Origin of the sequence: Actinokineospora sp. (assembly GCF_050699995.1) — a bacterium.
GTDB lineage: Bacteria > Actinomycetota > Actinomycetes > Mycobacteriales > Pseudonocardiaceae > Actinokineospora.
In genome coordinates this window covers 1-57,056 of record NZ_JBOHGC010000392.1, presented here as the reverse complement: position 1 = coordinate 57,056, position 57,056 = coordinate 1, and the positions used below count along the sequence as shown (strand labels likewise).

The following is a 57,056-nucleotide window of genomic DNA, read 5'->3' as shown; positions in this document are numbered from 1 at the left end:
CCGACTGATCCGTGCCAGGCGGCTGGGTCTCGTCGAGTTCGGGCTGGTCGTCCGGCTCGACAGTGTTCGTGGCGTCGGAGTCCGGGATCGGCGCGGCGAGCGTGGGGGCGGCGGGTTCGTCGGCGGTGGCCTCGGCCTGCGGATGGTCCGCCGCGCCGATGTCGGTGCCGATGTCAGTGCCGCGGGGCGGCTCTTCACTCTCGGGTCGCCGAACCGGCCTGAGGTAAGTCGTGCTCTCAGCGACGCCCGTGCCACTGTCATCGGCCTCACCTCCGGGCCCGGCGACATCCTCCGGCCGCGACGCGGTGACGTCCGGGCCCGCGGGACGGGCGGGCTGACGCGGCGGCTGGACGGGCCGGGCGGGAGGCTGGGGCAGGGACGGCCGGGCGATGAACTGGGTCGTCTCGGCTGTGTTCGCCGTGGCCTGCGGGGCGGGTTGGCGGGGCGGGCGCTTGGGCGTGGTCGGCCTGGGCAGCGGCGCCCGGACGACGGTCGGCGGCGGGACCGGTAGCGGGGGCACGGTCGGCCTGCGGGTGGGAATTGTCTTGCTCTCGGGAACCTGCAGCCGCGAGGTCTCGGCGGGTTCTAAATCCGCATCGGTCTCGTCAGTGGGGCCGTCCGCGGCCTCCTCGACTACCGAACTGTCGGGACCCGACACCTCCGGTGTGGGATCGACCTCCGGCTGATCATCCACCGACTGCTCCGGCTCATCGACCGAAACCGGGTCAGGCGCATCGACTTCAGGCTCGTCAATCGAGTCGTCCGGGCCGGACGGCGCCGGTGAGTGGTCGACATCCGGCTCATCGACGACGGACGGTTCATCGACGACGGACCGTTCATCGGAAGCCGAGGGCTCGCCGGCGGACGACTCATCGACAACCGATAGATCGTCATCAACGGGTGGGGCGTCGGAGGCAGGCGGCTTCTCGACGCTGGTGGGCTGATCGTCAGCCTGCGCCTGTCCGCCTGCCTCGGTCTCAGCCGAAACCGGTGGCTCATCGACAGCCTGCTCGACCACGAGCGCTTCCTCAGCGACCGGCGGCTCGTCGCCGACCAGAGACTGCTCGGGTTCATCAGCAGCCGAGGCCTCCGCACCAACAACTGCTTCGTCGGTTACCGGCCCCTCAGAAGCGACCGGTGGCTCCTCATCGACCGCAAGCTCAGCAACCGCGGTGGTGTCTGGGGCCTGTCCATCGTCAGGCTCGTCATCCGCCGCACCATCGCCGGGCTGATCAACAGGATCCGCCCCCACAGCGTCCACATCGACCGGCCGCACCGCAGCCGGGACCGGAAGTTCGGGGTCCACCACCGGGTACCCATGATCGTCCACCAGCCCCGGAACGGGGTCCGGGTCGACCGACGGGAAGGCCTCCACCCCGTCCTCCGTCGGCCACGCGGCCGCCGCGGCCGGCTCAGGCTCACCCACAGCGACCGAATCGGCTGTCGGCCAGGCAAAGTTTTCCGCGGATTCACTCGGCCGGGTGGTTGTCCCTGGGGGAGTTTGGGGGGCCTCTTCGACGTGGGTCTCATCACGTAACGGCGCGTGGTCGGCGGGCTTCGGCGCGGCGGGGACCTCGTCATCGTCGAGCGACGGCCACAGTTCGTCATCGCCCGCGGGCCAGGCGGGAACGGCCGAATCGGTGAGATCCGGGCGTTCCTGCTGCTCAGAGCCCTGCGTTTGAGATGTGCGTCGGTTCGGTTGAGCCGACTGGCCGTGCTCGCGCACCCGCGTTCCTCCCCTACCCCCCGCTGAATCTCACACCCCCACGGACCCAGTTCGGTTCGGGCCATCGGGATGTCGTGGTCCACACTAGTGGCGTAACGAGAACAGCCGAGACGATTGAGGGACGGCGTGGAGTTCGACGTCACCATCGAGATCCCCAAGGGAAATCGAAACAAGTACGAGATGGACCATGAGTCGGGGCGCATCAAGCTCGACCGCACCCTGTTCACCGCCACGCAGTACCCGGCCGACTACGGCTTCGTGGACAACACCCTCGGTGAGGACGGTGACCCCCTCGACGCGTTGGTCTTGGTGCAGGAGCCGACCTTCCCCGGCTGCCTCATCCGCGCCCGCGCGATCGGCATGTTCCGCATGACCGATGAAAAGGGTGGCGACGACAAGGTCCTGTGCGTTCCGGCGCACGACCCGCGCACCGAGCACCTGCGCGACATCCACCACCTGGCGGAGTACCACCGCCTGGAGATCCAGCACTTCTTCGAGGTCTACAAGGACCTCGAGCCCGGCAAGAGCGTCGAGGGCGCCAGCTGGGTCGGTCGGGTCGAGGCCGAGGCCGAGATCAACCGGTCCTACAAGCGACTCAAGGACGAGGGCGGCCTGCACCACTGAGCCACCACGAGAAGCCCCGCACACACCCTGTGCGGGGCTTCTCGCTGTCACAGGCTCCACACAGCGCACACCCAGGGTCCGGGCTGACGATGGACCCATGGACGACCACGACCGCGGACTCGCTTTCGACCTCGCGATTCTGGGCAGACGCCGCATGCTCACCTTGCTGGGCGGAGCCGGACTGAGCGTCCTGGCCGGGTGCAGCACCCCGACAGCGACCCAGCCGACAACGGGGACGACCAGCCCACAGCAGTGCGCCGAGAAGATCCCCGAGGAGACCGCTGGTCCTTATCCGGGCGACGGCGCCAACGGCCCGAACGCCCTCACCGAGTCCGGCATCGTCCGCACGGACATTCGCTCCAGCTTCGGCTCGTCGACGACCACCGCCGCCGGTGTCCCGCTCACCATCGAGCTGACCGTCACGAAGGACTGCGCCCCGCTCAGCCAGGCCGCCGTCTACCTGTGGCAGTGCGACATCGACGGCCGGTACTCGATGTACTCCCCCGGCGTCACCGAGGAGAACTACCTGCGCGGTGTCCAGGAGACCGACGGGTCCGGCAAGGTGCGGTTCACCAGCGTCTTCCCCGGCGCCTACGCGGGACGGTGGCCGCACATCCACTTCGAGGTCTACCCGAGCCTCGCCGAGGCCACGAAGGCGGGCGAGCCGACGGTGACCTCACAGCTGGCCCTGCCCGAGGACGTCTGCGAGACGGTCTACGCCACGGACGGCTACGCCCAGAGTGTCCGGAACCTGCAGCGCTCGTCGCTGGAGTCCGACATGGTGTTCCGCGACGGCCACGACACCCAACTGGCCGCCACGTCAGGCGACGTCGGCAGCGGCTTCACCGCCACCCTCACCATCGCCATCTGAAAAGGCCCCCGGCGCGCGTGAACCGGGGGCCATTCCAAACAGCAGAGCGATCAGTGCACCGCGACCGGCGTGGGGGCGTCCTCCTCGGCGATCCGCTGCAGACCGGACTTGGTCGACAACGGGGTCTCCTTGAGGAACCAGATCAGCGCGAACGCCGCCAGCACCACCACACCGCCGACCAGGAACACCGTGTCCAGCGAGCTGGAGAACCCGGTCAGGATCGGCCGGGCGAGCGTCGGGTCGAGGGTGTTGAGGAACGACGTGTTGTTCAGGTCGATCCCGCCCTGCAGCGACCCGGCGAACTGCGGGTTCTGCGTGAGCGCCTCGGTGAACGCCGGGTCGGTGCGCACCGAGCCGAAGGCGTCGGAGATCCGGTCGCCGACCACGGTGAACAGGATGGACAGGAACACCGCGGTGCCGACCGTGCCGCCGATGGACCGGAAGAACGTCGCCGTGGAGGTGGCCACGCCGATGTCGCGCGGGTCGACGTCGTTCTGGATGGCCAGGATCAGCGGCTGCATGCACAGGCCGAGGCCCGCGCCCGCCAGCACCATGATCAGCATGGTCGCCCACAGCGGGGTGTCGACGCCGATCTGCGCGAACAGGAACAGCGACGCGGCGGTCAGGCCGAGCCCGACGACCGGGTAGATCCGGTACCGGCCGGTCCGGCTGATCATCCGGCCGCTGATGATGGCGGCCGCGAGGATGCCGAACGTCAGCGGCAGCGTCATCAGACCGGACTCGGTCGGCGACGCGCCCTTGACGATCTGCAGGTACAGCGGCAGCGACATCATCATGCCGAACATGCCGACACCCATGACGAAGTTGACCGCGTTGATCAGCGAGAACTGCTTGCCGAACAGCCGCAGCGGCAGCAGTGCGGCGTCGCCCATCCGGCGCTCGTTGAACCAGAACGCGATGAGCCCGACCACGCCGATGCCGTACATCGCGAGGGCGCGCCCGGAGGCCCAGCCCCACTCACGGCCCTGTTCGGCGATGATCAGCAGCGGCACCAGGCCGACGGTCAGCAGGATCGCGCCGAGGTAGTCGACCTTCTGCGGAACCGGCTTGTGCGGCACGTTCAGGTAGCGGGCCACGACGGCCAGCGCGACCAGGGCGATCGGCACGTTGAGCAGGAACACCCAGCGCCAGCCCTCGATGCCCGCGAACGTGCTGAGCCCGGCGAAGAACCCGCCGACCACCGGTCCGGCCACACTGGACAGTCCCCACACGCCCATGAAGTAGCTCTGGTACTTGCTGCGCTCGCGGGGCGCCACCATGTCGGCGATGATCGCCAGCGCCAGCGACATCAGGCCACCGGCGCCGAGACCCTGCACCGCGCGGTACGCGGCGAGTTCGTACATCGAGCCCGCGATGCCGGAGAGCACCGAGCCGAGCAGGAAGAACGAGATCGCCGTCAGGTACATCGGCTTGCGGCCGAAGATGTCGGACAGCTTCCCGTAGAGCGGGGTCGAGATGGTGGCCGTGATCAGGTAGGCGGTGGTCGCCCACGCCTGGATCGTCTGGCCGTGCAGCTGGTCGGCGATCGTCTTCATGGCCGAGGCCATGATCGTCTGGTCCAGGGCCGCGAGCAGCATGCCGAGCATGAGGCCGGACAGGACCGTGAGGATCTGCCGGTGGGTCAGTTGCCCTGGTGCCGCGTCCGAGGTCGTCGGTGCGGTCATTGGTGCCCCCCTTCGGAACGCACCGGTTGGGCGCATTCGCTGATCAGAGTCGGTAGGTAGTCGTCGTGGTCGCTGAGGAAGCGCTCGAACAGCTCGATGAACTGGTCGAGGTCAGCTGGTTCCCAGTGGCGCACCATCCGGGCCAGGGACACGGCGAACCGTGCCCGGTTGGCTTCCAGGAGGGCGAGGCCTTCGGGGGTGGCGGCGAGCAGGCTGGCGCGGCCGTCTTCCGGGTCCGCGCGGCGTTCGACAAGGCCGTCCTTGACCAGGGTGGCTACTTGTCGGCTGACTGTCGACGGGTCGGAGTGGATCGCCCCCGCGAGCACACTCGACCGAACCGGGCCCAGCATCACCAGTGTCTTCAGGACGATGATCGCCGAGCGGTCGACGCCCGCCTTGCTCATCCGCGCCGAGACCGTGGCCTGCTGTTTGCCGAACGCGAAGAGCACGCTCGCCAGTCGCTGGCCGTTTTCCAGGTCGCGGTCAGTGAGCGGCGCTGTCTCGACTTCCGAGGCGGCCATGACTGCTCCTACTTGCTTGCATCATCCAATTAGTTGGTCGATACAAGCATGCACTTTTAAGTTGGTGCATGCAACTTGTTTTTCGTGTGACGTCAGACCCAGCCCGGCATCGGGTAGCCGGCCAGCAGTTCGCGCACCTCAGCGGCCACGGCGTCGATCTCGGCCTCGTCGCTCGCCCCGACCGCGCGGTCGATCCACTCCGCCAGCTGCGGCATCTGCTCCACGCCCAGGCCGCGGGTGGTGATCGCGGCGGTGCCGAGCCGGATGCCGGACGGGTCGAACGGCTTGCGCGGGTCGAAGGGCACGGAGTTGTAGTTCAGTTCGATCCCCGCGCGATCCAGCGCCTGCGCGGCGGGCTTGCCCGCGACGCCCTTGCTGGTCAGGTCGACCAGGATCAGGTGGTTGTCGGTGCCGCCGGAGACCAGGTCGAAGCCGCGCTCGGTCAGCGCGCCGGCGAGAGCCTTGGCGTTGGCGACGATCCCGGCCGCGTAGTCGCGGAAGTCCGGCCGGGCGGCCTCGGCGAGCGCCACGGCGATGGCGGCGGTCGTGTGGTTGTGCGGACCACCCTGCAGACCGGGGAACACGGCCTTGTCCAGGGCCTTCGCGTGCGCGGCGTCGGACATCAGGATCGCTCCGCGCGGACCGCGGAGAGTCTTGTGCGTGGTGGTCGAGATGATCTGCGCGTGGCCCACCGGCGAGGGGTGCGCGCCACCGGCGACCAGTCCCGCGATGTGCGCGATGTCGGCGACGAGCACGGCGTCGACCTCGCGGGCGATCTCGGCGAACGCCGGGAAGTCGATCGTGCGCGGGATCGCGGTGCCGCCGCAGAAGATCAGCTTGGGCCGCTCGGCGAGCGCGAGCGCACGCACTTCGTCGAAGTCGACCCGGCCGGTGTCCTGGCGCACGCCGTACTGCACCGGGCGGAACCACCGGCCGGTGGCCGAGACGCTCCAGCCGTGGGTCAGGTGGCCGCCCGCGGGCAGCGCCATGCCCATGACGGTGTCGCCGGGGTTCGCCAGAGCCAGGTAGACCGCGAGGTTCGCGGGTGAGCCGGAGTACGGCTGCACGTTGGCGTGCTCGACGCCGAAGACGTCCTTGGCCCGCTGGATCGCCAGCTTCTCGACCTGGTCGATGTACTGCTGGCCCTCGTAGTAGCGCTTGCCCGCGTAGCCCTCGGAGTACTTGTTCGTCAGCACCGTTCCGGTCGCCTCGAGCACCGCGGTGGAGACGTAGTTCTCCGAGGCGATGAGCCGGATCTTCTCGAACTGCCTGCGGGCCTCGCCCTCGACCAGCTCGGCGATGGCGGGATCGGACGCGGCGAGGCGCGACAGCGCGGGCTCATGCATGTCCCCGATTCTATCGCGGGTGGCCAACCGAAGTTACCGGCGAGTAATGTGCGCTCCATGAGCACTGACTACGGCTGGGTCGCCGACGCTATGAAGAAGACCGTCCCCTGGGTCACCACGGCGGGCGTGGAGTTCACCGAGGTCGCCGCCGACCGGGTGGTGTGCGAGCTGACCGACGTCGAGAACCATCGCAACCACGTCGGCGGACCGCACGCCGCGGTGATGTTCGGGCTGGCCGAGACGGCGTCCGGCGCGGTCGGCCTGGCGTCCTTCTCCGAGCAGATGGGTCGCGCGACCCCGCTGGTCGTCAGCTCCGAGATCCGCTACAAGAAGCTCGCGCGCGGCAACCTGACGGCGGAGGCCGTCCTGGCCCGGCCCGCCGCCGACGTGATCGCCGAACTCGACGCCGGACAGCGCCCCGAGTTCGCCGTCGACTGCACGATCCGCAACGCCGAGGGCGTCACCACCGCGGAGATGACCGTGCTCTGGACGCTCAAGCCGATCAAGGCCTAGCGAACTCAGCTCAAGACGGTCTGCTGGGTCGGGGTAGCGCGAGGGCCGCGTCGAGATCGGTGTGGGCCTCGGGGTGCTTGTCCCACCACTTCCCGTACGTCGGGTTGCGTTCCACGATCGAGCGGTAGGCGTGGGCGACGCAGGCGTAGACCTCCTGCCTGCGGGCGGCGAACATCCCGTCGAGCCGGATGACCACGACCACGGGCACGGTCAGGACCGAACCACGCAACGGCCGGATGACGAACCCCGGCCCGCCGAGTGAGGCGGGCTGGGCCAGGCAGACCGCGCCCGCCGCGGCCAGCGCCATCGCCGTGCGGCCCTCGGTGACGTGGTGGGTGATGCGCGGGGTGAAGCCGAGCGACTCGCAGGTCGAGCGGAACCGCAGGCGCATGCTGTCCTGGTCCGGCGGGGGCACGACCCAGTCGAGGTCGGCCAGGTCGACCAGGTCGATCTCGTCCTGCTCGGCGAGCGGGCTGTCGGCACTGAGCGCGACGAACTGCGGCTCCTCGACGATCGTGCGGACTTCGACGTCGGTCAGCGTCCGGTGCTCCATGCCCTCGAACTTCTCGAAGATGGCGAGGTCGGCCTGCTTGGCGACGACAAGGTCGAGCAGCGCGGGGGCCGACGAGTCGATCTCCGTGCGCAGTTCGGCGGCGAACCAGGCCCGCAGTTCGCTGATCAGCGCGCTGGTGAACAGCAGCGGCGTCGAGGCGATGACCAGGGGCGTCTTCCCCGGCTGGCGCACGTGGGAACGGGCGGTGGCCAGCAGCGCGGACATGTCCTCCAGCACGATCCGGGCCGAGCGGACCACGCTGCGGCCCAGCTCGGTCGGCACGCTTCCGTTGGGTGAACGCCGGAACAGCTCCCCGCCGATAAGCCGCTCGATCGAGCGCAGCTGCGCGGTCAACGCGGGCTGGGTGACGCCGAGCCGGATCGCGGCCCGGGACACGCTGCCCTCGTCGGCGATGGCGCAGATCGCCCGCAGGTGACGGATCTCAAGTTCGGCCATAAGACCAATTGATACCTGGATCGGATGTGAGCCGGCTACCGGAACAGCCGATATTGCGAACACAACTTCATTGCTGTTCGCATCCCTTCGCCCCGGGCTTGGCCGGCCGCACCCGGCCAGGCCCGAGGCGAAGGGCTTTGTAGGGTCGGATGATGAAGCTCGACTCCGGCGGCTACACCAAGACCGTCTCCCAGGCCGCCGACGCGATCGTGGCCGCCGAGGCAGCCGGGTACGACGGCGCCTGGGTCGCCGAGACACAGCTCGACCCGTTCCTCGCGCTGGCCGTCGCCGCGGACCGGACTTCGGATCGAACTGATCACCGGGATCGCCGTGGCCTTCGCCCGCAACCCGATGACGGTCGCCGTGCAGGCCAACGACTTGCACGGACTCTCCGAGGGCCGGTTCGTGCTCGGGCTCGGGTCGCAGATCCAGCCGCACATCACCAAGCGCTTCGGCATGCCGTGGTCGAGCCCGGCCGCCCGGATGCGCGAGTTCGTCCTCGCCGTGCGCGCCATCTGGCGGGCCTGGGAGACCGGCGAGCGCCTGGCGTTCCGCGGCGAGTTCTACAAGCACACGCTGATGACGCCGTTCTTCGACCCGGGCCCCAACCCGCACGGCAACCCGAAGATCTACCTCGCCGCCGTCGGCCCACGGATGACCGAGGTCGCGGGCGAGGTCGCCGACGGCATGCTGTGCCACAGCTTCACCACCGAGCGGTACCTGCGCGAGGTCACCCTCCCCGCGATCGAACGCGGCCGGGCCACAGCCGGGAAGCCGTCGGCGGGCTTCGAGATCAGCGGCCCGTCGTTCGTCGTGACCGGGTCGTCGGAGGAGGAGATGGCGTCGGCGGCCGCCGAGGTGCGCAAGCAGATCGCCTTCTACGGCTCGACCCCCGCGTACCGGCCCGTCCTCGAACTGCACGGCTGGGGCGACCTGCAGGACAACCTCAACGCCCTGTCCAAGCGCGGACGCTGGGACGAGATGGCCGCCCTGATCGACGACGAGGTGCTCACCACGTTCGCCGTCGTCGGCGCGCCGGAGGAGGTGGCCACCGAGGTGGTCCGCCGCTACGGCGATGTGGCGCACCGGATCACGCTGACGGCCGCGCACGCACCGGACCCCGCTCGCTGGGAGCGGGTGTTCCGGGCGATGCGGTCTAGGTGAATCGGATCAGTGCGGAACCGGCGAGGACGAAGAAGACCAGGATGACCAAGGTGCTCGAACTGCCGCCCATGGAGCTGGTGACGAGCTGGTCGACGGCGCCGGTCAGAAGGATGCCGCACTCGGCGGCGATCAGGTGGCGGCCGGGCACGATCTTGCTGAACTGGACCTTCGTCCGGAACTCGCCCTGACCGTCCGCGACGGTCGCGCCGACCTTCTCGCCACCCGACGTGAGCAGGACTGTGTGATTAGGATCACAGCCGCGGCCGGTGGCTTCGAGGGAGTCGCCGGGCTGAATGGCCTCGCGGTCGAGCTTGAGATCGCGCTTGGGCTCGGGGACGTCGGTGATCACGGGTGTCGTGGTGGGAACGTCCGTGGTCGACGGCGTGGTTTCCGTCGTCGTGGTGACCGGCGTGGTCGTGGTCGTCGTCGGCCGCGTGGTCGTCGTGGTCGGCCGGGGACGGGATGTCGTGGTCACGACCGGCGGGTTGGTCGTGACCACGGGCGGATTCGTGGTCGTGGTGACCGGCGGCCTGCTCGTGGTCGGGGGCGCGGTCACTCGGAACGCGGCCTTGCCGAACGAGGTCTTGCCGGAGCAGGAGAATTCGACGGTGTGCGAACCCACCGTCGCGTTCGACGGCACCGTGGCGGGCACTGAACCGCTGATCGCGACCATCTCGGCGATCTGCGCGCCATCCCACAGGATCCGGATGTCGCGGCAGGGGGCGTTGCTCCAGCTGGCGGTGAAGGAGCTGCCCACCGGACCGTAGTTCGGCTTGATGGCGTACGTGGGCGACGGCTGCTGCGAAGTGGTCTGGGCGGAGGCCTGGGTCACTGGCAGAACCACTAGCGTCACGACAACTGTCGCAACGACGATGGCCACTAAGCGTCTAACACTGCGCACGGCTACTTCCCTCGTCCGATGGAACGCTCCGGCGAGTATCAACTCGCTGTAGCATTCCGCCTCAATCGGGCCCGTTCAACTAGGGGTTATCCCATGGGACGTCTTATCGCGGCGGCGGTTGCCCTTGTGACGGCAGCGCTGGTCTTGGGCGCGTCCCCAGCTGCCGCCCAGGATGGCGACGAGCCACTCAGAGTCACCGTCACCATCGATGGCAAGAACATCGATGGCCGGACCGTCACGCTCGACCCCCGCAAGGTCGCCGAGCTGTCGATCACGGCCGAGAACCCCGGGTCGAAGCCGCAGAAGGTGCGGCTGATCAGGGTCTCCGGTGTGGCGCTCGCCCTGACCTTCTACGCCTACGACACCACCCTCCCGTTCGAGGTCCCGGCCCGCGGCCGGACCACCCGGACGTTCCCGCTCGACGTGCGTGACCTCGACGGGCAGGCGATCGGGCTGCTCCCGACCTCGGTCACCCTGCTCGACGACGACCGCAACGTGCTCGGCGGCGCGAAGACCGTGGCCGACGTGCAGGGGTCGTTCTGGTCGGTCTACGGCGTGTTCGGCTTGGCCATGCTGGTGCTGACCGCGCTGACCTGGGCGGGCGCCCTGCTCGCCCTCGCCCGCCACCGCCTCTCGCCGAACCGGTTCCGCCGGGCGCTGCGGTTCCTGCCCGCGGGCATCGGCACCGGCCTGGTCGCGGTCGTCACGCTGTCCGTGCTGCGCCTGGTGCCGCCGGAGGTCGAGGTGGAGATCCCGATCGTGCTGGGTGCGGCGCTGATCGCGATGGCCTTGGGCTTCCTGACCCCGCACCCGGTGCCGGACGCGCCCGCCGCCGCCCCGGTCCCCGACGACGGCCGGACCGTGAGCCTGACGACCCAGCACCTCGAGCCCCAAAGGTGGCCTGAATGACCGCACCCGCGGGTCTCGCCTCGGCACTGCCGCAGTACAGCGTCGGCGACAAGATCGGCTCCGGCGGCATGGGCGTGGTGTACGAGGGCGTGCACCGCTCGCTCGGCAGGCATGTGGCGATCAAGCAGCTGCCTGCCGACCTCATCGGCGACCCGGACGTCAACGCCCGGTTCGACCGTGAGGCGCGGGTGCTCGCGAGCCTCGACCACCCGCACATCGTGCCGGTCTACGACTACGTCCAGACCGGCCGGGACAACCTGCTGGTCATGGAGAAGCTCGACGGCGGCACGGTCTACTCCAAGTTCCACGACGAGGGGCTGACCGGCGAGCAGTCCTGCGCGATCGCGCTGGCGATGCTGGGCGGCCTGCACGCGGCCCACGCGGCGGGAGTGCTGCATCTCGACGTCAAGCCGAAGAACTTGCTCTTCACGTCGGCGGGCGTGATGAAGGTGGCCGACTTCGGGATCGCCCAGGTGGTCAGCGAAGGCGCCACGATGATGACCCACGCGGGCGAGGTGCTCGGCACCCCGGCGTACATCGCGCCGGAACAGGCCATGGGCAACCCGCTCAGCCCGGCCGCCGATGTGTACGCGGCGGGCACAGTCCTCTACGAACTGCTGTGCGGCGAACTGCCCTACGACCGCACCCGCGGTGCCGTGAGCATGATGCGGCAACGCATCTTCAACGACCCGCAGCCGCTGCCGAGGGTGCCGGACCCGCTGTCCACAGTGGTCATGCGCAGCCTCGCCCGGGACCCGCTGCACCGCTACCGCGACGCCGAGGCGTTCGCCGTCGACCTCAGCGCGGCGGCGACCGCGGTGTTCGGCCCGGGCTGGCTGGAGCGCTCCCGCGTGCCGGTCCACCTGGGGCCGCGGGTCATGGGCAGCATCACCCAGCAGCTGCACCGCCAGCCCGACGCGGCCACCATCGTCACCCCGCCGGTGCGGGGCACCGTCCACGAACCGACCCGCTCGATCGACTTCGCCGAGGCCCGCGGCCGTGGTCTGCGCCCGGCAAGCGAACTGCTCAGCCAGGGCCCGTCGCCGCTGTGGCCCGGCCTGGTCGCCGCGGTCGCGGTGATCGTCTTGGCCGTCCTGCCGTTCATGGCTCCGAAGACGTTGGCGCACAAGGACGACGGCCAGGGAATCACGATCGACGGTCAGCCGATGAGCGCACAGGTGTCGCTCAACCTGAGCGAACCCATCGTCGTCACCGGCAAAGCCTCCGGCCCGACCGGCATACTGCTCGAACTCAACGCGGCGGGGATCCCGATGGGCGGGCGCCAGTTGCCGGAGGTCGTGCCGAACGCGGACGGCACGTTCCAGGCGACGGTGAAACCCGACGCGATCATGCGCTGGACGGTCGGCGGCGCGGCGACCGGCGAGATCACGATCGGCGACCAACCCGTGCAGCGATTCACGGTGGTCAGCGAGCCGCACCCGATGGCCAGCGTGATGGGTTCGGGCAGCCTGTTGCTCGGCCTGTTCGGCTTGGCCTACATCGAGTCGACCATGCGCACCCTGCGCCGAGGACACCGCCGCCCGGCGGCCCCGTTCACCGCGCTGCCGCTGGGCGCGCTCGTGGGCGCCGCCGTGTGGCTGCTGGTCTCGGTCCTGACCACCCGCGAACCGTCCCTCACCTACGGCATCGCCGCCGCCGCCGTGGGCGCGCTCGCCGCCTCGAGCCTCGTCCTCGCGACCGCGTGGTCGGCCCGCAGGCGGTCGGCCTAGGCGAGCCGGTAGCGCAGGCTGTCGATCTGGTCCTGCTCGACCTGCGCGAGCGTGAGGTTCGGGTCGCCCAGGTGCGCGAGCGTGACCTCGGCCGGGCTCGGCTGCGCGTCGGCGGCGGGCCAGGTCTCCGGCTTCCACACCCCGGACCGCACGAACGCCTTGGGGCAGTGGGTGAACACCTCGTCGGGCGTCACCACCAGCGCCGACCGCGGCGGCTTGCCCACGTTGGTCAGCTCGGCGAGCAACTTCGGCCGCGCCGAGACGCAAGCGCGCCCATTGACTCGCAACGTCTGCCCGCGTCCGGGAATCAGGAAGATCAACCCGAGCCGGCCGGTCTCCACCACGTTGCGCAGGGTGTCGATCCGCCGGTTGCCCGTGGCGTCGGGAATGACCATGGTGCCGTCGTCGAGAACGGACACGAACCCGGCGGGCCCGCCGCGCGGCGTCACGTCACAGCGGCCCTGGGCGTCGGCGCTGGCCAGGAACACGATGGGCGAACAGGCGATCAGCCTGCGCGCCATCTCATCGAGCGCGGGGATCTCCTTGCTCGCGGCCGCGCCCGACGGCAGCTCGTAGATCTCACGGAGGGCGTCGGCGCTGGTGATCGCGTCGGAGAACAGATCATGAGTCACTCGCTTCAACCTACGTGGTGCGAGGACAGCCGAGAGGCGACGAACCTGTGGAACGAATCACAGGGACTGCCGGTTGGGAGGCGCCGAAAGCGCGACCGCGCCTCACTCGGGCGAGTGATCCTTGCCGACTGCCCACACCCCGGCCGGGCGCAGACAACCGAACCGGCTAGTCGGGCAGTTGGTCACGCAAGACGAGTCAGGCCCCGTCCACACCAGCGCGTGGACGGGGCCTGACCTGCGAGCCGCCTAAGGGAGTCGAACCCTTGACCTATTCATTACGAGTGAATCGCTCTAGCCGACTGAGCTAAGGCGGCGTGCCGACGGCAACTATACCGGGTGCGAATCGCGTCACCGGAGGGGCCTAGTGTCGTTCAATCCATAGCCGGTCCGCGTGGATCCGCCCGAGGAGGACCCCGACGATGTCCCGACGCAAGTCCGCCGCGCTGGCGCTGCCCGCCGCGGCCGCGGTCCTGGTGATGGTCGCTTCCCCGGCGGCCGCTCAGCCCACCACCCCCATCCCGCCGCCCGCGAACCCGAGCGCGCCGCCGCCGTCGGCGCCGATCGGGCCGCAGCAGCTGGGGCACGCCATCGGTGACGCGGGCACGGGACTGGCCATCGTCCGGCTGCTGCCGAATTCCGCGCCGACCAAGACGATCATCCCGGGCGCCGAGGAGAAGTTGCCGAAGCAGGCGGCCGCGGAGATGGGCTTCGGGCTCGCCAGCGCGCAGGCCAACTCCGAGGCCTACCTGTCGTTCGAGAAGGCCATCGCGCAGTCCGCGCCGGGCGGGTTCGCCTTCCAGGGCGTCAGCCCACAGGCGCCTGGCGCGCTGTCGCAGACCGCGCCGCCGAACAACACCCAGCCCAAGAGCGCCGGGCTGAACCTGCCTACCTCCCCGCTCGACACCCTGGTCAAGGCCGGGCTGCTCAACGGCCAGGTGCGGGCGCAGTGGAGCGACACGCTGGGTCCTTGTGTGGACACCATCGCCGACGCCGCCACCGAGCTGGCGAGCCTGTCCGCACTCAACGCCATCCCGACGCTGCCCGGCGGCACCGACCTCACCGGCGTGTTCGACGCGCCGAACCTGGACGCCAACGCCGACAAGGCGATCATCGACGGCATCAAGGGCCTGGCGGGCCCGCTGAGCACCCTGGGCGGCGTCCTGGGCGGCCAGGGCGCGAAGACCGCGGACGGCAAGGGTTCGCTGCTGAGCCTGCCGAACACGCTGTCGGCCCGCTCGGTCGTCAGGCTGGTCCCGATCCCCGGGTCGGCCAACAAGGCGGTCCAGTCGACCTCGACGCTGCAGGTCGCGGCGGTCAAGCTGCTCGCGGGCACACCGTACGAGGTGTCGATCAACGTGGTCAGCCAGCCGACGCTGCAGGTCACCTCGACCGGCGACGAGAAGACCTCCACGGTCAAGTACACCGCCCCGGTCCTCGAGGTCGTCCAGGGCGGCAAGAGCCTGGGCAAGCTGGACGCGGCGAACCCGAAGATGGACCTCCCCATCGGCATCCCGCTGCCCGGCGCCCCTTCGATGCCCGGCGCCGACAAGCTCCCGATCATCGGTGGCCTGCTGGGCAACGGCAAGGGCGCGCAGGAAGCCATCGCGGGCGGCCTGCAGAAGCTCGACCTCGGCGTCATCCGCCTCTCCGTCGCGAACCTGACGCAGAAGGGTGAGAACGCGACGCAGCCGTTCAAGGGCTACCAGCTCGGCGCCACGGCCCGCATGCTCGACCTGCAGGTCCTGCCGACCGACGCGCTCGGCCTGCCGAACCTGCCGTCGGCGCTGGCCCAGATCTCGCTCGGCGAACAGATCGCCCGTGCGTTCGCGCCGACCGGTGGCGTGGTCTGCGGCACCGCGACGCCGACCCAGCCGCCCGCCCCCGCGCCGCAGGGCAAGCAGACTCCGCCGCTGGCGTACACGAGTGCCGCGTACCAGTCGGTGCCGATGTTCTGGTCGGGCACCGCGATGCTGTTGGTGGGAGTCGTGCTGGTCGCGGCGCTGCCCCGCCGCCCCCGAGTCACACAGGTGAAGATCACGCCGGACCGGTACGCCGACTGATCGAGCAAGGGGCCGCACCCCGTCTGACTTCGGTCAGGCGGGGTGTGTGTGTTTGGGGCTCAGCCTGAATAGAGCACGGCCACCATCGCCTCGATGGCGATCTGCGGCTTCACGTTCTGCTCCAGCGCCTCCCGGCATCCCAGCACCGCCTCGAGCCTGCGCAGTGCCGACTCCGGCGACCAGTTCTGGGCGGCCTTGACCGCGCTGTCCGCGTGGTCCGGGTGATTCAACGTCGTGTCAGAGCCCGCGTGGACTACCAGGACATCCCGGTAGAACCCCGCCAGGTCCACCAGAGCGAGATCCAGCACGTCGCGCTTCGTCCGGGTGGCGCGGGACTTCTGCCGCTTCTCCAGCTCCTTGATCGCGCCCGCGCTCCCCCGCGACGCCGACGCGGTGCCCTTGCCGGTGCCGCCGTGGCCCATCGCGGTCCGCAGCGCGTCCTTCTCGGCTTCGTCGCGGGTCTCGCTGACCTCGGTCGCGTCGGCTTCCGCGGCCTTCACGAGTTCACCCGCGGCGTCGAACACGTCGGCCATCCGGCGCAGCTGCACGGGGATCTTCAGGACCTTCTCGCGGCGGTCGCGGGCCGCCGGGTCGGTGGCCAGTCTGCGGGCGCGGCCGACGTGGCCGCCGCAGACCGAGGCGGCCCAGTTCGCGGTGTCGGCGTCGATGCCGTCGCGCAGGCGCAGGACTTCGCTGATCGCGGCCGCGGCGGGCGTTCGCAGGGCGATGCGGCGGCAGCGGGAGCGGATGGTCACCGAGACGTCGTCGGGGTGGTCCGATGGCGCGCACAGGAGGACCACCGTGCGCGGCGGTGGCTCCTCCACCGCCTTGAGCAACGCGTTCGCGGCGCCCTCGGTGAGCCGGTCGGCGTCGGTGATGATCACGACCTGCCAGCGGCCGCCGGTCGGCCTGCGGGCCGAGGTCTGCACCAGCGCGCGCATCTCGCTCACCGAGATCGTCAGCCCCTCCGGGACGACCATTCGCACATCGGCGTGGGTGCCACCCAGCGCGGTGTGGCAGCCCTGGCACTCGCCGCAGCCCAGCACCTCCTGGCCCGCCGTGCATTGCAGCGCGGCGGCGAACGCGCGCGCGGCGACGGAGCGACCGGAGCCGGGTGGGCCGGTGAACAGCCAGGCGTGGGTCATCCCGGCGGCCGAGCCGGTGCCCTCGACAAGCCGGGCGCCCGACTGGGCGGCCGCGCTGAGGACCTCGACGGCGTCCGGCTGCCCCACGAGCTGCGACCAGACTCCACCCATCAGGAAGCCCGCTCCGGCGCGAGGTCGCCGAGCCTGCGGCCCGCGAGGGTGGTCCGCACCGCCAGGCGGATCCGGTCGGCGACGTCTTCCATGGTGCCGTCGCCGTCGACCACCACATAGCGGTCGGGGTCGGCCGCGGCCATATCGGTCAGCACGCTCTGCACATGCCAATGATGCTCGGTGTTGCCCGGCCACTTCGGGAGGGTGCCCGGATCTCGGTCGAGCAGGACCGTGATGTCGGGCCGCAGCCGTGACGTCGCCCAGTCGGCGAGGCCCTCCAGCTCCGCCGGGTCGAGCCCGGCCGCCACCGACAGGTGGGCGAGCGGGCTGTCGACAAAACGCTCCATGACGACCAGCGCGCCGCGCTCCAGGGCCGGGCGGATCTCCCGTTCGACCAGGTCGGCGCGGACCGCGGCGGCCACCAGGGCGTGGGCGCGGGCGCTGGACAGCGAGGCGCCGGTGAGCACGGCGTGCAGGCGTTCGTCGTCGAGTGCCGGGTCGGTCGCGAGGAAGACTTCCTGGCTCCCCGGGCTGCGCAGCCAGTCGGCGAGCAGCTGGGCCTGCGTCGACGTGTCGAGGTGCGTGTCGCCCTCGACGGCGATGAGCACGCCGGTGGACCGCCGCGGCTTGCCGCGGATGGCGGCCACCAGGTCGGACAGGATGGTCTCGGACCGGCGGTCGTCCATCTGCCGATAGGCGACGATGCCGACGAGCGCGGCGATCAGGCCCGCGCCGAGCAGGACGGGCCGGGTGCCGTCGACCGTCATCTGCTTGCCGAACATGCTGATCTCGTGCGGCCGGACCAGGCCGACGAGCACCGGCGTCGCGGCCATCGCACCGGCCAAAATGATCTTCATCAGCGACTGGTAGATGGCGTTGATGCGGCCGCGGATAGCGTCTTCGACCTGGGTGCCGATGATGGTCACGCCGGTGAGGAACGCCGCGCCCGCGCTGGCCCCGAGCACCGACACCGTGACCAGCGAGACGGCCAGGTGCGGCGAGAGCGACACAAGGATCAGCGCCAGCCCCGCGACCACGATGGCGATGCCGAACAGGCGGTTGTGCGGCAACCTGCGGGCGAGCTTCGGCGACCCGGTCATGCCGGTGGCGAGGCCGATGAATAGGGCGACGAACAGCAGACCGAACGCCGACTGGCCACCGCGCAGGCTGCTGGCGTAGAGCTGGGCGGAGCCGACGAGGGCGCCGGCCGCGGCGAAGGCGCCGATCATGCCGACGAGCAGGCCGCGCACGATCGGCGTGGTCCGCACGAAGTGGCCCGCGTCCTTGACCATGGCCACGAAGCCGCTCTTCTTCGGCTTGTCCTTGTCCTCCGGCTTGGGCGCCACCGGGGCCCGCTTCGACAGCTCCGGGATGCGCGTGGCGACGATGATCGCGCTGGTCAGGTAGAGCAGGCCGTTGATCGTCAGGATGAACCGGGCGATGCCCAGGTCGCTCGTGCCGAACGGCAGGTTGAGGTTGGTGCTGATACCGGTGATGAGCGAGTACAGGCCCGCGCCGCTGATCACGGCGATGCCGTAGGTCATCACCATGCCGAGCTGGTTGGCCGTCTCGACCTGGTCGGGCCTGCGCAGCAGGTTGGGGACCGCGGCGTCCTTGGACGGGATCCACAGCAGCGCGCAGCAGCCGATCAGGAAGTTGCCGATGAACAGCCACACGGTCGAGCCGACGACCGCGATGGACAGGAACAGCCCGCACCGCGCGATGTCGGCCAGGACCATGACCTTGCGCCGGTCGAACCGGTCGGCGAACAGGCCGCCCAGGGGGGCGAACAGCAGGCCGGGCAGCAGCTGGGTCAGCACGACGCCGGAGAAGGCGAAACTCTGCGCCTTGTAGTCGTGCGTCAGCGACGCCACCAACCCGGTGAGAGCGAGCAGTGACAGCCAGTCACCGACGCTGCACAGGTAGGTGACTCCCCAGAGCCTGCGGAACGGACGGATCGCCAGGACACTGCGGGCCCGGTGCGCCATTGACGCTTCCGCGCCCGAGGGCTGCTCCTTGGTCCTGAGCTGTCCGTTCGGGCCCCCGCTGATGCCCTCCACCCCATCTCCACGCCAAGTGTCAAGCCCAGCGTAGCTGGGATGTCGGGACAGGCTCGCACAAACCGGACCCGATCGGACTCACTTTGCGTGATCTAGTTGACAAGCCCATTGATCATCCCGAGGAAACCGCTGACTACCTGGTACGCGATGAAGACCAGGACGGCGGTCGCGAGGATCACCAGGATCACGCTCAGCTTGATCCTCCGCACCCCGGAGCGCCGCTCATACGGCCACCCTGGGTGCGGCGGATACTCGATCAGGCCGGGCCGCACAATCGGGGCGACAGGCGGCCGGACGGCGCGCGGGAGTCGGAACCGAGGGGGATCCAGATCGCGCGCGTCGTCAGCACGGAACGATTCACCCATTCGGGGCCCCCTCTCGGGCGGGTTACCCCTTGCAGGCTAAGCGTTCACCCCGTTTGAGCGACAGAGGGCTACGACTTCGATTTCGCCGGAGCCTTCTTCGCGGGCGCCTTACGCCGAGCGGGTGCCTTCTTCGTCACCGGACCCTTGGCCCGCTTCTCGGCCAGCAACTCCGCGGCGCGCTCGTCGGTGAGCGTCTCGACACTGTCCGCCTTGCGCAGCGACCCGTTGGTCTCGCCGTCGGTCACGTACGGCCCGAACCGGCCGTCCTTGATGACCATCGGCTTGCCCGACACGGGGTCGTTGCCCAGCTCGCGCAGCGGCGGGGCCGACGCGGCGGCCTGCCGACCGCGCTTCTTCGGCTCGGCGTAGATCTTGAGCGCGTCCTCGAGGCTGACGGTGAAGATCTGGTCCTCGGTGGTCAGCGAGCGCGAGTCCGTGCCCTTCTTCAGGTACGGCCCGTAGCGCCCGTTCTGCGCGGTGATCTCCGCACCGTCCGCCGGGTCGGTGCCGACCAAACGCGGCAGCGACAGCAGCTTCAGCGCGTCGTCGAGGGTGATCGTGTCCAGGGACATGTCCTTGAACAGCGAGCCCGTGCGCGGCTTCGGCTTGGCGGGCGCCTTGGCCCGGGTCTTCTTCGCGCCCTCGGCGGGCGGCGGCGGCTCCTCGGCCTCGGGCAGGACCTCGGTGACGTACGGGCCGAAACGGCCTTCCTTCGCCACGATCTCGTGCCCGGTCACCGGGTCGTTGCCGAGGCCGCGGCCCTCCATCGGGGTGGAGAACAGCTTCTCGGCCAGCTCCAGGGTCAGCTCGTCGGGCGCCAGGTCCTCGGGCACGTTCGCCCGCTGCGCCGCGCCGTCGACCTCGCGCTCCAGGTACGGCCCGTAGCGGCCGACGCGGACCACGATCGCGCGGTTCTCGGTGTCGGTGAACACCGGGATGGAGTTGACCTCCTTGGCGTCGATGTGTTCGACGCCGGAGCCGACGAGCTTCTTGAGCCCACCCGAACGGCCGACCGAGCCCTCAGGGCCGATCTGGCCGCCGAAGTAGAAGCCGGTGAGCCAGTTGGTGCGCTGCTGCTCGCCGACGGCGATCCGGTCGAGCTCGTCTTCCATCGCGGCGGTGAAGTCGTAGTCGACGAGCCGCTCGAAGTGCCGTTCCAGCAGGCCGATCACGGAGAACGCGATCCACGACGGGACGAGGGCGGAGCCCTTCTTCCACACGTAGCCGCGGTCCTGGATCGTGTTGATGATCGAGGTGTACGTCGACGGTCGGCCGATGCCCAGGTCTTCCAGGGCCTTGATCAGGCTGGGCTCGGAGTACCGGGCGGGCGGGCTGGTCGTGTGGCCGTCTGCGGACAGGTCGGCCGCGGTGACCGACTGACCCTTGACCAGCAGCGGAAGCCTGCGCTCAGCGTCGTCGGCCTCGCCGCCGGTCTCGGTGTCGACGGCCTCGACGTAGGCGCGCAGGAAGCCGGAGAAGGTGATCGTGCGGCCCGAGGAGGAGAAGACACACTGCTCGCCGCTCGCGGCGGCGCCGCTGATGCGCACGGTCATCGTCGTGCCGCGCACGTCGGCCATCTGGGAGGCGATGGTGCGCTGCCAGATCATCTCGTACACGCGGAACTCGTCGGTCTCCAGCTCACCCGCGACCTGGCCGGGCGTGCGGAACACCTCACCGGCCGGTCGGATGGCCTCGTGCGCCTCCTGGGCGTTCTTGACCTTGCGGGTGTACTGCCGGGGCTGCGGCGAGACGAACTGGGCGCCGTAGAGGTCGGTGGCCTGCTGGCGGGCCGCGGCGATGGCCGTCTCCGAGAGCGTGGTGGAGTCGGTACGCATGTAGGTGATGTAACCGTTTTCGTACAGCCGCTGGGCCGCGCGCATCGTCCGCTCGGAGGAGAAGCGGAGCTTGCGGCCCGCCTCCTGCTGCAGCGTCGAGGTCATGAAGGGCGCGTAGGGCTTGCGGGTGTAGGGCTTCTCTTCGACGCTGGAGACGGTGAGCGCGGCGCCCACCAGGCTCTCGGTGAGGCGACGGGCCTCGGCCTCCTCCAGCAGCAGCACGTCGGTGCCCGCCTTGAGCCGGCCGTCCTGGCCGAAGTCGCGGCCGGTGGCCAGGCGCGTTCCGTCGACCGACAGCAGCCGCGAGCCGAACGTGGGCGGCTCGGCCACCCCATCAGAGCGGCCCGCGGCTGTGTCGATTGCCATTGTCGCGGAGATGTCCCAGTAGGTGGCGGCGACGAACGCCATGCGCTCGCGCTCGCGCTGCACGACGATGCGGGTCGCCACGGACTGCACGCGGCCCGCCGACAGGCGCGGCATGACCTTCTTCCACAGGACCGGGCTGACCTCGTAGCCGTAGAGGCGGTCGAGGATGCGGCGGGTCTCCTGGGCGTCGACGAGGTCGCGGTCGAGCTCACGGGTGTTCTCCGCGGCGGCGCGGATAGCGGGCTCGGTGATCTCGTGGAAGACCATCCGGCGCACCGGCACCTTGGGCTTGAGCGCTTCGAGCAGATGCCACGCGATGGCTTCGCCCTCGCGGTCACCGTCTGTCGCGAGGTAGAGCTCGTCGACGTCCTTGAGCAGGCCCTTGAGCTCGGTGACCGTGGCCTTCTTGTCCGGGGTGACGATGTAGATGGGCTCGAAGCCCTGGTCGACGTTGACCCCGAGGTTCGACCAAGACTCGCCCTTGTACTTCTCCGGGACCTCCGCGGCCTTGCGCGGGAGGTCACGGATGTGGCCGCGGGACGACTCGACGACAAAGTTCCGGCCAAGGTAGGACGCGATCTTGCGCGCCTTGGCGGGCGACTCGACGATCACCAGCCGACGAGGCTGAGCGCCGTCGGTGCCACCACCGTTCTTCTTCGTCCCTGTCGAGCCAGCCACGCTTTCCCGCTCTCTATGAAGCCGTATTGAGCCCCGTGTCAGCCAGTCAGTGTGCACGCCGCACAGCCGATGCCCTATTTCAGGGGCTCTCCGTGCCCGCCTGGATAGGCCGAACGAGTATGAACCTGTACCACCTGTAGCACGCTCAGGACACGACGCGCATCCGGGAAACATCGGGCCACTGGCCCCCGCAGCCCGGGTCGACCAGCGGCCCGACCAGCTCACGGAGCCGAGCCAGCCGCCTGCGTCCGACGATCTTCAGACCGGACCCGTCGACCTGCGTCGTCGCAGGCAGACCGCACCGCGCCAGGCTTTCGCGCAGTGGCTCATGGGTGTCCGGCACGGCCTGGTCGACCGGCAGGACATAGCCGTTGTTGTCCCAGCGCCCCGCCGCCAGCACCCACATCCGCAACGTAGCGCCATCTGGCGTGAACCCGCCAGGCACCACCTTGCCATCCCCCTCGGACCAGGCGGCGGCTAGCGGCGCCAAGTCGACCCGGAACGCGGTGCACACGATCGTGGCGTGCTCATCGACCCGGACCTGCGCGCGGACCCCGCGCTCAGCGCACGCGGCGACCAGTGCCCGCGCCCGCCAGACGTCGTCGACCGGAACGATCAACTTGGCCGTGGCCTTGGCGAACACCACGGTCCGACCCGGCCCGCACAGCACCCCCGCGAGATCGGCCACTCGCGGCTGAGTCGCCTCGGCGGAGAAGAACGACAGCTGCGCCACGGCGGCCAGAATAGAACAGAAGTTCGATCAGCGTAAAGGACTTCGGTTACCGAACACGTTCGGGTGATGACGTCACGAGGTCGGCGCCGTCATCCGGGTCCGCGCGAGCGCCTTGCAAGTCGGCGCCGTATTGAACGCATCGACGGCCTCCGGGAGATGGCTGATCGACCCCGCGGGGTCGAGCTTCACCGCCGCCTGCAGCTTCTCGCCTACCTTCGTGATCCCAGCCTCGAACGTCGCGGGGTCAGTGGTGCCGATACCGACCAGCTCGGCCTTTCCGTCAGCCATCTCGGCCCTTGCCATCCGCATCGCGCCGGTTGAGCGGGCTTGGCGAACCTACAGGGTGAAATTCAGGAGGTCGGCGCGCCGCTGGTGGTGGGCTCGTTGAGCGCCTTGCACTTCTCCGACTTCTCGAAGGCGTCGTTGAGTTCCTTGTTGCCGCGCAGGCCCTTGGTCGGGTCCTCCATGTCGGCGAGTCCCTGCAGGTCCTGGCCGACCTGTGCCATCCCGGCCTGGAACGCCTGCGGGTTGCTCGCGTCGACCTTCGCCAGGTTGTTCTTCGCCTTGACGACCGTGGCCTTGGCGGTCTCGAGCGAGTTCTCCACGGCCTTGGCGGCGGCGTCACCGTCGGCCACCGGGGGCGTGCCCGCGTCCCTGATCCCGGAGACCATCCGGTCGAGGGCCTGCGCCATCCCGTCGAGGTAGGTGACGAACCCGTCCTTGGTCGCCTGCAGGTTGTTCGGGTCGCCGGTCGGCGTGTCCTTGAACTTCTCGACCTCGGGGGCGACCGCGGAGCAGACCTTGTCGGCCCACGCGACGGCGTCCCCGTTCGCGGCGGCCGCCGTGGTGGTCGTGGTCGTGGTGGTCGTGCCGGAGGTGCTCGGCGAGTCCGATCCGCATCCCGCGAGACCGAACGACAGCGTCACGGCGGCCACGGCGACTGCGGCGAGACGACGAACCATGGTTCTGCTCCTTGCTTGGTGCTCCCGGTGCGACCTCGATGCTCGCACGCCCCCGGTACGCCCGCAGGGCGGCGACGCGAACGGGGCCGGTTCCGCCCTGTTCGGCGGAACCGGCCCCGTCATGTCGAAATCAGACGCCGTTGGACACGGTCTCCGCGGGGGTGTCCGCGATAGCGGTGCCGCGACGCTTCGACACGACCACCGCGACGACGATCAGCACCACGGCCACTGCCGCGATCGTGACCCGAAGACCCGTGGAGGCGTCCGGGCCGACCGAGAACGTGACGATGGCGGGCGCGATCAGCAGCGAGACCAGGTTCATCACCTTGATCAGCGGGTTGATCGCGGGACCGGCGGTGTCCTTGAACGGGTCGCCAACGGTGTCGCCGATGACCGTGGCGGCGTGCGCCTCGGAACCCTTGCCGCCGTGGTTGCCGTCCTCGACCAGCTTCTTCGCGTTGTCCCACGCGCCACCGGAGTTGGCCAGGAACACCGCCATCAGCGTGCCCGCCGCGATGGCGCCGCCGAGGTAGCCCGCGAGCGGGCCGACACCGAGGCCGAAGCCGACGGCGATCGGGGCGAGGACCGCGAGCAGACCCGGGGTCGCCAGCTCACGCAGCGAGTCGCGGGTGCAGATGTCGACGACCTTGCCGTACTCCGGCTTGCCGGTGCCTTCCATGATTCCCGGGATCTCGCGGAACTGGCGGCGCACCTCGAAGACGATGGCGCCCGCCGCACGGGTGACCGCGTTGATCGCGAGACCGGAGAACATGAAGACCACGGCCGCGCCGATCAGGATGCCGACCAGCACGTTCGGGCTGAACACGATGAAGTTGTCGACATCGAAGGTCGAGTTCGCCTTGGCCAGCGCCTCGACGATCGCGGTCTGGTACGACCCGAACAGCGCGGTCGCCGCGAGCACCGCCGTGGCGATCGCGATGCCCTTGGTGATCGCCTTGGTGGTGTTGCCGACCGCGTCGAGCTCGGTGAGGATCTGCGCGCCGTCGGGGGTGACGTCGCCCGACATCTCGGCGATGCCCTGGGCGTTGTCCGAGACCGGGCCGAAGGTGTCCATCGCGACGATGACGCCGACGGTGGTCAGCAGACCACAACCGGCGAGGGCGATCGCGAAGAGCGAGACGATGATCGACCCGGAGAGTAGGAAGGCGCCGTAGACCGCCGCGCCGATAACAATCGCGGTGTAGACAGCGGACTCGAAGCCGACCGAGATACCCGACAGCACGACGGTGGCCGCACCGGTCAGCGAGGTCTTGCCGACCTCCTTGACCGGCTTGTGGTCGGTGCCCGTGTAGTAGCCGGTCAGCCAGAGGATGACGCCGGCGAGCACGATGCCGATGATCACGGCGATGGACGCGATCAGCGCCGGGCTGCCCGCCTCGGTCGTCGTGGTCGGCGCGTTCGTGAGTTCCGCGAAGGAGTTCGGCAGGTAGATGAACGCCGCCGCGGTGCAGAGGACCGCCGAGAAGAGCGCCGAGATGTAGAACGAGCGGTTGATCGCGGTCAGACCGCTCTCGCCCGCGCGGGCCTTGGTGATGTAGACGCCGAGCATCGCGGTGATCACGCCGAGCGCGGGGACGATCAGCGGGAAGAGCAGGCCCTGCACACCGAACGCGGTGCTGCCGAGGATCAGCGCGGCGACCAGGGTCACCGCGTAGGACTCGAAGAGGTCCGCGGCCATACCGGCGCAGTCACCCACGTTGTCGCCGACGTTGTCGGCGATGGTGGCGGCGTTGCGGGGGTCGTCCTCGGGGATGTTCTGCTCGACCTTGCCGACGAGGTCGGCGCCGACGTCCGCGGCCTTGGTGAAGATGCCGCCGCCGACACGCATGAACATCGCGATCAGCGCGGCGCCGAAGCCGAAGCCCTCCAGGACCTTCGGGGCGTCGCCGGTGTAGACGAGCACGACGATCGCGGCGCCGAACAGGCCGAGGCCCACGGTCGCCATGCCGACCGCGCCACCGGTGCGGAACGCGATGCGGGTGGCCTTTTCCCGACCGCCCTCGTCGTTCGCCGCGGCCGCGACGCGCAGGTTCGCCTGCGTCGCCAGCCACATGCCGAGATAACCGATGGTGAACGAGAACACCGCGCCCACCAAGAAGAACAGGGACCGGCCTATCCGTTCGCCGCCGCTATCCGCGGGAAGTAGGAACAACAGCAAGAACACCGCGCTGCCGAATACCAGAAGCGTGTTGCGCTGCCGCTTGAGATACGCCGCCGCGCCCTCTTGCACCGCTTTGGCGATGTCCTGCATCTTCGTGGTCCCTTGGCCTGCGGCCAGGACCTCCTTGAGCAGGACATAACCAACGGCAAGAGCGGCGAGGGCGATCGCGGCGACCACGACGACAACACCTTTGTCGCCGCCGGTGAGCGTCAGGTCTGCCGCGAGGGATTGCCCGGACATCCGTCCTCCTGATGATCTGCCTGTTTCAGCGCCGACATCCGCCCGAGCGTGCATCGACTCCGATTTCGACGTGTGCACCACCACAATCGGTGGGATGACGGCGGAGTCTATTGGTAAGCCGGATCACAGACGCGAGCCGTCCCATAACGTGCACTGTCCGTGACGTTACTTGGGCTTATTGTGACCAACATCTCGTGATCATCTCTCGCTGCTTCGACTGCCGAGCAACAACGTCACACCCGTGTGCGAAGCTCGACCCGTGGGTTCGGAACGCGGCGGCGTGCTGCTCAAGCGGGTCCTCGCCGGGGTGCCGGACGGGGAAGATCCACTGACCCATGTCGCCGAACTCCCCGAGCGCGCGGCGACCTTCGTGCCATGGCCGTCGTGGACTCCCTCGCGGGTCCAGGAGGCGTTCGCCCGGTGCGGTGTGCATGAGCCGTGGGCCCATCAGGTCGCTGCGGCCGACCATGCGCACGGCGGCCGCAGCATGGTGATCGCGACCGGGACCGCGTCCGGCAAGTCGCTGGCCTACCAGCTGCCGGTGATCTCCACCCTCGTCGACGAGCCGCGCGCGACAGCGCTGTACCTGTCCCCCACGAAGGCATTGGGCGCCGACCAGCTGCGCTCACTGCGCGCCTTGGACCTCAACGACCTGCGAGCCTGCGCCTACGACGGCGACACCCCGATGGCCGAGCGCGATTGGGCGCGGGCGCACGGGCGGTGGCTGTTCACCAACCCGGACATGCTCCACCGCGGCGTGCTCCCCGCGCACGGCCGCTGGGCGACCTTCTTCCGACAGCTGCGATACGTGGTGGTCGACGAGTGCCACACCTACCGGGGCGTCTTCGGCTCCCATGTGGCCCTGCTGTTGCGGAGGCTGGCCAGAGTCGCCCGCAAGTACGGTTCCGACCCGGTGTTCATCCTGGCCTCGGCCACCGTCGCCGACCCGGGCGCGTCCGCCACCCGTCTGTCCGGAGTGGACTGTGTGGCGGTCACCGACGACCACTCCCCACGCGGCGCCCGGACCATGGCCCTGTGGGAGCCGCCGCTGTTGGCGGACTTGGCCGGCGAGAACGGCGCCCCGGTCCGCCGCTCGGCGGGTGCCGAGACCGCCCGGATCCTCACCGACCTGGTGATCGAGGGCGCCCGCACGCTGGCGTTCGTCCGCTCCCGCCGGGGTGCCGAAATCACCGCGCTGAGCGCTCGCCGCGCTCTGTCCGAAGTGGACCCTGAGCTGGCCGAGCGGGTCGCGGCCTACCGCTCCGGGTACCTGCCGGAGGAGCGGCGGGCCCTGGAGAAAGCCTTGGCCTGCGGCGATCTCCTAGGCGTGGCAAGCACGAACGCGCTCGAACTCGGCGTGGACATCGCCGGGCTCGACGCCGTGGTGGTCGCGGGATTCCCCGGCACTGTGGCGTCCTTCTGGCAGCAGGCGGGCCGCGCGGGCCGGGCGGGCGACGGGTCGCTGGTCGTGTTCGTGGCCCGCGACGACCCGCTGGACACCTACCTGGTGCACAACCCGTCGGCGATTCTCGACAAGCCGATCGAGGCCACGGTCACCGACCCGGGCAACCCGTACGTGCTCGCGCCCCAACTCGCCTGCGCCGCCGCCGAACTGCCGCTGACCGCCGAATGCCTGCCCACGTTCGGCCCGGGTGCGCGGACGGTCCTCGACGGTTTGGTTGAAGACGGAGTCCTACGCAAACGCCCGGCGGGTTGGTATTGGACGGCGCGGGACCGGCCGCACGGCGACGTCGACATCCGCGGGTCGGGTGGCGAGCAGATCGCGGTGGTGGAGTCGGACTCGGGGCGGATGCTCGGGACGGTGAGCCCGGGCAGCGCGTGCACGTCGGTCCATCCGGGGGCGGTGTACCTGCACCAGGGGGCGTCCTATGTGGTGGACGATCTCGACTTGGAGTCCGGGCTCGCGATGGTGCACGCGGAGAACCCGGAGTGGTCGACGCAGGCACGCGAGATCGTCGACATCTCGGTTCTGGGCACGCAGTCCCGGGTGGTGCACCGGGCGGGCATGGGAGAGGTGACGGTGTGCCTCGGTGAGGTCGCCGTGTCGTCGCAGGTCGTCGGCTACCTGCGACGACTGCCGTCCGGTGAGGTCATGGACCAGGTGCCGCTCGACTTGCCTGAGCACACCCTGACGACCCGCTCGGTCTGGTACACGATCAGCGAAGACCTGCTCGGCTGCGTTGCCCCGGCGACGGTTCCGGGGGCTCTGCACGCGGCCGAGCACGCCGCGATCGGCCTGCTGCCGCTGTTCGCCACCTGTGACCGCTGGGACATCGGCGGTGTGTCGACCGCGCTGCACCCGGACACCGGCAAACCCACGGTCTTCGTGCACGACGGACACCCCGGCGGCGCGGGTTTCGCCGACCGCGGGCACGCGGCCCTGGTGCCGTGGCTCACCGCGACCCGCCAGGCGATCAGCGGCTGCGAGTGCCCCACCGGGTGCCCGTCGTGCGTGCAATCACCGAAGTGCGGCAACGGGAACGAGCCGCTGGACAAGGCGGGCGCCGTCTCGGTGCTGTCCACGGTCCTGCGGGTGTTGAAACCCTGACGCCTACGCAGGCAGCGTCGGCCACAGCACCTCGGCAAGCGCCCGCTACAGCCCCACCGCGATCCCCCACGGCAGTCCTCACAGCAACTTCGAGTTCCAAGCTCGGTCCCCCGCGCTCACCGAAGTCCTCACCCCGCGGTCCCCACCCATCCTGGTCCGGCACTCGGCGGGCGCGATCCCACTCCTGCTGATCTACGTGAACCTGGCTAGCGCAAGAGAGAGCCGTTCGGTGGCTGAAGGGCCAGCCAACGATGCGCCGGACTGGCCGCCGACTTGGAAGGCCGAACGATAGACGGTTATGGCACCGCGGGAAGGCCAGCGTGGCGGTGAATCCGACTGGCAAGAGAAGGGCCGGCCGTTACCGGCTCAATCGTGAACCTGGCCGAAACGCGGCAGGCGCCGGGGGCGTCGGTAGGGACACCGACGCGCAACCCCGGCGCACTGCTGTGCCGCCGAGCGTGCGACTGGCCTGCTACCGCAGGGCCCTCGGGGTGCCAAGACCATCGGCGGGGAGTACTCGCTCTGCGCTGGGACACCTGGGAGGCGGTCGGTGTCGGGCAGGCGGTTCGTCCCGGGCGGGGTGTCGCCGAGTGCGGCTGGTGCCGCTGGTCTGTTGTTCCGTGGGCCGTGCGGGAGGCCGTCGCCTCCAGGTGTTGCTCGGCTGGCTGCCTGTCCGTCGCGCCCGCCGAGGGCGGGAGGTGGCGTGTGGCGCGTTGGACCGGCATTGGCGGGTGGCCTTCACCGCTCGCGGGAATGTCGAGCGTGAACTGGCCACAGTGGTCAGGTGGACTAGTCCGCCCCGATGAGCTGGGTGACCAGTCGATCGCGGGTGGGTTCCTGCAAAGCGTCGAGCAGTGCGTCCTGAACGGTGCGCGAGGTCGGGATCTCCCAGCCGCACACCTCAGGCTTGACTCGCCAGTGGACGACACCATGCTGGAAAGGGCTGGGCGGCAACGTGATCCAGCTGCCGTGCGCGTGCAGGGTGATGGTCGGGGCCGCCGCGAGTTCGTGGTTGAGCCGCGCGCCGGACTGGGTCAGGAAGAACCAGCGTCGGTCGGGCGTCGCGATGATCGGCACCGGCATGCCGACCGAGCGGAGCACGCCCGCCGTACGCCTGCCGAGGTCGTCGTCGACCTCGATCGCGTCGTAAACCTTGCCGGTGGCCAGAAGCAGGCTGTAGGGACGGCCGGTCCACCAGGTGGCGACCTGCTCGGCCTTGGTGCCGATGCGTTCCTGCCAGTCGCGGTGGACAGGCACGGGGCCGGAGTCCTCGACGCCTTCGCGGCCGGCCCAGTGCTCGCCTGCCGGATAGGTGCCCGGCAGAACGGGCCAACCGCGGAACGCGAGGCCGATCGCCTCCGCTCGCAGTTCGACGCGGAACGCTCTCCGCCAGCTCTCCGACCTATCGGTTTCCAACATCTCGGGCAGTGCCTCCTCGCGGTGCGGGCGCCGCGCTCGGCGGCCTATGACTACTAGACGACATTCGACGTGCGATACGTAACTTGCAGTCGACAACTGGTCGCTTTGACGAGGTGAGCGAAACGGCGGCGGAATGGCGGGTGAAGCTCCGCCAACCGGTCATCGTCGACGACGGGCGGGCGCAGGCGGAGTCCTTCCAGGCCGCGGTGACCTCTTCGTCACCCCGCGCGACCAGCTCGCCGACCTGCGGAAATGAAGATCAACACAATGATCATCCGCTGCGGGAAGCTGCCGGCCAGCCACTGGCTGTGATGCCGTTCACCGTGCGAGGCCGACCGTTTGACCGTTGCCGACCGGCCCCGCCCGTGCGGCGGATTCAGCCGGACCGAACGCCTCGACGAAGCTCGGCGGCCGGGCGGCAACATGCACGGACACGTCCCAACCGCTCAGCCGACAGCCGACCAGGTCGACACCCATCCGGTCGGCCACCCACCGAGCTCGGGCACACGCGGCGTCCTCACCGGACACCGCGTGCGTGGCACCCGACAGCGCGGCCAGGTCGGCAGCCGCCTCGGCCCGGTGCCTGGTCACCAGGGCGGCGCCTACCCCCGCGACCAGGCCGCCGAGCACCAACATCATCGCGATCACACCCGCGGCCCAGACGGTCGCGAAACCTTCGTCACCTGATCCCATGGTTCGTCCCAGGCTCCATCTCACGGGTCGCTCCCAGGCTCCGCGATCACGTGCGCGTCAGCCCGTAAGCGGAAACCGGCAGAGGATTCGGCGCGAACCTCGACGAAAATCGCGTCGCCTTCCCGGCGGATCAAGATGTCGGCCCCACGAGGCGCGAGACCTGCCGCGACCGTTCGCCCTCGGTCCGGCTCACCGCGCGCGGCCAGCCGAGCGGCCTCCCGAGCGGCGTCGATGCATCGCATGTGGTCGGTGACGGCCAGCAACGCGCCGACAACCAGCGTGAGGACCACCATCAGCGCCGACATGACGATCGCGGCCTCGACCGTCACCGCTCCGCGGTCGGACCTCACGCGCCACCTCCCATCGCCCGGGCTATGAGCGCGTTGAGCCCGCTCATGACCGCGTCGCTGTTGACGACGGCCAAGAGAATCCCGGCGAACGCGGCGGCGGCGATGGTCCCGATCGCGTATTCGACGGTGCTCATGCCGTCGTCCGACCGGCGGAGGCGGCGCAAGAAGTGGGTCATGTGGATCTCCGTTCAAAGGTGGTTCGACAGGACACCCGCCAGCCCGAGCACGATCGGCACAACGCCCAGGCACAGGAAGGCGGGAAGAAAACAAAGCGCGAGCGGCCCACTGATCAACACGGCCGCCCGTTGTGCTCGCGCCTCAGCGGCCTCACCGGTCCGCGCGCGAGCATCGGCGGCAAGGGCCCTGGCGACACCGGCGAGCGCCGCCCCCGACCGCGCCGTCCGACGGGCACCCCGCGCGAGCCCCGCCGTCGCCGGACACTCCAGCGCGAGCGACCACGCCTCGACGGGGTCGCCGCCGAGGGCAAGGAGGTCGGCGGTGTCCCGCAGGACCTGCCCGGTCAGTTCCGGCAAGTCGACGGCAACCGCCCGGATCGCCGCCGGAACCGCCATCCCCGACGACAGACAGCCGGCGAGCAAGTCCCAAGTAGCCGCATGCGCCCCGTGGTCGGCCGCCCGCACCCGCCTAAACGACCTTCGCGCGACCCGCCGAGTACCGGGGGCGTTCGCGGTCGGGAGGCCGAATAGCTGACTGAGCCGTGATGCCGCGAACCTATGTGGAATACCGACCAACACCGCTGCGGCAAGCAGAAGGAAAGGGGTCATATAGCGACCACCCGGGAGGCCGGCCACGAACACGACGAGGGGCCATCGACCCGAAGAATCGCGGATCGACCGGGCACACCGATTGGCCCCGCGACCGCGAACAGCAAGATCCCGGTCATACGGCCACCACCCGACAGGCTGACCACACCGACGACACATCCACCCGGGCCAGTCGAAGTGCCGTCGACCGGGTGCGTGACAAACCGACGGCGACGATCGTGGTGGCGGTGGCGGTGGCGATGAGCGATCGGTACTCGGTCATGGCGCCACCACCCGGCTGGTCAAACGCGCCGACCACATGACTCCCGCGCACTCCAGCGCCACCCCGACGACGAGCAGGACTTGGCCGCCGGACGAGTTGGTGAGCACCGCGAGCGGGGCAGCGCCCATCGCCTGGCCCAGTAGGAGGCCGATGACCGGCAGTCCCGCGAGGACCATGGCGCCGGCCCTGGGGCCCGCCATCCGGGCCATGACGTGTCTCGCGAAGCCGACCTGGTGATCAAGTTCCGCGCGGACCGCGTCCAGGACGTCCGCGAGCGCCAAACCGTGCCGAGTGGCAAGCCGCCATGCCCTTGCGACCGCGGCCTCAGGCCCGGCCGCACTGAACGCGGCGTCGATATCGCCGCCGAGGCGCACGGCCGCTGCCGCAGACCGCAGTGTCGCCGCAACGGCGGGGTCCGCGTCGCGTGCCGCGCCTTCGGCCGCGTCGGCTGGGTGGGCACCCGCCCGCAACTCGGCGACAAGCGAGCGGATTGCTTCGGCCAGCCCTGCCGTGGCGGCGAGACGGGACCGGAGTCGTCGGCGGCCCTGAATCTGGTGCCGCACGGTCAAAGCGACCATCGCGGCCGCGATGCCACCTCCGGGACCAACCACTGCGGCGAAGACCAGAGCCCCAGCCACCGCTGCGATGAGACCCACCTGCTTCGGCTTCCGCAGGAGCGTCGCGCGCGGAGGATTTGTGAGGCGTCGCAGTCGGAGGGAAGCCAAGTCGGACGGCCAAGCGATCGCGGCCGCGGCCAGCAACAGAACGGGTGGGATCACCATTGGCGATCACCTACTCGCTTGAGCAGGGTCAACCGCGACCTCGTGTTTCGCCAGTGGGCAGCTCGCGACAACGACAACGACAACGACAACTTGACTTCGGCGAGCGGTGAAAGCCGCGCCCAACGCGCGGCCGGATTGGTCCCACGCGACCAGGAGGACGTGAACGATCTGCTTGGCCAGAAACTCGGGCGAAGATGGCCGGCCGACCACGCGGCTGAACTCGACCACAGCGACCTGATCGAGTTCAGCCGCGAAGAGATCACTCCGGTATGCAGACCGCCGTCCACAGCAAGTCTCCGCACGCGACCGACGCCCCGGCGGCTCCGCGCACCGAGCCGGGCTTTCGAGGCGGCTGCTCGCGTCAGCATGGCGTCGGGGGCTTGGGTAGGTGAACACCCGCGTTCTGCAGCAGGGTGCTGAGGGCAGGGGCATCCGGGGTCCACGCGCCGTCCTTCCATACGGTGGTTATCGCCAGGCCGGTTGGTGATCTGCCGAGCAGGGCGATCTGTTGCAGCTGGCGGACTCCGGCGGCTGACCGTCGCATGTGGAGGATCAGGTGGATGGCGGCGGCGGCCTGGCTGTGCAGGGCGGTGGCGGCGAGTCCGCCCAGCGCCGCCAGCGCTTCGAGGCGTGCGGGGACTTCCGCGGGTGAGTTGGCGTGGACCGTTCCAGCGCCGCCGTCATGACCGGTGTTGAGGGCAGCCAGGAGGTCGCACACCTCCGCGCCTCGGACTTCGCCCAGCACCAGCCGGTCGGGGCGCATGCGCAGGGCTTGGCGGACGAGGTCTCGCAGGGTGATCTCACCCGCACCCTCGATGTTCGGTGGTCGGGTGACCAGGCGGACGAATTGGGGGTGGGCGGGCTGCAACTCGCCGGCATCCTCGACGCACACGATGCGTTCTTCTGTTGGCACCTCGCCTAGCAGGGCTGAGAGCAAGGTCGTCTTGCCGCTCCCGGTTCCACCTGAGACCAGGAAAGCCAGCCTGGCGTGGACGATCGCCCGGAGGACGTCGTGGAGGTAGTCGTCGAATGTCTCGAGGCGGCGCAGGTCGGTGAGGCCGTGGGCGGCGGGGCGGAGGACGCGTAGGGAGAGGCAGGTGCCTGCGTCGGCTATCGGGGGAAGCACCGCGTGCAGGCGGGTCCGGGTAGTGGTGGCAGCGCTTGGTAGCCAGCCGTCGACGTAGGGCTGGGCATCGTCGAGGCGGCGGCCCGCGGCCATCGCGAGGCGCTGGGCGAGGCGACGCACGGCGTCTTCGTCGCGGAACTGGATGTCGGTACGCCGGAGGCCTTTGGGGCCGTCGACCCAGACCTCGTCCGGCGCGGTGACAAGGACGTCGGTGGTGGCCGGGTCGCGGAGCAGGGGGTCAAGTGGGCCTGCGCCGACGAACTCTTGGCGTAGCAGCGTCAAGGCGGTCAGGACGTCATCGTGGCCGACGACCCCGCCCGCCTCGTCGCGAACGGCTTGGGCCACGGCAGCCGAGGTGATCTCCCGCGCACCACCGGCCAGCCGCCTCCGAACCCGGTCGACAAGGTCGCTTGTCACCGCCGTACCTACGGTCATGATCGGAACTCCGCTGTGGTCGGACGCGTCACTTGGGCGAACGAGCCGTTGGTGGCTCGAGCAACTGCCGCGGCGGCTCGGTTGACGGGGACGGTTGTCACTGCTGTGCCTTTGGTCATGGTCGTAGCTCCGCGAGGACCGCGCGGGCAGCGCGGGCCAGGGAGCCGCGGACTTGGAAGGCGCCGTGGTCGAGGGAGTGCGCCAGAGCGCGGTCGGCGCGCAGGGTTGCGAGGAGGGGGAGGCCTACTGCCTCCGCGATGGCAGGCGAGGGCAGGCGGGTCGGGGTGGAGCCGCGGACTATCACCGCCGCGCGGATGCCGCGGGCGGCTATTCGGGTGGCGACGTTGCGGGCGGCCGCGCAGGCGCGGACTTCGGCGGGGACGATCACCACCGCGAGGTCCGCGCGGTCCAAGGCGGCATGGGCGGCGTCTCCGGGGGCACGCGGCAGGTCGCAGACGACGGTCTCGCCGCCGCGCCTGCCCGCGTCGATGACCGCGGCCACGGCCTCGGGGCTGGGCGCCTCCCCCGACCTGGCGCCGGACAGCAGCGTGAGACGTGCGTCGCCCTTGGTGCGGCCAGGCAGCGCGGACCGCAAGCTGGAGACCGGGATGCGGCCCGATTTGAGGCGCAGGTCGGGCCAGCGCATCCCAGGGATCTGCTCCGCGCCCAGCACCAGGTCGAGGCCGCCACCGAGTGGGTCGCAGTCGACAAGCAAGGCGTCGTGACCGAGATCCAGCGCCGTGACGCCAACGGCGGCAGCGAGCACCGAGGCGCCCGCACCGCCGCGGCCACCGATGACGGCGACGACCCGGCCCGCTTTGTCGGCCGGGCTCTCCGTGGTGTCCGCAAACGCTTCCACCAGCCAGGATTCACCGTCCGGCAACGTGACCACCCGGTCCGCGCCGAGGGCCACCGCGTCGGACCAGGTTGTCGGTGGAGGGGCGCACGCACACACCAGGACCACGCTTTCCCTGCGCGGCAACGCGATGGTGAGGCATTCCGCCGCCGCTTGGGCATCGAGGATGACGAGGGGAGCGTCCTGCCAGCGGGCTCGGAGATCCGGGACGTCGACGACTCGTTCGACCGCGGAGCCCGCCGCCGCGGCCACCCGCAGGACCTCGTCGAGCAGGCTGTCCTCCTGTACGCACGCCACCGGTCGGGCCACGACGACCAGCTCCCTTCGGATCGGGGCGGCCGCCAGCGGCCGCTGTGATCACGATCGGCCGAGCGGGCGTCAGGAACAATCCCCGCCGGTCGGGCTGTGGACAGGTCGCGGTCACTGTGGACAGACCGGTGGCGGGCGCCGAGTTTTGTCGGCGGGTGCCGGCAGGCTGGGAGGGGGCCGACTTGCCGCGGATATAGGACGGCCCCCGCCAGGGGGGGGAGGGGCGGGGGCCGTCAGAGGTTCAGCCCCGGGGGGTCGGACTGAACCGTCCCGGCACTAGGCCGGTTATGGATACTGTATCCCCTTCCCTGGGTGTCTTGGCTACAGAACAGCCGAAGACACTGGTGCAGTTCACCCTGTGGGCATACCGCGACGGCTCGCCCGCACCCCGCTCCTATGCTGGCGGCGTGACCGATTCCGGCAGCAGCGCCGACCCAAGCCCACCGGGCCGGGTCGCGGCGTTCTTCGACCTGGACAAGACGGTCATCGCGAAATCCAGCACGCTGGCGTTCAGCAGGCCGTTCTTCCAGGGCGGCCTCATCAACCGTCGCGGAGTGCTCAAAAGCGCTTACGCGCAGTTCGTTTTCGCTGCTTCCGGGGCGGATGCGGACCAAGTCGAGCGAATGCGCGAGCACCTCACGTCGCTGTGCGCAGGGTGGGATGTCGAGCAAGTTCGCTCGATCGTGGAGGAAACCCTGCACGACATCGTCGACCCGCTCGTGTACGCGGAGGCGGCCGAGTTGATCGCCGAGCACCAGGCGAACGGTCATGAGGTCGTTGTCATCTCCGCATCCGGCGAGGAGATCGTCGCCCCTATCGCGGAGATGATCGGCGCGACGCACAGTGTCGGCACGCGGATGGTGTCGGCCGAGGGGCGGTACACCGGGGAGATCGACTTCTACTGCTACGGCGACAACAAGGCCGCCGCGATCCGCGACTTGGCCGAGCGGCACGGATACGACCTCGCCGCGAGCCACGCCTACTCCGACTCGAGCACCGACCTTCCGATGCTGCAAGCGGTCGGGCACCCGTCGGTGGTCAACCCGGACCGTGGACTCCGCAAGATCGCGACCGAGCGCGGCTGGCCGATCCTGACGTTCTCCAAGCCGGTGTCGCTGCGCTCGCGCTTCCACGCACCGTCCGGCACGACGGTGGCTGTGACGGCGATCGGCCTCAGCGCGGCGGCCGCAGCGGCGGGCGCAGCCTGGTACGGCTACCGCAGGCGCAGGCGCTGACCGGACTCGGTGTCGCGCAAGGAAGTTTCGGATGCACCCGACTGGCGGTACCCACATGATCCAGTCCGGGTAAGACGCAAACAGAGCGTCCAGCCTACGCTCACGGACGGTGCTGGTCGATGCTTTCCGTGCTCTTTACCGGTGCACCCGAAAGTGCCCTTGAAGTGACCTTCCTCACTGGGTACAAATGGAGGTGCGGACTTCGAGCCGGCCAGGGACGAAGCGAAGAGAAGCTCCGATCCACCCCGAGCGAACTCCGTGCGCGAGCACCGAGCACCCACGCGCAGCACGCCGCGGGAGGCATGTCGTCAAGGGACTGCGGACCGGGACGCCGGACGCCGAGGCCATGTTGATACGACAAAGTTGAACGCTTGGTAACCCGAGTGTTCGCGCGGAGGTTTGGGCGGTTCCGCTCTCCGGAGCGGAGCCGCCCAATTCCGTTTCAGGGGTAGTTGTCCACAGGCGGCCAACACCGCGTTGACCCGGTGATCGTGACGTGAGTAACTTCCGTGTAGGCGTTGTTATTAGTTAACAAGCGCCGACACGACCCACCGGGAGGCAGGGTGCGTACTCCACGGCCACTGGCCGCGCTCCTCATCGCCGCCGCCACCATGGCGACCGTGACCGTCGTCGCGAGCGCGATCCCAGCCAAGCCCGCGGAGGACGAGATCCGCGCACGCTCCGTGGATGCCTGGACCGACGACCTTCTGGGTCGGATGACCCTGGAGCAGAAGGTCGGCCAGCTGTTCGTGGCCAGTGTCTGGGGCAAGTCGGCCGACGAGGTCCACTCGATGAACCGCGCCACCTATGGCGTGGACACACCAGCCGAGGTGGTCAAGCGGTTCCAGGTCGGCGGCGTCATCTACTTCAACAGCAGCGGCACCGACAACGTCGACAGCCCGGTGCAACTCGCCACGTTCTCCAACGGCCTGCAGCGGGCCGCGATCGACTCCGGCGCCCGGCTGCCGCTGGTGGTGGCGATCGACCAGGAAGGCGGCAACGTCACTCGCATGGAGGCGCCCGCCACCGAGTATCCGGGAAGCATGGCGATCGGCGCGGGGCGCAACGCCGCGGACGCGCGCACGCTGGCCTCGATCAACGGCCACGAGCTGCGTGCGATGGGGGTCAACCAGAACTTCGCGCCGGTCGCGGATGTGAACTCCAACCCGCTCAATCCGGTCATCGGCGCTCGGTCGTTCTCCGCGGATCCGGTTCTCGCCAGTGAGATGGTCGCCGCCGAGGTGCGCGGCTACCAGGAGAGCGGCAGGCCGATAGCGACGGTTTCCTCTTCCGCGAAGCATTTCCCCGGACACGGCGACGCGGCGACCGACAGCCACACCGGTCTGCCGATCATCAACCGGTCGGCCGCGGAGTGGCAAACCTTGGACTTGCCGCCGTTCCGGGCGGCGATCGCCGCGGGCATCGACTCGATCATGACCGCGCACATCCAGTTCCCGAGCCTGGACCCGACCCGCGTCCCCGCGACCGTGTCCAAGCCGATCATGACTGACTTGCTCCGCCAGGAGATGGGCTACCAGGGCGTGATCGTGTCCGATTCCCTTGGCATGCAGGGGATCCGGGAGATGTTCGACGACGCCGAGATCCCAGTGCTGGCGATCGAGGCGGGCGTCGACCAACTGCTCATGCCGCCGGATCTGCGGCTGGCCATGGATTCCCTGCTCGCCGCCGTGCACAGCGGCAGGCTCACGGTCGAGCGCATAGAGCAGAGCGTTCGCCGGATAGTGGCCCTCAAAGCGAAGCGCGGCATCCTGGCCCGACCTTTCGTGGACGTCGAGCGCGTCCCGGCCCTGGTGGGCTCGGCGGAGAACAAGGCCGCGATCCAGCGGTTGACCGACCGCACCGTGACGGCGCTGCGCGACGACGCCGGTTTGCTGCCCCGCCGGACACCGGCGCGGACGCTGGTCGCCGGCGTGGGCGACACGGTCAACTCGGCCAAGTCCCCAACCCTGCTGGCCGCCCACCTGCGCGCCAGGGGTTGGGACGCGACGCCGCTGCCGACCGGCACCAGACCGGTGGACACCAAGATCACCGAGGCGGTCGCGGCGGCCCAAGGCGTCGACCTCGTGATCGTGCTGACCAACAACCTGTCGGCGAACGTCGCCCAGCGCACGTTGCTCACCCGCCTCCTGGAGACCGGCAAACCGGTGATCGCCGTGGCCGCCCAGGTCCCGTATGACGCGGGCTTCGTCGACGCGCCCACGTGGCTGGCGACATACTCGTGGCGCGAGGTGTCCCTGGAGTCGCTCACGAAGGTGATCACCGGGGAGATCCCGCCGAAGGGCAGGCTGCCGGTCGCGGTCCCCGACGGCGTCGACCCGAGCGAAGTGCGCTATCCGTTCGACCACGGCCTGAGCTGGTAGCCGGGATGGACCGCCGACGGTTTCTCGCCGCGTCCGCCCTCACCGCTCCCCTGCTCAGCGCCGCCGCGGCGCCCGCCACCGCGCAGCCCCTAGGCCGGATTTCACCCGCCGCCGACACGCTCGCCGCCCAGGGTTGGCGGCGCCTGGCCGGGCGGCGCCTCGGGATCGTGTCGAACCCGACGGGCGTGCTGCGCGACGGCACCCACGCGGTCGACTCCATGGTCGCCGCCGGCGTGCGCCCGACTGCTGTGTTCGGGCCCGAACACGGTTTCCGAGGCACAGCGCAGGCAGGAGGGTCGGAGGGCGACTACCTCGACCCGCGCACGGGCATCCCCGTCTACGACGCGTACGGCGCCACCGCCGCCAAGCTCGCGGCGCAGTTCACCAAGGCGGGCGTGGACACGGTGGTCTTCGACATCGCCGACGTGGGCGCCCGGTTCTATACCTACATCTGGACTATGTACACGGCGATGAGCGCCGCCAAGGACCTCGAGTTCATCGTCCTCGACCGCCCCAACCCGATCGGCGGCTCCCCGCGCGGGCCAACGCTCGACCCCGCCTACGCGTCCGGCGTCGGTCGGCAGCCGATCGTGCAGCAGCACGGCATGACGGTCGGCGAGTTGGCCCGGCTGTTCGGTGGCGAGTTCCTGAGCCGGGAGGTGACGGTCGAGCGCGTCACGGGCTGGCGGCGCGACCACCTGTTCGCCGACACCGGGCTCACGTGGGTCCCACCAAGCCCCAACATGCCGACGCCGCAGACCGCGCTCACCTACCCGGGCACGTGCCTGTTCGAGGGGACGGTGCTCTCGGAGGGCCGGGGCACGACCCGCCCGTTCGAGATCATCGGCGCGCCGGGCCTCGACTGGCGGTGGGCCGAGGAGCTCAACGCGCTGGGGCTGCCCGGAGTCCGTTTCCGCGAGCAGTACTTCGTCCCGACCTTCGGCAAGTTCGTCGGCGGAGCGTGTGGAGGCGTGCATGTGCACATCACCGACGAGCGGCGGTTCGAGGCAATCCGAACCTCCGTGGCGATGCTCGTGACGGTGAAACGGCTGTTCCCAGCGGTGTTCGCCTGGCGGCCGGATCTCTTTATCGACAAATTGACTGGCTCCGACCGGCTCCGGCGGATGGTCGACGCGGGAGCGGACACGGCCGAGATCGTCGGCGCGTGGCAGGCGGAGCTGGCCGATTTCCGGCGACTCAGGGAGCCCTACCTCCTCTATCGGTGAAACGGGGTGCGATGGCACGGGTGGCGGCCGCGGTGGTGGCGGTGGTGCTCATGGCAGGCGGTTCGGAGGCGATGGCGGAGAGTGCGGCAGGCCGGTTCGACCGGCCCTGGCAGGGGTTCGCTCCGGCGAGCACCGTGCTGCGGGCCGACTCCCCCGAGGCCGTCGGCCTCGATCCGGGCCCACTCACCGAGGCCGAACGGGCGATCGAGGCGTGGACGCGGCCGAGCCCAGCCAGGCCGCTGTTCGCGGGCGCGGTCACGCTGTCCACGCACAACGGGGTGATCGTGGCGCGGTCCGAGGCAGGCCAGGCGGTGCGCCACGCCGACGCCTCGGGCACCGAACTGCCCGCCGACAAGCAGGTGCCGATGCGGGCGGACACGATCTTCGACCTGGCGTCGGTGAGCAAGCTGTTCACCTCCATGGCGGTGTTGTGCCTGGTCGAGGACGGCATGGTGGACGTAGACGCGCCGGTGGCGGCCTATTTGCCCGAGTTCGGGGCCAACGGCAAGGCCTCGATCACCGTCAAGCAGCTCCTCACCCACACCTCCGGTCTGGAACCCTTCATCCCGCTGTGGCGCGACTGGCCCGACAAGCCGTCCCGGATCGCCGCGGTGCTCGACCGGGCCCCGAAGTACCCGCCCGGGTCGAGGTACGTCTACTCCGACCTCAACCTGATCACCCTCGGCGTCCTGGTCGAGCGGAGGTCCGGCAAGCCGCTCGACATAGTGGTCGCCGAGCGGATCACCGGCCCGCTGGGCCTGCGCGACACCGGCTATAACCCGCCCGCCGCGAAGCTGCACCGCGTCGCCGCGACCGAATTCCAGTCCTCGCCCCCGCGGGGGATGGTCCGCGGGGAGGTGCACGACGAGAACGCGTGGTCGCTGGGCGGTGTCGCCGGGCACGCGGGCGTGTTCTCCACCGCAGGAGACCTCGCTGTCCTCGCGCAGACCATCCTCAACGGCGGCGCCTACGCGGGCAGGCGGATCCTGCGGGCCGAGACGGTGCGCGACATGCTGACGAACCACACGCCGGAGTTCCCCGGCAACGACCACGGCCTGGGATTCGAGCTGAACCAGCGTTGGTACATGGGGGCACTGTCCGGCCCGCGGACAGCCGGGCACACCGGTTTCACCGGCACTTCGCTGGTGATCGACCCGGCGTCGCGGTCTTTCACCATCCTTCTGACCAACCGCGTTCACCCCTCCCGGGCGTGGGGATCGATCAATCTCGCCCGGGAGCGGCTCGCGAGCGGGCTGGCCCGGTCGATGGCGGTGCGGCCCAGGCACGGTCCGGTGGCCTGGGCCACCGGCTGGGCCGACTCGACCACGTCGACCCTGACCACGCCCCGACTCGCCGGGACGGGCTCGGCGAGAGTCACTTTCGACACGTTCGTGGATACCGAATCGAGTGATTCGCTCCGACTGGAGTTGAGCGCTGACGGCCAGACGTGGCACGCGCTGCCGATGCGGGCGGCGGGCCGGGGCGCACCGCCCGGCGAAGTGGACGTTTTGGCCGGTGCGGGCCACCGGAGTTGGTGGACGATCAACGCCGACGTTGCCCGCGGCTGGTTCGTTCACGGTTCGCTGGCGGGCGAGCACCGATGGCCGGTACCTGGGCCGCGGTTTCTACGTCGACCGAATATTGGTCACCGATGGTGATCGATCGCTGCTTAACGGTGAGAAAGAACCCCACCTGATAGCGCCAGATGGGTGGCGGCTCCAAACTTGTTGACCGTTTGACGCTAACAATCCGCAGCCGACCAGCGATTCCGTGAGCAAGCCCCACCCAGGCCCGCAGCTGAAACTGACACGTTTGGGTAGCGTTGCCGACAAAGGTGACGCACCACCTTGTCCTACCCCATCACTGTTAGTAAGTTTCCCACGTGAGTGCGAGTCAAATGACAGCAGAACACAGCGAGTCAAGTCCGTTGGTCCGCATTCGTTCGCTCCTGCCGGGTCTGGCCCGAGCTGAGCAACGGGTGGCCAAGGTCGTGCTCGAGAGCCCGTCCACCGTCGCCCGCCGCAGCATCACGGAGGTCGCCGAGGCCGCGGGCACCAGCGAGACGACCGTGACCAGGTTCTGCAAGGCGATCGGCGTCGGGGGCTACCCCGAGCTGCGCATCGCGCTTGCCGCCGACACCGCTCGGTCCGAGGCGCACGCCGACCGGGACCTCGGCGGTGACATCAACCCCGACGACGACCTCAAGACCGTCGTCGGGAAGGTCACCTTCGCCGACTCCCGGGCCGTCGAGGAAACCGCGGACCAACTCGACATCGATGTGCTGGCCGAGGTCGTCAGCGCCGTCGCGAACGCGGGGAGGGTCGACGTCTACGGCGTCGGGGCCAGCGCGTTCGTGGCGCTCGACCTGCAGCAGAAGCTGCATCGGATCGGGCGGGTCAGCTTCGCGTGGAACGACACGCACATCATGTTGACCTCGGCCGCGGTGCTCAAACCCGGCGATGTCGCGGTGGCCATCTCGCACACCGGCGCCACCGCCGACACCGTCGAGGCCCTGCGGGTCGCCCGTGAGCATGGGGCGACCACGGTCGCGCTGACGAACTACCCGACCTCGCCGATCGCCGAGGTGGCCGACCTGGTGCTGACCACGGCCGCGCGGGAGACCACTTTCCGCTCGGGCGCGACGGCCAGCCGGATCGCGCAGCTCACGGTGGTCGACTGCCTGTTCATCGGCGTCGCGCAGCGCCACCTCGACGAGACGATCAAGGCGCTCGACTCGACTCGGGACGCGGTCGGACCGCACCGGCTCGAGACCCGGCACGACGGACGGCGCAAGCCGCGAGACACCGGGAAGTGATCAGTGGTGCGCGGGTCTGACCGCTTCGGGAAGGGATTGCGTGAGATGACGGTGCCTCGGCAAACCGTGCATGTCGACTCCCCGACGGAGCGGAGGAACCCGCGCACCGCCGACATCGATCAGATGTCGACGGTCGACATCCTGCGGACGATCAACTCCGAGGACCGCGTGGTCCCGGACGCGGTGGCCGCCGCGCTGCCGCTGTTGGCGCAGGCGGTCGACTTGGCGACGGAGGCCCTACGCGCGGGCAAGCGCGTGCACTACGTCGGCGCGGGCACCTCCGGTCGCATCGCCACCCTCGACGCCGCCGAGCTCGCACCGACGTACAACACCCCGCCGGACTGGTTCCAGGTCCACCACGCGGGTGGCCCGGGGGCTGTCCACCGGTCCGCCGAGGCCGCTGAGGACGACGACCTGGCCGCCGCCGAGGAGATGAACCGCGATGTCCGGCCCGGCGACTTCGTTCTGGGTCTGACGGCTTCAGGCCGCACCCCGTACGTGATCAGCGCGCTGGAGACCGCACATGGCCTCGGTGCGACGACGGCCCTCGTGTCCAACAACCCCAACGCCGCGCGGACTTCGCAGCTCGACCTGGTGATCGTGGTCGACACCGGGCCGGAGGCGATCTCCGGCTCGACGAGGATGAAGGCGGGCACGGCGCAGAAGCTCGTGCTGACCGCGTTCTCCACGGCGGTCATGGTCAAGATGGGTCGCACGTACTCGAATCTGATGGTCAGCATGCGCGCCAACAACGCCAAGCTGCGCGGACGCACCCTGCGGATCCTGCGCGAGGCGACCGGCTTGGGCATGGCCGAGTGCTCCGCGGCGCTGACCGAGTCGCACGGCGACCTCAAGGTCGCGCTCGTCCACCTGCTGTCCGGTGTGGACACGCCCAGCGCCCGACAGGCGCTCACGGAGACCAGCGGCCACGTCCGGCACGCGTTGGGCTTGCTCGACGCGCACGCCGTCTAGAAAGCCCCGTGGCGCACCCAGCGGGTGCGCCACGGCGCACTGTCTACTTGCGACCACTGCCCAGGAGTCCACCGAGCAGGTCGCCCAGGTTGCCGAGACCGCCGCCGCCACCGGAACCGCCGCCGAGCAGGCCGCCGAGGAGATCCCCGAGAACGCCGCCGCTCTGCTGCTGGGGCTGTTCCGGCACCGGCGCACCGAGTTTGCCACCGAGCTTCTTGGCCAGGTAGGACATCACGATCGGGGCGAGCAACGGCAGCAGCTTGGCGATCAGCGCCTTGCCGTCGACGCCGGGCAGCCCGCCGAGGGTGTTGACCACCTCGGACTGCTGCGCGCCGAAGACGTTGTTCACGATCTTCGAACCGTCCGAAGTGTCCACCCGTTCGAGGTCCACGCCGCCCTCGACGAGGCTGGGATCGTGCTGCCCCAGCGCTTTCAGCAGCGACTGCTCGCCCGCCGGGTCTTGCACGTTGGCCTGCATACCGCCCAGCAGCGCGGGCAGTGCGGCGCGGGTGGCCTGTTCCGCGGTGCCCTCGTCGACGCCCAGTTGGGCGGCGAGCTGGGACAGCGGGATCTGGCCAAGGATGTCGTCAATCGCGCTCACGGGTGGATCCTCCTCAGGCGCCGGGCTCGGCTCCGGCCAGCGTAGCCACGCCTGCCGGAGCGCGCCTGCGGAAGATCACTCGGACGGATGGACTACTCGGCGAGTGACGCGTCCGCGATGCTCGTCGCTTCCCGCGCGCCCGCCTCGACGGCTTCGCAGCAGAAGATGATCCACGCGCCCACCGCTTCCGGTTCGCCGGTGGCGAAGCCCGCGGCGGCCGCGCGGTAGCGGTTCTCGCGGCGCATGAACGACACCTCGGGGACCGAGAGGCCCTTCGGGTCCAGTCCGGTGCCGATCGACGTCAGGCGGGCCGCGGCGCGGGCGATGACGCCATCGGCGGTGCCGAAGGGCGCGAGGGTGAGCAGTTCGCCGTGCACCACGGCGGCGAGAACCGGACCCGGCACCTTCGTCCCGCCCGCGACCAGGCCGCCGAGCAGGTCGAGCCGGGGTGCGGCGCCGGACTTGGGCCTGCCCAGGGCCTCACCGTCGGTCAGGTCGGCCGCGGCGAGCAGGTGCAGCTTCGCCAGCGCCTGCAGCGGAGCGCGTTCCCACGTCGGCAGCAGCGGCCCGAGCGCCTCGGCGACGCGCAGGGCGCCGGCGAGAATCGGGTCGCTGACGTCGCCGACCTCGGGGATCTCCGGGTCGCCGCCGTCGAGGACAGCCGACGCGCGGGCCGCCCGCACGGACGCCTCGGCCGCCGTCGCGGGCCAGCCGCGGCGGTTCGTCGGGTGCCGGTGGACTTCGGCGACCGAGTCCCGCGCGGAGCGCACGGCGTCCTCGACGCCGGGAAGGGCGAGCAGCGGGGCCAGGGGATCGGTCACCTACCGGACAGTACCGGGCACGTCGGGGTGGTCCGTGACACGGTGAGAATTGGTCTAAACCTTTATCGCGAAGGACTGTCGGGGTGACCCGGATCGCTATAGGTTCGACCTTGTCAGGCAACTACCTAGGAGGTCAGGTCCCATGACCGAGCAGTCCGGTCAAAGTCGGGCGTTGGACAACTTGTCGACGGAGAGCCGGGTCTTCCCGCCGTCGGCCGAGTTCGCGGCGCAGGCGAACGCCACGGCGCAGTGGTACGACGACGCAGACGCCGACCGCGACGCGTTCTGGGCCAAGCAGGCCGAGCGCCTGACCTGGGCGAGCAAGTGGTCGCGGGTGGTCGACTGGGACGACGCGCCGTTCGCGAAGTGGTTCGTCGGCGGACAGCTCAACGTCGCCTACAACTGCGTCGACCGGCACGTCGAGGCGGGCCTGGGCGACCGGGTGGCGATCCACTGGGTCGGCGAGCCCGGCGACTCGGTCACGATCACCTACGCCGACCTGCAGCGCAACGTGAGCAAGGCGGCCAACGCGCTCGCCGAACTCGGCCTCAACGCCGGTGACCGCGTCGCCATCCAGATGCCGATGCTGCCCGAGGCTATCTACTCGATGCTCGCGTGCGCGCGACTCGGCCTCGTGCACAGCGTCGTCTTCGGCGGCTTCTCCCCCACCGCGCTGCGCTCACGCATCGACGACGCCCAGGCGCGGCTGCTGATCACCTCCGACGGCCAGTACCGCCGCGGCAAGCCGGCGCCGATGAAGGAGTCGACCGACGAGGCCACCGCGGAGACGCCGAGCATCGAGCACGTCCTGGTCGTGCGCCGCACCGGCGCCGAGATCCCGTGGACGCAGGGCCGCGACCTGTGGTGGCACGACGTCGTCGACAAGCAGTCCGAGGCGCACACGCCCGAGGCCTTCGACGCCGAGCACCCGCTGTTCATCCTCTACACCTCAGGCACCACCGGTAAGCCGAAGGGAATCCTGCACACCAGCGGCGGGTACCTGACCCAGGCGGCCTACACCCACAACGCGGTCTTCGACGTCAAGCCCGAGACCGACGTGTACTGGTGCACCGCCGACATCGGCTGGATCACCGGGCACACCTACATCGTCTACGGCCCGCTCGCCAACGGCGCCACGCAGGTGGTCTACGAAGGAACGCCCAACACCCCGCACGAGGGCAGGCACTTCGAGATCATCCAGCAGCACGGCGTGACGATCTACTACACCGCGCCCACCCTGATCCGCACGTTCATGAAGTGGGGCGAGCAGATCCCGGCGGGCTACGACCTGTCGTCGCTGCGCCTGCTGGGCTCGGTCGGCGAGCCGATCAACCCCGAGGCGTGGATCTGGTACCGCAAGCACATCGGCGGCGACCGGATCCCGATCGTCGACACCTGGTGGCAGACCGAGACCGGCGCGATCATGATCAGCCCGCTGCCCGGTGTCACCGAGGCCAAGCCGGGCAGCGCGCAGCGTCCGCTGCCGGGCGTCGGCGCGGCCATCGTCGACGAGGCAGGCAAGCAGGTGCAGGCCGGTGGCGGCGGCTACCTCGTGCTCACCCAGCCGTGGCCGTCGATGCTGCGTGGCATCTGGGGCGACGAGGAGCGCTTCCGCGAGACCTACTGGTCCCGCTTCGCCGATCTGGGCTTCTACTTCGCCGGCGACGGCGCCAAGTACGACGCCGACGGCGACATCTGGCTGCTCGGCCGCATCGACGACGTGATGAACGTGTCCGGCCACCGCATCTCCACCACCGAGGTCGAGTCCGCGCTGGTGTCCCACCCGACAGTCGCCGAGGCCGCTGTCGTGGGCGCCACGGACGCGACGACGGGCCAGGGCATCGTCGCGTTCGTCATCCTCCGCGACCGGCCGGAGGGCACTCCGGAGGCGGCGGTCAGCGAGTTGCGCGACCACGTCGCGAAGGAGATCGGGCCGATCGCGAAGCCGCGGCAGATCCTGGTCGTCACCGAGCTGCCGAAGACCCGCAGCGGCAAGATCATGCGCAGGCTGCTGCGTGACATCGCGGAGAACCGCGAAATCGGCGACACGACCACTCTGGCCGACAGCGCGGTAATGAACCTGATCACCCAGGGACTGAGCAACAAGCCGTCGGAGGACTGACAGGCAAGCCTTACTTAAATGAGGATTGCCTATTCATATTGAGGCGATACTCCGTTACGCGGACTATTCCCGGCCGTGCTTTCATTGAGGTGTGACACAAATGGAAGCGCGGCCGGGCCCACACGCGGCCGAACCGCACTCCGGCGGCGTCGGCGAACGGCTCAACTGGCTGCGCGCGGGCGTGCTCGGGGCCAACGACGGGATCATCTCCACCGCGGGTCTGGTGGTGGGCGTGGCGGGCGCGACCTCGGACAACCGCGCGATCCTCATCGCCGGAGTCGCGGGCCTGGTCGCGGGCGCTCTTTCGATGGCGGGCGGCGAATACGTATCGGTGAGCACACAACGTGACACCGAGCGGGCGCTGCTGCTCAAGGAAAAGCGTGAACTCACCGAGATGCCCGAGGCCGAGGAACGTGAACTCGCGGGCATCTATGTCGAAAAAGGACTTTCGCCGGAACTGGCCGCCGAAGTCGCCCGGGAATTGACCGAGAAAGACGCCCTCCGCGCGCACGCGGAGGCCGAATTGCAGATCGACCCGGACAACCTGACCAGTCCCTGGCAGGCGGCTTGGGCGTCGCTGGTGTCGTTCGCGCTCGGCTCACTACTGCCGCTGCTGGCGATCGCGCTCCCCCCGGTGAGCCTGCGGGTGTGGACGTGCGCGGCCGCCGTCGTCATCGGCCTGGTGATCACCGGAGCCGTGAGCGCCCGACTGGGCGGCGCGAATGCGAAAGCGGCGGTGATCAGGAACGTCGGGGTCGGCTGCCTGGCCATGGCGGTGACCTACTGGATCGGCGTCCTGTTCGGCGTGACGGTCCTTTAGCGAACCGGTGGGCGCTCACCGCGGAGTTCGGCCAGCAGGTCCGTTATGGCGCCCATGATCCGCTGGGTCGCCTCGTTGAGCGCCTCGCGGTCGGTGCCCGTGATGTCGGAGAGGTCGACAGGATCACCTGCCACGATGTCGATCGTCTTGCGCGGGAACAGCTTGGGGAACTTCGCCTTCGCGGGAAGCAGCGCGTGGGTCCCCCAGTTGACCACCGGCACCACGGGCGCGCCGGTCTCCAGCGCGACGCGCGCGACACCGTTCTTCACGCGCGTGGACGGCCAGTGGTCGACGTCGCCGGAGAAGCCCGCCTCAGGGAAGAACAGCACGCACTCGCCGCGGCGGACCGCGTCCACCGCGCCGTGATAGGCGCCGCGTGCCTGCGCGGTTTCCCGTTCCACCGGTATATGACCGCCGCCGCGCGCCACGTTCCCGATCACCGGCACCTTCCACAGGCTCGACTTCGCCAGGAAGCGCGGGATCCGACCCTCGTGGAGCGCGAACGCGGTCACCGTCACCGGGTCGGCGTTGGACAGGTGGTTGGACGCGAGCAGCACACCACCCTCCTTGGGCAGGTCGCCGCGGAAGCGCAGCCGGGTGCTGACCGCCAGCAGCGGCCACAGCAGGTCGATCGCCAGGCTGTACCAGAAGCCGCGGCCCCGCCGGGGCAGCAGGAACATCAGCTTGATCGCCCGGAACACGCCGATGTGTCTGTTCGAGTCAGTGCGCACCCGCGCATCATCGCCTAACGGCCCGACGGTGGGGGCCGTGTCAGCGTTTTCGCTGGTCATGATCGTCCTATAAGGTCGTTGTGGGTGTGCCGGGAAGCCTGGTCGGCGTGAGCCGGAGGTGTCCGCCGAGCAAGGAGTAACCCGTGTCACAGCGACGTCGTAGCGCCGCGCCCAAGGTCGTAGCCGAGTTCGCACGATTCCTTCGGACCGAGACGGTCGGCGGCCTCGTGCTCCTGGCGGCCACCGCGGTCGCCTTGATCCTCGCGAACACCCCCGCTTCCGGTGTCTACACAACTATCCGTGACACCGAGATCGGGCCGCACTTCCTGCACCTGAATCTCACCGTCGGGGCGTGGGCCAAAGACGGTCTGCTCGCGCTCTTCTTCTTCGTCGTGGGCCTAGAGCTCAAGCGCGAGCTGGTGATCGGCGAACTGTCGCGTTTCAAGGCAGCGCTCTTGCCCGCTCTAGCCGCTATCGGCGGGATGGTCATCCCCGCGGTGGTAGCGCTATCGGTCGCCTGGGGAGACCCGCGGGCGGGCGATGTCTGGCCGATCCCCGTCGCCACCGACATCGCCTTCGCGCTGGGGGTGCTGGCGCTGACCGGGGCCGGAATGCCCAGCAGCGCCCGGATCTTCCTGCTCAGCCTGGCCGTGGTGGACGACCTCGGCGCCATCCTGATCATCGCCGTGCTGTTCACCGCGTCGTTCGACCTCGTCGCGTTCGGCATCGCGCTGGCCCTGCTGGCGCTGTACTGGTACCTGCAGCACAAGCGGGTCACCGCGTACTGGATCTATATCCCGCTGGCGGTCGCGATCTGGGTCGCCGTGCACTCCAGCGGCGTCCACGCGACGGTCGCGGGCGTCGCGATGGGCCTGCTGACCCGGGTCCGGCGCGACAAGTTCGAGAAGGAGTCGCCGTGCCTGCGACTCGAACACCGGCTGCAGCCATGGTCGGCGGGCTTCGCGGTGCCCGTATTCGCCCTCTTCGCCGCGGGCGTGCCGGTCAACGGCGAGGCGTTGGGCAAGCTCTACACCGACCGGATGGCGCTCGCGGTGATCATCGGTCTGATCGCAGGCAAGTTCATCGGGATCGTCGGGGCATCGCTGGTGGCGGTGTGGACGAAGGTCGCGGTGCTCCCACCCGGCCTGGGTTGGCGTGACATCAGCGCGGTGGCGATGCTGGGCGGCGTCGGATTCACGGTCAGTCTGCTGATAGCGGAACTGTCGTTGGGCAAGGCCGACGCCGAACTCGCCAAGGCCGCGGTGCTGGTGGCCTCCGCGGCGGCGTCTTTGTTCGCGGCGGCGCTATTGGCCCGGCGCAGTCGCGTCCACCAAGCCGAATAAAGCCCGGATTTACCGGCCGGTCGGCCTGGTTCCACCGAGCATGGCACGATGACGCTCGTGAGCAGCGCGCACGCAAACGGAGACCGCAATGGTTCGGGGCTGCCCAAGGTGCCCTCGATCCCCCTTGCCGACGACCGGGCCTACGCCGACGCGGGCGACCAGTCGATAGGCAACCTGGTCAAGGACGCCACGACGCACCTGTCGACGCTCGTGCGCGCCGAGGTCGAGCTGGCGAAGTCCGAGGTCACCGGCGAGATCAAGAAGGGTCTCAAGGGCGGCATTTTCTTCATCATCGCCCTCACGATCCTGCTTTACAGCTCGTTCTTCCTGTTTTTCGCGCTCGCCGAACTCCTCGCCGACCTCGGGCTGGTCCGCTCGCTCGCCTTCGGCATCGTGTTCTTCGTGATGCTGACGCTCGCGGGCGTGATCGGCTTCCTGGGCTATCGCAAGTTTCGAGCGGTCCGTGCTCCGCAGCGCACGATCAGTTCGATGAAGGACACCGCCGCGGCGCTGACCCACCGAGGTGAGCACAGCGGCAACGGGCACGTGCCCGCTCGCCGCTGAACGGCCGACCGCTGATCAGCGCCGTGCGCTCCCGCCCGGACCCCTCGGTAGTCCGAGTCGACGGACCGTGGTCGCACCGCGACATCCACGCGAACGGCATCCGGCTGCACGTCGCCGAGACCGGTGAAGGCCCGCTGGTCCTCCTCCTGCACGGGTTCGCCCAGTTCTGGTGGACGTGGCGCCACCAGCTGACCGCGCTCGGCGACGCCGGCTACCGGGCCGTCGCCGTCGACCTGCGCGGCTATGGCGACTCCGACAAACCCCCGCGCGGATACGACGCGTGGACGCTGGCGGGCGACATCGCGGGCCTGGTCAAATCCCTGGGTGAAAGCCGCGCCCACCTTGTCGGGCACGGCTGGGGCGGCATGGTCGGCTGGACCGTCGCCGCCCTGCACCCGCGCGTGGTGCACTCGGTCGCGACGCTGTCGGCGCCGCATCCGCTGGCCCTGCGCACGGAGGTCCGCCGCACCGCGCTGCGCGGGCAGCGGCACAACCAGGCGCGCGCGGTGGGACACGTGTTCCGCGCGCAGATCCCGATGGCGCCGGAACGCTGGCTGACCCGCGATGACGCGGCCACCGTGGAGACGCTGATGAAGACCTGGTCGGGCCCGATGTGGACCGGCCACCGCGACTTCCCCGCCGCCGTCGACCAGTACCGGCGGGCCATGCTCGTGCCCGGCGCGGCGCACTGCTCGCTGGAGTACTACCGGTGGGCGATGCGGTCACAGCTGCGCGGCGAAGGCAGGCGCTACGTCGAGGCCATGCAGCGCAAGATCGAGCACCCCGTCCTGCAGCTCTACGGCGCCGAGGACCCGTGCGTGCTGGCCCGCACCCGCGACGCCTCCACCCGCTGGCTCGGCGCGCGCGCCGAGAAGCACGTCCTGCCCGGGATCGGCCACTTCCCGCACGAGGAAGCCCCCGCGGCGACCAACCGGCTGCTCACGACGTTCCTACGCGGCTAAGAGGCGCAGCGGCTGGTGCCCACTCGCTCGATAAGACCGGGGGCGCGGCCGACCTCTTCGCGGACCTCGGCGGCGGTCAGCGCGAAGCCGGTCTCGGAGTTGTCCACGGCCGCGCCGAAGATCACCCCGACCACCTGGCCGCTGGTGTCGACGAGCGGGCCACCCGAGTTTCCGCTGAGCACCTTCGCGCGCAGGGTGAACACATCGCGGTTGACTGTCGCGGAGTCGTAGATGTCCGGTCCGCGAAGCGGGATCCGGTCACGCACGCGCGCGGGCGAAGCGGTGTACGGACCGTCGAGCGGGTAGCCGAGCACGATCGCGTCCTGCCCGCTCTTCGCGTCTCCGGGCGCGAACGGAAGCGGCGGGGCGGTCAGGCCGGGCACCGCGAGGATCGCCACGTCGGTCGCCGGGTCGTAAAGCACGACCCGTGCGCGCAGCGACGAATCGCCCGACTCGACGCTGACCTCGTCCGTCCCGGCGACGACGTGCGCGTTCGTCATGACCCGCTCGCGCGCGATGACGAACCCGCTGCCCTCCAGCGCCCGCTCACACGACGGCGCCTTGGCGTTGATCTTGAGGATGCTCTGACGGACCCGCTGGACGACGGCACTGGCCTGCAGCGCGGGGTCCGGCGGCTCGACTTCCTTGTTCGGCGTCCGGTTGAACGGGTCGACCGCCGCCGGGAACCCCGACACGTCGAGCAGTTGCCGCAGCTCGTTGGGCAGCCCGCGCGCGGCCTGCGGCATGACCTCGTTGACCCCGCCGAGCACGGCCGAGTCCTTGATCGCCGACGCCAGCCCCGGCAGCCCGCCCACGGTCGTCAGCGGCAGGGCGATCAGCCACGACACCACGAACACGACAGCCCCTTGGACCACCGCCCCGAGCGCGCTGTCGACCCCCGCGAGCCGCGGTGAGGAGAACTTCTGCCGGATGGTGCGGCCGATCCACACGCCGAAAGTCTCGCCGAGCGCGACGAGCAGCACGAAGATCGCCACCGCGAACGCGACCCTGGTCGGCGTCGAATCGATCCGGGCGACCACGAGCGGCGCGAGCTTGATGCCCGCGACCGCGCCGAGAAGCACCCCGATGAACGCGGGCAGCGCGGTGATCACCCCCTGGCGGGCGCCCGAGATCGCCGCGAGCACGGCGAGTGCGACGACCAGCACGTCCACCCAGTTCAAGCCTCAGACCTCCGCGCCTCGGTTACCGGTGGAGCGCCACGCTACGTCAAGGTCACGGACGTCCGCGGCATCCCATGGCTGTTCCCAGCCGCCCACCGCGAGCAACAGCGTCAGCAGACCCGCGGTGAAACCCCACACCAGCATGTCGGGCACCGCGAAGCCCGGCCCGACGTACCCCGACGGGTGCTGCACCATGAACCGGTTGGCCGGGTCGGCCAGGTGCGAGATCGGCACCCTGGCCACGGCCTGCGTCTCCGCCGGGTCGACGGCCCACACCCGGCTCGGCTTCTCCCAGTACCCGATCACCGGCGTCACGTGGAACCGGGAAACCGGGATGTGCAGCGACGGCAGCAGCGCGACCGGCCGAACCCCGGACGGGTCGACGCCGGTCTCCTCGATGGCCTCGCGCAGCGCGGTGGCCACCGGGCCGTCGTCCTCGGGTTCGGTCTTGCCGCCGGGGAAGGCGACCTGGCCGGAGTGCTTGTCGTCGCCCGTCGCGCGCAGCTGTAAGAGCACGTCAGGGCCACGCTCGGGGTCCTCGCCCAGCAGGATCAGCACGGCGGCGTCGCGGGCGCTGGCGGCAGGCGGCGAGAACCGCCGGAACATGTCCGCGTCGAGATCGGCGGTGGCCGCGACCAGCGGCGAGAGCCAGCCTGGCAGCTCGGCCGGGTCGACCAGGGGTCCGTGGGTCATCGGGGTCCTCCGAGGTAGCGGGTGACGGCGCCGCGCACGTCGGCGACCGACCTCAGCAGCCGCGGGTCGGAGATGAACGTCACGGTCCCGTCCGCGGAGACCAGATAGCTCGCCGGCAGCGCCGCGGGGAGCTTCAGCGCGCGTTCGACCGAGCCATCTGTGTCCAGCAGGTTGGGGAACTTGACGTTGAGGTCTCTTAGGAGGCCTAGAGCGTCCGCGGTCGGACTCTTTATCGCGAGACCGACAACGGCGATAGCGCCCTCGCCCGCCGCGTAGTCGGCGAGGACTGGAAGTTCCTCGCGACACGGCTGGCACCAGGTCGCCCAGACGTTGAGCAGCACGGGACGGCCGGCGAGCACCCCGGCGACATCGACCTTGGCCCCGTCGGCCAGACACTCCGCTGTGACACCGCGCACCGACTCCGGGCCGCCCGCGGCCGTCACGCAGGGCGTGAGGGCGGCTTCGGCCCGCGCCGCCGTCAAGTCCGGGCCTGGGGCCGCCTGCTTGGGCTCCTCACCGCGCGGCCAGAGCGCGACGGCCCCCGCCATCAGGAGGATCACCGCGACCAACGCCCAGCGCGACTTCACTCGCTCGGCTTCCCGGGCCGGTAGCCGTCGCGGGTGCGCTCGGCCAGGGCGATCAGGTGCTCGGCCTCGACGCCCTTGACCAGTTTCGCCGCCTGCTCCGGCTCCGTCGGGCCCGCGCCGTAGGACGGGCAGTCGCGGAAGAGCAGGCAGGCGCCGCAGGCGGGCTTGCGCGCGTGGCACACCCGACGGCCGTGGAAGATCACCCAGTGCGACAGCATGGTCCAGTCTTTGCGCGGGACCAGCGCGCCGATCGCGTGCTCGACCTTGACCGGGTCTTCCTCCTCGGTCCACTTCCAGCGGCGGACCAGCCTGCCGAAGTGCGTGTCCACCGTGATGCCGGGCACGTTGAAAGCGTTGCCGAGGATCACATTGGCGGTTTTACGGCCGATGCCGGGCAGCTTCACCAGGTCGTCGAGCCTGCCAGGCACCTCGCCGCCGAAGCCCTCGACGAGGGCGGCGCCGAGACCCATCAGCGAGTTCGCCTTGTTCCGGTAGAAACCGGTCGGCCGGATCATTTCCTCCAGCTCAGCGCGGTCGGCGCCGGCGTAATCGGCGGCCGTGCGGTACTTCGCGAAGAGCGCGGGAGTCGTCAGGTTGACCCGGACGTCGGTGCACTGCGCGGACAGGATCGTCGCCACCGCCAGCTCCAGCGGGGTGGTGAAGTCCAGCTCACAGTGCGCGTCCGGATAGCCCTCGGCCAGGGCGCGGGTCATCCGGCGGGCGCGGCGGGTCAGGGAGAGACTGGTTTCCGCATCCGAGTCCGCCTCCGCGGCGGCTGCACGGGGCGGGCGTCGGGTGGTCGGAGGCACCTCGTTAGCCTACGGGCCGTAGGACAACCCGAAATGTGCCCCAGACGTCTACGCATCAGACCATCGAGAATCTTCAACGACAGACGAGGATCGACGACACCATGGCAGTCTGGTTCGTGTTCGTAGTGCCCCTGGTGATCATGTTTTTCGCGCTGTTCATGGAACGCGTGGAAACCCGTCTTCGCCATGTCGCGGTCCAAGAGACCGACGTCGAGGAGTTCCTGGAGTCCGCCCGGCCCGATGAGGTCCGCGCGCTCTACGGCCACGGCATCGGTCGCGCCCTGGAGCTGTTCCGGCTGCGTAGGGTCGGTGGGCGCGCCGCGAAGCTGCGCGGTCGCAAGGGCGGGGCATAGGCGCTAGGGTCATCCAACTGGGCGATCAGTTGCCCGTCGAACGCGCGACCCGCGCTGTCGGCGAGCCGTCAGGGCAATCCTGGCGAACGCCCTACACTGTAAGCGTGATCGGCGTCGCATCGATGCGGCGGCCGAGGTGGATACAGGAGGACCGAGGTGGATGAGACCCTGGCCCGTGCGGGCATCTTCCAAGGGGTCGAGCCGGCCGCGGCGGAAGCGCTCGCACAGACGCTCGAAGCCGTGGATTTCCCCCGGGGACACGTGATCTTCGCCGAAGGCGAGCCCGGCGACCGGCTGTACATCATCCAGTCCGGCAAGGTGAAGCTCGGGCGGAAGTCTCCGGACGGCCGCGAGAACCTGCTCGGCATCTTCGGACCGTCGGACATGTTCGGCGAGCTGTCGATCTTCGACCCGGGTCCGCGCACGTCGACGGCGACCACGGTCACCGAGGTGCGCGCGGTGACGATGGACCGTCCGGCGCTTCGCCAGTGGATCGGCACCCGACCGGAGATCGCCGAGCAGCTGCTCCGCGTGATCGCCCGACGGCTGCGCCGCACCAACGGCATGCTGGCCGACCTCATCTTCACGGATGTGCCCGGCCGCGTCGCCAAGGCGTTGCTGCAGCTCGCACAGCGTTTCGGCAGCCAGGAAGCCGGTCTGCTGCGCGTCACCCACGACCTCACGCAGGAGGAGATCGCCCAGTACGTCGGCGCCTCCCGCGAGACCGTCAACAAGGCGCTCGCCGACTTCGCGCACCGCGGCTGGCTGCGACTCGAAGGCAAGAGCGTGCTGATTCTCGACCCCGAGCGGCTCGCCCGCCGGGCCCGCTGACAGCCGAATAAAGAGGCGAGAGGTCGGGCGCCGCCCCCGACGCGGCGCACCGACC

Annotated in this window: 50 protein-coding genes, 1 tRNA gene and 2 pseudogenes (1 of these 53 running past the window's edge); 21 read left to right on the top strand and 32 right to left on the bottom strand. The window is 69.8% G+C overall.

The features are described from left to right. Window positions 1-1,426, bottom strand: partial view of a D-alanyl-D-alanine carboxypeptidase/D-alanyl-D-alanine endopeptidase gene (dacB, locus tag ACRDSQ_RS19460; RefSeq protein ID WP_431423008.1) — the beginning only. The gene continues 3,248 nt to the left of window position 1, outside the view; 1,426 of the gene's 4,674 nt are visible here — the first part of the coding sequence; its start codon is at window positions 1,424-1,426; its stop codon lies off the left edge, out of view. A 426-nt stretch (window positions 1,427-1,852) separates the two neighbouring features. Between dacB and ACRDSQ_RS19455 the strand changes: the two genes are divergently transcribed. Both ACRDSQ_RS19455 and ACRDSQ_RS19450 read left to right on the top strand, forming a co-directional pair. Further along, window positions 1,853-2,350, top strand: a complete 498-nt coding sequence (locus ACRDSQ_RS19455) for an inorganic diphosphatase (protein WP_431423007.1) — start codon at window positions 1,853-1,855, stop codon at window positions 2,348-2,350. A 97-nt stretch (window positions 2,351-2,447) separates the two neighbouring features. Next, window positions 2,448-3,221, top strand: a complete 774-nt coding sequence (locus ACRDSQ_RS19450; RefSeq protein WP_431423006.1) for an intradiol ring-cleavage dioxygenase — start codon at window positions 2,448-2,450, stop codon at window positions 3,219-3,221. A gap of 50 nt (window positions 3,222-3,271) precedes the next feature. Here the strand turns inward: ACRDSQ_RS19450 and ACRDSQ_RS19445 are convergent, their stop codons facing one another. The 3 genes from ACRDSQ_RS19445 to glyA all read right to left on the bottom strand — a co-directional run bounded on the left by ACRDSQ_RS19445 (window position 3,272) and on the right by glyA (window position 6,773). Continuing rightward, window positions 3,272-4,906 (bottom strand): MDR family MFS transporter, encoded by a 1,635-nt coding sequence (locus ACRDSQ_RS19445; protein WP_431423005.1) that lies wholly within the window; start codon window positions 4,904-4,906, stop codon window positions 3,272-3,274. Then, window positions 4,903-5,427 (bottom strand): MarR family winged helix-turn-helix transcriptional regulator, encoded by a 525-nt coding sequence (locus ACRDSQ_RS19440; protein ID WP_431423004.1) that lies wholly within the window; start codon window positions 5,425-5,427, stop codon window positions 4,903-4,905. Before ACRDSQ_RS19440 ends, ACRDSQ_RS19445 begins: the two co-directional genes overlap by 4 nt. Before the next feature lie 92 nt (window positions 5,428-5,519). Next, window positions 5,520-6,773, bottom strand: coding sequence for a serine hydroxymethyltransferase (gene glyA / locus ACRDSQ_RS19435; RefSeq protein ID WP_431423002.1), 1,254 nt, complete (start codon window positions 6,771-6,773; stop codon window positions 5,520-5,522). A 57-nt stretch (window positions 6,774-6,830) separates the two neighbouring features. Here glyA and ACRDSQ_RS19430 point away from each other — a divergent pair, with 57 nt between their 5' ends. Then, entirely contained in the window at window positions 6,831-7,286 is a 456-nt protein-coding gene (locus tag ACRDSQ_RS19430; RefSeq protein ID WP_431423001.1) for a DUF4442 domain-containing protein, read from the top strand. A 10-nt stretch (window positions 7,287-7,296) separates the two neighbouring features. On the opposite strand, the gene ACRDSQ_RS19425 is transcribed toward ACRDSQ_RS19430, so the two are convergent. Beyond that, a complete protein-coding gene (locus tag ACRDSQ_RS19425) occupies window positions 7,297-8,295 on the bottom strand; it encodes a LysR family transcriptional regulator (protein ID WP_431423000.1) in 999 nt (332 codons plus the stop codon). A 149-nt stretch (window positions 8,296-8,444) separates the two neighbouring features. On the opposite strand from ACRDSQ_RS19425, the pseudogene ACRDSQ_RS19420 reads away from it, so the two are divergent. Further along, window positions 8,445-9,459 (top strand): annotated as a pseudogene (locus ACRDSQ_RS19420) (TIGR03617 family F420-dependent LLM class oxidoreductase). Here the strand turns inward: ACRDSQ_RS19420 and ACRDSQ_RS19415 are convergent. Beyond that, the gene (locus tag ACRDSQ_RS19415) at window positions 9,452-10,291 is read right to left on the bottom strand and encodes a hypothetical protein (RefSeq protein ID WP_431422999.1); all 840 of its coding nucleotides are present in this window, start codon (window positions 10,289-10,291) and stop codon (window positions 9,452-9,454) included. The pseudogene ACRDSQ_RS19420 and the gene ACRDSQ_RS19415 sit on opposite strands and share 8 nt — an antisense overlap. 162 nt (window positions 10,292-10,453) lie before the next feature. On the opposite strand from ACRDSQ_RS19415, the gene ACRDSQ_RS19410 reads away from it, so the two are divergent. Beyond that, window positions 10,454-11,269, top strand: a complete 816-nt coding sequence (locus tag ACRDSQ_RS19410; protein WP_431422998.1) for a hypothetical protein — start codon at window positions 10,454-10,456, stop codon at window positions 11,267-11,269. Continuing rightward, the gene (locus ACRDSQ_RS19405; protein WP_431422997.1) at window positions 11,266-12,999 is read left to right on the top strand and encodes a serine/threonine-protein kinase; all 1,734 of its coding nucleotides are present in this window, start codon (window positions 11,266-11,268) and stop codon (window positions 12,997-12,999) included. The genes ACRDSQ_RS19410 and ACRDSQ_RS19405 overlap by 4 nt, the downstream gene beginning before the upstream one ends. On the opposite strand, the gene ACRDSQ_RS19400 is transcribed toward ACRDSQ_RS19405, so the two are convergent. After that, window positions 12,996-13,631: an MSMEG_1061 family FMN-dependent PPOX-type flavoprotein gene (locus tag ACRDSQ_RS19400; RefSeq protein WP_431422996.1), complete on the bottom strand. Its 636-nt coding sequence runs from the start codon at window positions 13,629-13,631 to the stop codon at window positions 12,996-12,998. The two genes, ACRDSQ_RS19405 and ACRDSQ_RS19400, sit on opposite strands and share 4 nt — an antisense overlap. Window positions 13,632-13,871: 240 nt before the next feature. Then, window positions 13,872-13,945: transfer RNA gene (locus tag ACRDSQ_RS19395), tRNA-Thr, on the bottom strand. Window positions 13,946-14,050: 105 nt separating this feature from the next. Between ACRDSQ_RS19395 and ACRDSQ_RS19390 the strand changes: the two genes are divergently transcribed. Next, entirely contained in the window at window positions 14,051-15,691 is a 1,641-nt protein-coding gene (locus ACRDSQ_RS19390) for a hypothetical protein (protein ID WP_431422995.1), read from the top strand. A gap of 59 nt (window positions 15,692-15,750) precedes the next feature. Here ACRDSQ_RS19390 and ACRDSQ_RS19385 read toward each other — a convergent pair whose 3' ends face one another. The 8 genes from ACRDSQ_RS19385 to ACRDSQ_RS19350 form a co-directional block, all read right to left on the bottom strand. Further along, entirely contained in the window at window positions 15,751-16,947 is a 1,197-nt protein-coding gene (locus ACRDSQ_RS19385; RefSeq protein WP_431422994.1) for a DNA polymerase III subunit delta', read from the bottom strand. Further along, complete coding sequence (locus ACRDSQ_RS19380; protein ID WP_431423016.1) at window positions 16,947-18,935, bottom strand: bifunctional MFS transporter/dTMP kinase; 1,989 nt, start codon at window positions 18,933-18,935, stop codon at window positions 16,947-16,949. Before ACRDSQ_RS19380 ends, ACRDSQ_RS19385 begins: the two co-directional genes overlap by 1 nt. A 164-nt stretch (window positions 18,936-19,099) precedes the next feature. Beyond that, on the bottom strand, window positions 19,100-19,372 hold the full coding sequence (locus ACRDSQ_RS19375; RefSeq protein ID WP_431422993.1) for a hypothetical protein: 273 nt from the start codon (window positions 19,370-19,372) through the stop codon (window positions 19,100-19,102). Window positions 19,373-19,440: 68 nt separating this feature from the next. Then, the gene (topA, locus tag ACRDSQ_RS19370; RefSeq protein ID WP_431422992.1) at window positions 19,441-22,251 is read right to left on the bottom strand and encodes a type I DNA topoisomerase; all 2,811 of its coding nucleotides are present in this window, start codon (window positions 22,249-22,251) and stop codon (window positions 19,441-19,443) included. 145 nt (window positions 22,252-22,396) lie between these two features. After that, on the bottom strand, window positions 22,397-22,984 hold the full coding sequence (locus ACRDSQ_RS19365) for a hypothetical protein (RefSeq protein WP_431422991.1): 588 nt from the start codon (window positions 22,982-22,984) through the stop codon (window positions 22,397-22,399). 72 nt (window positions 22,985-23,056) lie between these two features. Continuing rightward, window positions 23,057-23,272, bottom strand: coding sequence for a hypothetical protein (locus tag ACRDSQ_RS19360; RefSeq protein ID WP_431422990.1), 216 nt, complete (start codon window positions 23,270-23,272; stop codon window positions 23,057-23,059). Window positions 23,273-23,334: 62 nt separating this feature from the next. Further along, window positions 23,335-23,946, bottom strand: coding sequence for a hypothetical protein (locus ACRDSQ_RS19355; protein WP_431422989.1), 612 nt, complete (start codon window positions 23,944-23,946; stop codon window positions 23,335-23,337). Between the two features lie 130 nt (window positions 23,947-24,076). Then, entirely contained in the window at window positions 24,077-26,368 is a 2,292-nt protein-coding gene (locus tag ACRDSQ_RS19350) for a sodium-translocating pyrophosphatase (RefSeq protein ID WP_431422988.1), read from the bottom strand. A gap of 259 nt (window positions 26,369-26,627) precedes the next feature. Here ACRDSQ_RS19350 and ACRDSQ_RS19345 point away from each other — a divergent pair, with 259 nt between their 5' ends. After that, window positions 26,628-28,937, top strand: a complete 2,310-nt coding sequence (locus ACRDSQ_RS19345; RefSeq protein WP_431422987.1) for a DEAD/DEAH box helicase — start codon at window positions 26,628-26,630, stop codon at window positions 28,935-28,937. A 789-nt stretch (window positions 28,938-29,726) separates the two neighbouring features. Here ACRDSQ_RS19345 and ACRDSQ_RS19340 read toward each other — a convergent pair. From ACRDSQ_RS19340 to ssd, 9 genes are all read right to left on the bottom strand, one after another. After that, window positions 29,727-30,356 carry a bifunctional DNA primase/polymerase gene (locus ACRDSQ_RS19340; RefSeq protein ID WP_431422986.1) on the bottom strand — a complete coding sequence of 210 codons (630 nt, stop codon included), beginning with the start codon at window positions 30,354-30,356 and terminating at the stop codon, window positions 29,727-29,729. Between the two features lie 318 nt (window positions 30,357-30,674). Then, window positions 30,675-31,049 (bottom strand): Rv3654c family TadE-like protein, encoded by a 375-nt coding sequence (locus ACRDSQ_RS19335; protein ID WP_431422985.1) that lies wholly within the window; start codon window positions 31,047-31,049, stop codon window positions 30,675-30,677. A 20-nt stretch (window positions 31,050-31,069) separates the two neighbouring features. Beyond that, window positions 31,070-31,399 (bottom strand): TadE family type IV pilus minor pilin, encoded by a 330-nt coding sequence (locus ACRDSQ_RS19330; protein WP_431422984.1) that lies wholly within the window; start codon window positions 31,397-31,399, stop codon window positions 31,070-31,072. Further along, window positions 31,396-31,575, bottom strand: a complete 180-nt coding sequence (locus tag ACRDSQ_RS19325) for a DUF4244 domain-containing protein (RefSeq protein ID WP_431422983.1) — start codon at window positions 31,573-31,575, stop codon at window positions 31,396-31,398. Before ACRDSQ_RS19325 ends, ACRDSQ_RS19330 begins: the two co-directional genes overlap by 4 nt. A 12-nt stretch (window positions 31,576-31,587) precedes the next feature. Continuing rightward, complete coding sequence (locus ACRDSQ_RS19320; protein ID WP_431422982.1) at window positions 31,588-32,040, bottom strand: type II secretion system F family protein; 453 nt, start codon at window positions 32,038-32,040, stop codon at window positions 31,588-31,590. 259 nt (window positions 32,041-32,299) lie between these two features. Further along, a complete protein-coding gene (locus ACRDSQ_RS19315) occupies window positions 32,300-32,446 on the bottom strand; it encodes a hypothetical protein (protein ID WP_431422981.1) in 147 nt (48 codons plus the stop codon). After that, window positions 32,443-33,024, bottom strand: coding sequence for a type II secretion system F family protein (locus ACRDSQ_RS19310; RefSeq protein WP_431422980.1), 582 nt, complete (start codon window positions 33,022-33,024; stop codon window positions 32,443-32,445). Before ACRDSQ_RS19310 ends, ACRDSQ_RS19315 begins: the two co-directional genes overlap by 4 nt. Window positions 33,025-33,589: 565 nt before the next feature. After that, the gene (locus ACRDSQ_RS19305; protein WP_431423015.1) at window positions 33,590-34,771 is read right to left on the bottom strand and encodes a TadA family conjugal transfer-associated ATPase; all 1,182 of its coding nucleotides are present in this window, start codon (window positions 34,769-34,771) and stop codon (window positions 33,590-33,592) included. A 133-nt stretch (window positions 34,772-34,904) separates the two neighbouring features. After that, the gene (gene ssd, locus ACRDSQ_RS19300; RefSeq protein ID WP_431422979.1) at window positions 34,905-35,954 is read right to left on the bottom strand and encodes a septum site-determining protein Ssd; all 1,050 of its coding nucleotides are present in this window, start codon (window positions 35,952-35,954) and stop codon (window positions 34,905-34,907) included. Between the two features lie 407 nt (window positions 35,955-36,361). On the opposite strand from ssd, the gene ACRDSQ_RS19295 reads away from it, so the two are divergent. The 6 genes and pseudogenes from ACRDSQ_RS19295 to ACRDSQ_RS19270 all read left to right on the top strand — a co-directional run bounded on the left by ACRDSQ_RS19295 (window position 36,362) and on the right by ACRDSQ_RS19270 (window position 44,583). Further along, window positions 36,362-37,189, top strand: coding sequence for an HAD family hydrolase (locus ACRDSQ_RS19295; protein WP_431423014.1), 828 nt, complete (start codon window positions 36,362-36,364; stop codon window positions 37,187-37,189). A 611-nt stretch (window positions 37,190-37,800) separates the two neighbouring features. Beyond that, window positions 37,801-39,570: a glycoside hydrolase family 3 protein gene (locus ACRDSQ_RS19290; RefSeq protein ID WP_431423013.1), complete on the top strand. Its 1,770-nt coding sequence runs from the start codon at window positions 37,801-37,803 to the stop codon at window positions 39,568-39,570. Window positions 39,571-39,575: 5 nt separating this feature from the next. Beyond that, a complete protein-coding gene (locus ACRDSQ_RS19285; RefSeq protein ID WP_431422978.1) occupies window positions 39,576-40,796 on the top strand; it encodes an exo-beta-N-acetylmuramidase NamZ family protein in 1,221 nt (406 codons plus the stop codon). Window positions 40,797-40,807: 11 nt separating this feature from the next. Then, window positions 40,808-42,527: pseudogene (locus ACRDSQ_RS19280) on the top strand (serine hydrolase). Window positions 42,528-42,693: 166 nt separating this feature from the next. After that, the gene (locus ACRDSQ_RS19275) at window positions 42,694-43,611 is read left to right on the top strand and encodes a MurR/RpiR family transcriptional regulator (RefSeq protein WP_431422977.1); all 918 of its coding nucleotides are present in this window, start codon (window positions 42,694-42,696) and stop codon (window positions 43,609-43,611) included. A 45-nt stretch (window positions 43,612-43,656) separates the two neighbouring features. Continuing rightward, window positions 43,657-44,583 (top strand): N-acetylmuramic acid 6-phosphate etherase, encoded by a 927-nt coding sequence (locus ACRDSQ_RS19270; RefSeq protein ID WP_431422976.1) that lies wholly within the window; start codon window positions 43,657-43,659, stop codon window positions 44,581-44,583. A 43-nt stretch (window positions 44,584-44,626) separates the two neighbouring features. On the opposite strand, the gene ACRDSQ_RS19265 is transcribed toward ACRDSQ_RS19270, so the two are convergent. Both ACRDSQ_RS19265 and ACRDSQ_RS19260 read right to left on the bottom strand, forming a co-directional pair. Next, a complete protein-coding gene (locus ACRDSQ_RS19265; protein WP_431422975.1) occupies window positions 44,627-45,184 on the bottom strand; it encodes a DUF937 domain-containing protein in 558 nt (185 codons plus the stop codon). Window positions 45,185-45,276: 92 nt separating this feature from the next. After that, window positions 45,277-46,005, bottom strand: a complete 729-nt coding sequence (locus tag ACRDSQ_RS19260; protein ID WP_431422974.1) for an oxidoreductase — start codon at window positions 46,003-46,005, stop codon at window positions 45,277-45,279. 142 nt (window positions 46,006-46,147) lie between these two features. On the opposite strand from ACRDSQ_RS19260, the gene acs reads away from it, so the two are divergent. Further along, window positions 46,148-48,127 carry an acetate--CoA ligase gene (gene acs / locus ACRDSQ_RS19255; RefSeq protein ID WP_431422973.1) on the top strand — a complete coding sequence of 660 codons (1,980 nt, stop codon included), beginning with the start codon at window positions 46,148-46,150 and terminating at the stop codon, window positions 48,125-48,127. 100 nt (window positions 48,128-48,227) lie between these two features. Further along, window positions 48,228-48,947: a VIT1/CCC1 transporter family protein gene (locus ACRDSQ_RS19250; protein WP_431422972.1), complete on the top strand. Its 720-nt coding sequence runs from the start codon at window positions 48,228-48,230 to the stop codon at window positions 48,945-48,947. Here ACRDSQ_RS19250 and ACRDSQ_RS19245 read toward each other — a convergent pair. Continuing rightward, complete coding sequence (locus tag ACRDSQ_RS19245) at window positions 48,944-49,627, bottom strand: lysophospholipid acyltransferase family protein (RefSeq protein WP_431423012.1); 684 nt, start codon at window positions 49,625-49,627, stop codon at window positions 48,944-48,946. The genes ACRDSQ_RS19250 and ACRDSQ_RS19245 overlap by 4 nt on opposite strands. Window positions 49,628-49,821: 194 nt before the next feature. On the opposite strand from ACRDSQ_RS19245, the gene nhaA reads away from it, so the two are divergent. Genes nhaA through ACRDSQ_RS19230 form a run of 3 tightly spaced genes read left to right on the top strand, consistent with a single transcriptional unit; the run spans window position 49,822 to window position 52,547 of the window. Beyond that, window positions 49,822-51,021, top strand: coding sequence for a Na+/H+ antiporter NhaA (nhaA, locus tag ACRDSQ_RS19240; RefSeq protein ID WP_431422971.1), 1,200 nt, complete (start codon window positions 49,822-49,824; stop codon window positions 51,019-51,021). A gap of 48 nt (window positions 51,022-51,069) precedes the next feature. Continuing rightward, window positions 51,070-51,585, top strand: a complete 516-nt coding sequence (locus ACRDSQ_RS19235) for a phage holin family protein (protein ID WP_431422970.1) — start codon at window positions 51,070-51,072, stop codon at window positions 51,583-51,585. A 23-nt stretch (window positions 51,586-51,608) separates the two neighbouring features. Then, a complete protein-coding gene (locus ACRDSQ_RS19230) occupies window positions 51,609-52,547 on the top strand; it encodes an alpha/beta fold hydrolase (RefSeq protein ID WP_431422969.1) in 939 nt (312 codons plus the stop codon). Here the strand turns inward: ACRDSQ_RS19230 and ACRDSQ_RS19225 are convergent. The 4 genes from ACRDSQ_RS19225 to nth are packed head-to-tail and all read right to left on the bottom strand — an operon-like array spanning window position 52,544 to window position 55,721. Further along, complete coding sequence (locus tag ACRDSQ_RS19225) at window positions 52,544-53,728, bottom strand: MarP family serine protease (protein WP_431422968.1); 1,185 nt, start codon at window positions 53,726-53,728, stop codon at window positions 52,544-52,546. The two genes, ACRDSQ_RS19230 and ACRDSQ_RS19225, sit on opposite strands and share 4 nt — an antisense overlap. Window positions 53,729-53,731: 3 nt before the next feature. Further along, entirely contained in the window at window positions 53,732-54,421 is a 690-nt protein-coding gene (locus ACRDSQ_RS19220; RefSeq protein ID WP_431422967.1) for an NUDIX hydrolase, read from the bottom strand. After that, a complete protein-coding gene (locus ACRDSQ_RS19215) occupies window positions 54,418-55,008 on the bottom strand; it encodes a TlpA family protein disulfide reductase (protein WP_431422966.1) in 591 nt (196 codons plus the stop codon). Before ACRDSQ_RS19215 ends, ACRDSQ_RS19220 begins: the two co-directional genes overlap by 4 nt. Beyond that, complete coding sequence (nth, locus tag ACRDSQ_RS19210) at window positions 55,005-55,721, bottom strand: endonuclease III (RefSeq protein WP_431423011.1); 717 nt, start codon at window positions 55,719-55,721, stop codon at window positions 55,005-55,007. The genes ACRDSQ_RS19215 and nth overlap by 4 nt, the downstream gene beginning before the upstream one ends. Before the next feature lie 197 nt (window positions 55,722-55,918). Here nth and ACRDSQ_RS19205 point away from each other — a divergent pair, with 197 nt between their 5' ends. Next, window positions 55,919-56,170: a hypothetical protein gene (locus ACRDSQ_RS19205; RefSeq protein ID WP_091380583.1), complete on the top strand. Its 252-nt coding sequence runs from the start codon at window positions 55,919-55,921 to the stop codon at window positions 56,168-56,170. 156 nt (window positions 56,171-56,326) lie between these two features. Then, complete coding sequence (locus ACRDSQ_RS19200) at window positions 56,327-57,001, top strand: Crp/Fnr family transcriptional regulator (protein ID WP_431422965.1); 675 nt, start codon at window positions 56,327-56,329, stop codon at window positions 56,999-57,001. Window positions 57,002-57,056: the final 55 nt, after the last annotated feature.

Excerpts from the sequence above, each read along its gene's own strand:
- ACRDSQ_RS19245 (WP_431423012.1), bottom strand. The coding sequence starts at position 49,627 with ATGTTCCTGCTGCCCCGGCGGGGCCGCGGCTTCTGGTACAGCCTGGCG.
- nth (WP_431423011.1), bottom strand. The coding sequence starts at position 55,721 with ATGACCCGCGCCCTGGCCGAGGGCTATCCGGACGCGCACTGTGAGCTG.
- glyA (WP_431423002.1), bottom strand. The coding sequence starts at position 6,773 with ATGCATGAGCCCGCGCTGTCGCGCCTCGCCGCGTCCGATCCCGCCATC.
- ACRDSQ_RS19450 (WP_431423006.1), top strand. The coding sequence starts at position 2,448 with ATGGACGACCACGACCGCGGACTCGCTTTCGACCTCGCGATTCTGGGC.
- ACRDSQ_RS19380 (WP_431423016.1), bottom strand. The coding sequence starts at position 18,935 with ATGGCGCACCGGGCCCGCAGTGTCCTGGCGATCCGTCCGTTCCGCAGG.
- ACRDSQ_RS19270 (WP_431422976.1), top strand. The coding sequence starts at position 43,657 with ATGACGGTGCCTCGGCAAACCGTGCATGTCGACTCCCCGACGGAGCGG.
- ACRDSQ_RS19325 (WP_431422983.1), bottom strand. The coding sequence starts at position 31,575 with ATGACCCACTTCTTGCGCCGCCTCCGCCGGTCGGACGACGGCATGAGC.
- ACRDSQ_RS19250 (WP_431422972.1), top strand. The coding sequence starts at position 48,228 with ATGGAAGCGCGGCCGGGCCCACACGCGGCCGAACCGCACTCCGGCGGC.
- ACRDSQ_RS19445 (WP_431423005.1), bottom strand. The coding sequence starts at position 4,906 with ATGACCGCACCGACGACCTCGGACGCGGCACCAGGGCAACTGACCCAC.
- ACRDSQ_RS19335 (WP_431422985.1), bottom strand. The coding sequence starts at position 31,049 with ATGGGATCAGGTGACGAAGGTTTCGCGACCGTCTGGGCCGCGGGTGTG.
- ACRDSQ_RS19410 (WP_431422998.1), top strand. The coding sequence starts at position 10,454 with ATGGGACGTCTTATCGCGGCGGCGGTTGCCCTTGTGACGGCAGCGCTG.
- ACRDSQ_RS19360 (WP_431422990.1), bottom strand. The coding sequence starts at position 23,272 with ATGGCTGACGGAAAGGCCGAGCTGGTCGGTATCGGCACCACTGACCCC.
- ACRDSQ_RS19385 (WP_431422994.1), bottom strand. The coding sequence starts at position 16,947 with ATGGGTGGAGTCTGGTCGCAGCTCGTGGGGCAGCCGGACGCCGTCGAG.
- ACRDSQ_RS19405 (WP_431422997.1), top strand. The coding sequence starts at position 11,266 with ATGACCGCACCCGCGGGTCTCGCCTCGGCACTGCCGCAGTACAGCGTC.
- ACRDSQ_RS19315 (WP_431422981.1), bottom strand. The coding sequence starts at position 32,446 with ATGACCGAGTACCGATCGCTCATCGCCACCGCCACCGCCACCACGATC.
- ACRDSQ_RS19275 (WP_431422977.1), top strand. The coding sequence starts at position 42,694 with ATGACAGCAGAACACAGCGAGTCAAGTCCGTTGGTCCGCATTCGTTCG.
- ACRDSQ_RS19430 (WP_431423001.1), top strand. The coding sequence starts at position 6,831 with ATGAGCACTGACTACGGCTGGGTCGCCGACGCTATGAAGAAGACCGTC.
- ACRDSQ_RS19425 (WP_431423000.1), bottom strand. The coding sequence starts at position 8,295 with ATGGCCGAACTTGAGATCCGTCACCTGCGGGCGATCTGCGCCATCGCC.
- ACRDSQ_RS19340 (WP_431422986.1), bottom strand. The coding sequence starts at position 30,356 with ATGTTGGAAACCGATAGGTCGGAGAGCTGGCGGAGAGCGTTCCGCGTC.
- ACRDSQ_RS19235 (WP_431422970.1), top strand. The coding sequence starts at position 51,070 with ATGACGCTCGTGAGCAGCGCGCACGCAAACGGAGACCGCAATGGTTCG.
- ACRDSQ_RS19390 (WP_431422995.1), top strand. The coding sequence starts at position 14,051 with ATGTCCCGACGCAAGTCCGCCGCGCTGGCGCTGCCCGCCGCGGCCGCG.
- ACRDSQ_RS19375 (WP_431422993.1), bottom strand. The coding sequence starts at position 19,372 with ATGGGTGAATCGTTCCGTGCTGACGACGCGCGCGATCTGGATCCCCCT.
- ACRDSQ_RS19310 (WP_431422980.1), bottom strand. The coding sequence starts at position 33,024 with ATGGTCGCTTTGACCGTGCGGCACCAGATTCAGGGCCGCCGACGACTC.
- ACRDSQ_RS19285 (WP_431422978.1), top strand. The coding sequence starts at position 39,576 with ATGGACCGCCGACGGTTTCTCGCCGCGTCCGCCCTCACCGCTCCCCTG.
- ACRDSQ_RS19205 (WP_091380583.1), top strand. The coding sequence starts at position 55,919 with ATGGCAGTCTGGTTCGTGTTCGTAGTGCCCCTGGTGATCATGTTTTTC.
- acs (WP_431422973.1), top strand. The coding sequence starts at position 46,148 with ATGACCGAGCAGTCCGGTCAAAGTCGGGCGTTGGACAACTTGTCGACG.
- ACRDSQ_RS19355 (WP_431422989.1), bottom strand. The coding sequence starts at position 23,946 with ATGGTTCGTCGTCTCGCCGCAGTCGCCGTGGCCGCCGTGACGCTGTCG.
- ACRDSQ_RS19350 (WP_431422988.1), bottom strand. The coding sequence starts at position 26,368 with ATGTCCGGGCAATCCCTCGCGGCAGACCTGACGCTCACCGGCGGCGAC.
- ACRDSQ_RS19220 (WP_431422967.1), bottom strand. The coding sequence starts at position 54,421 with ATGACCCACGGACCCCTGGTCGACCCGGCCGAGCTGCCAGGCTGGCTC.
- ACRDSQ_RS19440 (WP_431423004.1), bottom strand. The coding sequence starts at position 5,427 with ATGGCCGCCTCGGAAGTCGAGACAGCGCCGCTCACTGACCGCGACCTG.
- ACRDSQ_RS19290 (WP_431423013.1), top strand. The coding sequence starts at position 37,801 with ATGGCGACCGTGACCGTCGTCGCGAGCGCGATCCCAGCCAAGCCCGCG.